Origin of the sequence: Paenibacillus naphthalenovorans, from assembly GCF_900099895.1 — a bacterium.
Taxonomy (GTDB): domain Bacteria; phylum Bacillota; class Bacilli; order Paenibacillales; family NBRC-103111; genus Paenibacillus_G; species Paenibacillus_G naphthalenovorans.
Genome location: NZ_FNDY01000001.1, coordinates 114,758 through 170,310, shown reverse-complemented (window position 1 = coordinate 170,310; position 55,553 = coordinate 114,758). Strand labels below are relative to the sequence as shown.

Annotated in this window: 65 protein-coding genes, 1 tRNA gene, 3 pseudogenes and 1 other annotated feature (2 of these 70 running past the window's edge); of the genes and pseudogenes, 6 read left to right on the top strand and 63 right to left on the bottom strand. The window is 49.5% G+C overall.

Features of this window, described 5'->3' with window-relative positions; all coding sequences use genetic code 11:
* The 8 genes from hepT to mtrB form a co-directional block, all read right to left on the bottom strand.
* Positions 1 to 970: the 5' portion of a heptaprenyl diphosphate synthase component II gene (gene hepT / locus BLT35_RS00945; protein WP_074726811.1), read on the bottom strand. It extends 5 nt beyond the left edge of the window; the window shows 970 of its 975 coding nt (coding positions 1-970); it begins with the start codon at positions 968 to 970; its stop codon lies beyond the left edge, outside the window.
* Positions 967 to 1,830 (bottom strand): menaquinone biosynthesis protein, encoded by an 864-nt coding sequence (locus BLT35_RS00940; protein ID WP_074726810.1) that lies wholly within the window; start codon positions 1,828 to 1,830, stop codon positions 967 to 969. Before BLT35_RS00940 ends, hepT begins: the two co-directional genes overlap by 4 nt.
* Positions 1,827 to 2,423 carry a UbiX family flavin prenyltransferase gene (locus BLT35_RS00935; RefSeq protein ID WP_054818284.1) on the bottom strand — a complete coding sequence of 199 codons (597 nt, stop codon included), beginning with the start codon at positions 2,421 to 2,423 and terminating at the stop codon, positions 1,827 to 1,829. Before BLT35_RS00935 ends, BLT35_RS00940 begins: the two co-directional genes overlap by 4 nt.
* Positions 2,420 to 3,292, bottom strand: coding sequence for a UbiA-like polyprenyltransferase (locus BLT35_RS00930; protein ID WP_062410955.1), 873 nt, complete (start codon positions 3,290 to 3,292; stop codon positions 2,420 to 2,422). Before BLT35_RS00930 ends, BLT35_RS00935 begins: the two co-directional genes overlap by 4 nt.
* A gap of 7 nt (positions 3,293 to 3,299) precedes the next feature.
* Positions 3,300 to 4,034, bottom strand: coding sequence for a demethylmenaquinone methyltransferase (locus BLT35_RS00925; RefSeq protein ID WP_062408859.1), 735 nt, complete (start codon positions 4,032 to 4,034; stop codon positions 3,300 to 3,302).
* A 13-nt stretch (positions 4,035 to 4,047) separates the two neighbouring features.
* A complete protein-coding gene (locus BLT35_RS00920; protein ID WP_054818283.1) occupies positions 4,048 to 4,911 on the bottom strand; it encodes a heptaprenyl diphosphate synthase component 1 in 864 nt (287 codons plus the stop codon).
* A 90-nt stretch (positions 4,912 to 5,001) separates the two neighbouring features.
* Positions 5,002 to 5,523, bottom strand: coding sequence for a hypothetical protein (locus BLT35_RS00915; protein ID WP_062408861.1), 522 nt, complete (start codon positions 5,521 to 5,523; stop codon positions 5,002 to 5,004).
* A 101-nt stretch (positions 5,524 to 5,624) separates the two neighbouring features.
* On the bottom strand, positions 5,625 to 5,846 hold the full coding sequence (gene mtrB, locus BLT35_RS00910) for a trp RNA-binding attenuation protein MtrB (protein WP_054818282.1): 222 nt from the start codon (positions 5,844 to 5,846) through the stop codon (positions 5,625 to 5,627).
* Positions 5,847 to 6,086: 240 nt separating this feature from the next.
* Here mtrB and BLT35_RS27305 point away from each other — a divergent pair, with 240 nt between their 5' ends.
* A complete protein-coding gene (locus BLT35_RS27305; RefSeq protein ID WP_375162515.1) occupies positions 6,087 to 6,305 on the top strand; it encodes an antibiotic biosynthesis monooxygenase family protein in 219 nt (72 codons plus the stop codon).
* A 24-nt stretch (positions 6,306 to 6,329) separates the two neighbouring features.
* Here the strand turns inward: BLT35_RS27305 and BLT35_RS00900 are convergent, their stop codons facing one another.
* Entirely contained in the window at positions 6,330 to 7,250 is a 921-nt protein-coding gene (locus BLT35_RS00900; protein WP_074726809.1) for a phosphatase PAP2 family protein, read from the bottom strand.
* 212 nt (positions 7,251 to 7,462) lie between these two features.
* Positions 7,463 to 7,536: transfer RNA gene (locus BLT35_RS00895), tRNA-Pro, on the bottom strand.
* A gap of 262 nt (positions 7,537 to 7,798) precedes the next feature.
* Here BLT35_RS00895 and BLT35_RS00890 point away from each other — a divergent pair.
* On the top strand, positions 7,799 to 8,242 hold the full coding sequence (locus BLT35_RS00890) for an aminoacyl-tRNA deacylase (RefSeq protein WP_054818278.1): 444 nt from the start codon (positions 7,799 to 7,801) through the stop codon (positions 8,240 to 8,242).
* Positions 8,243 to 8,525: 283 nt separating this feature from the next.
* Here BLT35_RS00890 and BLT35_RS00885 read toward each other — a convergent pair whose 3' ends face one another.
* From BLT35_RS00885 to BLT35_RS00740, 30 genes and pseudogenes are all read right to left on the bottom strand, one after another.
* Positions 8,526 to 10,388 carry a sigma-54-dependent Fis family transcriptional regulator gene (locus BLT35_RS00885; protein WP_074726808.1) on the bottom strand — a complete coding sequence of 621 codons (1,863 nt, stop codon included), beginning with the start codon at positions 10,386 to 10,388 and terminating at the stop codon, positions 8,526 to 8,528.
* A gap of 508 nt (positions 10,389 to 10,896) precedes the next feature.
* Positions 10,897 to 11,664, bottom strand: a complete 768-nt coding sequence (locus BLT35_RS00880; RefSeq protein WP_062408864.1) for an alpha/beta hydrolase — start codon at positions 11,662 to 11,664, stop codon at positions 10,897 to 10,899.
* 229 nt (positions 11,665 to 11,893) lie between these two features.
* Positions 11,894 to 12,370, bottom strand: a complete 477-nt coding sequence (locus BLT35_RS00875) for a flavin reductase family protein (protein WP_074726807.1) — start codon at positions 12,368 to 12,370, stop codon at positions 11,894 to 11,896.
* Positions 12,371 to 12,494: 124 nt separating this feature from the next.
* Positions 12,495 to 13,565: an LLM class flavin-dependent oxidoreductase gene (locus BLT35_RS00870; RefSeq protein WP_074726806.1), complete on the bottom strand. Its 1,071-nt coding sequence runs from the start codon at positions 13,563 to 13,565 to the stop codon at positions 12,495 to 12,497.
* A 357-nt stretch (positions 13,566 to 13,922) separates the two neighbouring features.
* Complete coding sequence (locus tag BLT35_RS00860; RefSeq protein ID WP_062408868.1) at positions 13,923 to 14,198, bottom strand: HU family DNA-binding protein; 276 nt, start codon at positions 14,196 to 14,198, stop codon at positions 13,923 to 13,925.
* A 196-nt stretch (positions 14,199 to 14,394) separates the two neighbouring features.
* Positions 14,395 to 15,873 carry a stage IV sporulation protein A gene (gene spoIVA / locus BLT35_RS00855; RefSeq protein WP_062408869.1) on the bottom strand — a complete coding sequence of 493 codons (1,479 nt, stop codon included), beginning with the start codon at positions 15,871 to 15,873 and terminating at the stop codon, positions 14,395 to 14,397.
* A gap of 256 nt (positions 15,874 to 16,129) precedes the next feature.
* On the bottom strand, positions 16,130 to 16,858 hold the full coding sequence (locus BLT35_RS00850) for a YphF family lipoprotein (protein ID WP_074726804.1): 729 nt from the start codon (positions 16,856 to 16,858) through the stop codon (positions 16,130 to 16,132).
* A complete protein-coding gene (locus BLT35_RS00845; protein ID WP_054818273.1) occupies positions 16,858 to 17,208 on the bottom strand; it encodes a 2Fe-2S iron-sulfur cluster-binding protein in 351 nt (116 codons plus the stop codon). The genes BLT35_RS00850 and BLT35_RS00845 overlap by 1 nt, the downstream gene beginning before the upstream one ends.
* A gap of 45 nt (positions 17,209 to 17,253) precedes the next feature.
* Positions 17,254 to 17,868, bottom strand: a complete 615-nt coding sequence (locus BLT35_RS00840; protein WP_054818272.1) for a nucleotidyltransferase domain-containing protein — start codon at positions 17,866 to 17,868, stop codon at positions 17,254 to 17,256.
* A gap of 16 nt (positions 17,869 to 17,884) precedes the next feature.
* The gene (locus tag BLT35_RS00835; protein ID WP_062408872.1) at positions 17,885 to 18,064 is read right to left on the bottom strand and encodes a DUF2768 family protein; all 180 of its coding nucleotides are present in this window, start codon (positions 18,062 to 18,064) and stop codon (positions 17,885 to 17,887) included.
* A gap of 98 nt (positions 18,065 to 18,162) precedes the next feature.
* Positions 18,163 to 18,486 carry a stage VI sporulation protein F gene (locus tag BLT35_RS00830; RefSeq protein WP_171005811.1) on the bottom strand — a complete coding sequence of 108 codons (324 nt, stop codon included), beginning with the start codon at positions 18,484 to 18,486 and terminating at the stop codon, positions 18,163 to 18,165.
* 67 nt (positions 18,487 to 18,553) lie between these two features.
* Positions 18,554 to 19,603, bottom strand: a complete 1,050-nt coding sequence (locus BLT35_RS00825; RefSeq protein ID WP_062408873.1) for an NAD(P)H-dependent glycerol-3-phosphate dehydrogenase — start codon at positions 19,601 to 19,603, stop codon at positions 18,554 to 18,556.
* A 25-nt stretch (positions 19,604 to 19,628) separates the two neighbouring features.
* A complete protein-coding gene (gene plsY, locus BLT35_RS00820) occupies positions 19,629 to 20,225 on the bottom strand; it encodes a glycerol-3-phosphate 1-O-acyltransferase PlsY (RefSeq protein ID WP_174350366.1) in 597 nt (198 codons plus the stop codon).
* Positions 20,226 to 20,239: 14 nt separating this feature from the next.
* Positions 20,240 to 21,562 (bottom strand): ribosome biogenesis GTPase Der, encoded by a 1,323-nt coding sequence (gene der / locus BLT35_RS00815; protein ID WP_062410956.1) that lies wholly within the window; start codon positions 21,560 to 21,562, stop codon positions 20,240 to 20,242.
* Between the two features lie 253 nt (positions 21,563 to 21,815).
* Positions 21,816 to 21,929, bottom strand: a pseudogene (locus BLT35_RS28015) (capping complex subunit for YIEGIA); the annotation flags it as partial.
* 39 nt (positions 21,930 to 21,968) lie between these two features.
* Positions 21,969 to 22,459: pseudogene (locus BLT35_RS26145) on the bottom strand (YIEGIA domain-containing protein); the annotation flags it as partial.
* A gap of 73 nt (positions 22,460 to 22,532) precedes the next feature.
* A complete protein-coding gene (locus tag BLT35_RS00800; protein ID WP_217634690.1) occupies positions 22,533 to 23,213 on the bottom strand; it encodes a YphA family membrane protein in 681 nt (226 codons plus the stop codon).
* A 12-nt stretch (positions 23,214 to 23,225) separates the two neighbouring features.
* Positions 23,226 to 24,281, bottom strand: coding sequence for a type 2 isopentenyl-diphosphate Delta-isomerase (gene fni, locus BLT35_RS00795; RefSeq protein WP_175471909.1), 1,056 nt, complete (start codon positions 24,279 to 24,281; stop codon positions 23,226 to 23,228).
* A gap of 48 nt (positions 24,282 to 24,329) precedes the next feature.
* Complete coding sequence (rpsA, locus tag BLT35_RS00790) at positions 24,330 to 25,532, bottom strand: 30S ribosomal protein S1 (RefSeq protein ID WP_062408877.1); 1,203 nt, start codon at positions 25,530 to 25,532, stop codon at positions 24,330 to 24,332.
* A gap of 84 nt (positions 25,533 to 25,616) precedes the next feature.
* A complete protein-coding gene (locus tag BLT35_RS00785) occupies positions 25,617 to 26,198 on the bottom strand; it encodes a lysophospholipid acyltransferase family protein (protein ID WP_062408878.1) in 582 nt (193 codons plus the stop codon).
* 2 nt (positions 26,199 to 26,200) lie between these two features.
* Positions 26,201 to 26,881, bottom strand: coding sequence for a (d)CMP kinase (gene cmk / locus BLT35_RS00780; protein WP_054818268.1), 681 nt, complete (start codon positions 26,879 to 26,881; stop codon positions 26,201 to 26,203).
* A gap of 108 nt (positions 26,882 to 26,989) precedes the next feature.
* Positions 26,990 to 27,229, bottom strand: coding sequence for a hypothetical protein (locus BLT35_RS00775; protein ID WP_074726801.1), 240 nt, complete (start codon positions 27,227 to 27,229; stop codon positions 26,990 to 26,992).
* Between the two features lie 60 nt (positions 27,230 to 27,289).
* On the bottom strand, positions 27,290 to 27,943 hold the full coding sequence (locus BLT35_RS00770; RefSeq protein WP_074726800.1) for a flagellar brake protein: 654 nt from the start codon (positions 27,941 to 27,943) through the stop codon (positions 27,290 to 27,292).
* Between the two features lie 144 nt (positions 27,944 to 28,087).
* Complete coding sequence (ypeB, locus tag BLT35_RS00765; RefSeq protein ID WP_062408880.1) at positions 28,088 to 29,443, bottom strand: germination protein YpeB; 1,356 nt, start codon at positions 29,441 to 29,443, stop codon at positions 28,088 to 28,090.
* Between the two features lie 111 nt (positions 29,444 to 29,554).
* Positions 29,555 to 29,719 (bottom strand): hypothetical protein, encoded by a 165-nt coding sequence (locus tag BLT35_RS26695; RefSeq protein ID WP_171005814.1) that lies wholly within the window; start codon positions 29,717 to 29,719, stop codon positions 29,555 to 29,557.
* A gap of 54 nt (positions 29,720 to 29,773) precedes the next feature.
* Positions 29,774 to 30,466: a glutamic-type intramembrane protease PrsW gene (gene prsW / locus BLT35_RS00760; protein WP_062408881.1), complete on the bottom strand. Its 693-nt coding sequence runs from the start codon at positions 30,464 to 30,466 to the stop codon at positions 29,774 to 29,776.
* Positions 30,467 to 30,482: 16 nt separating this feature from the next.
* Positions 30,483 to 30,731: pseudogene (locus tag BLT35_RS00755) on the bottom strand (glutamate dehydrogenase); the annotation flags it as partial.
* Positions 30,732 to 30,871: 140 nt separating this feature from the next.
* Positions 30,872 to 32,383 carry a DnaB-like helicase C-terminal domain-containing protein gene (locus tag BLT35_RS00750; protein ID WP_074726799.1) on the bottom strand — a complete coding sequence of 504 codons (1,512 nt, stop codon included), beginning with the start codon at positions 32,381 to 32,383 and terminating at the stop codon, positions 30,872 to 30,874.
* Between the two features lie 90 nt (positions 32,384 to 32,473).
* Entirely contained in the window at positions 32,474 to 33,073 is a 600-nt protein-coding gene (locus BLT35_RS00745; RefSeq protein ID WP_062408884.1) for a genetic competence negative regulator, read from the bottom strand.
* Positions 33,074 to 33,305: 232 nt separating this feature from the next.
* Positions 33,306 to 33,674, bottom strand: a complete 369-nt coding sequence (locus BLT35_RS00740) for a hypothetical protein (RefSeq protein WP_062408885.1) — start codon at positions 33,672 to 33,674, stop codon at positions 33,306 to 33,308.
* Between the two features lie 124 nt (positions 33,675 to 33,798).
* Between BLT35_RS00740 and BLT35_RS00735 the strand changes: the two genes are divergently transcribed.
* Positions 33,799 to 33,987, top strand: coding sequence for a hypothetical protein (locus BLT35_RS00735; RefSeq protein ID WP_074726798.1), 189 nt, complete (start codon positions 33,799 to 33,801; stop codon positions 33,985 to 33,987).
* A gap of 168 nt (positions 33,988 to 34,155) precedes the next feature.
* Positions 34,156 to 34,374 (top strand): polysaccharide deacetylase family protein, encoded by a 219-nt coding sequence (locus BLT35_RS00730; protein WP_306274365.1) that lies wholly within the window; start codon positions 34,156 to 34,158, stop codon positions 34,372 to 34,374.
* Here BLT35_RS00730 and BLT35_RS00725 read toward each other — a convergent pair.
* Positions 34,364 to 34,582 carry a hypothetical protein gene (locus tag BLT35_RS00725; RefSeq protein ID WP_062408888.1) on the bottom strand — a complete coding sequence of 73 codons (219 nt, stop codon included), beginning with the start codon at positions 34,580 to 34,582 and terminating at the stop codon, positions 34,364 to 34,366. The two genes, BLT35_RS00730 and BLT35_RS00725, sit on opposite strands and share 11 nt — an antisense overlap.
* Positions 34,579 to 35,172, bottom strand: a complete 594-nt coding sequence (locus BLT35_RS00720; protein ID WP_062410957.1) for a type II CAAX endopeptidase family protein — start codon at positions 35,170 to 35,172, stop codon at positions 34,579 to 34,581. The genes BLT35_RS00725 and BLT35_RS00720 overlap by 4 nt, the downstream gene beginning before the upstream one ends.
* Before the next feature lie 68 nt (positions 35,173 to 35,240).
* Here BLT35_RS00720 and BLT35_RS00715 point away from each other — a divergent pair, with 68 nt between their 5' ends.
* Positions 35,241 to 36,149: a hypothetical protein gene (locus BLT35_RS00715; RefSeq protein ID WP_062408889.1), complete on the top strand. Its 909-nt coding sequence runs from the start codon at positions 35,241 to 35,243 to the stop codon at positions 36,147 to 36,149.
* A 76-nt stretch (positions 36,150 to 36,225) separates the two neighbouring features.
* Here the strand turns inward: BLT35_RS00715 and BLT35_RS00710 are convergent, their stop codons facing one another.
* A complete protein-coding gene (locus BLT35_RS00710; protein ID WP_074726797.1) occupies positions 36,226 to 36,555 on the bottom strand; it encodes a rhodanese-like domain-containing protein in 330 nt (109 codons plus the stop codon).
* A gap of 186 nt (positions 36,556 to 36,741) precedes the next feature.
* Positions 36,742 to 36,984, top strand: a binding site (T-box leader).
* Positions 36,985 to 37,060: 76 nt separating this feature from the next.
* Here BLT35_RS00710 and serA point away from each other — a divergent pair.
* Complete coding sequence (serA, locus tag BLT35_RS00705) at positions 37,061 to 38,644, top strand: phosphoglycerate dehydrogenase (protein ID WP_062408890.1); 1,584 nt, start codon at positions 37,061 to 37,063, stop codon at positions 38,642 to 38,644.
* Positions 38,645 to 38,735: 91 nt separating this feature from the next.
* Here the strand turns inward: serA and BLT35_RS00700 are convergent, their stop codons facing one another.
* The 20 genes from BLT35_RS00700 to ribE form a co-directional block, all read right to left on the bottom strand.
* The gene (locus tag BLT35_RS00700; RefSeq protein WP_062408891.1) at positions 38,736 to 40,583 is read right to left on the bottom strand and encodes a HAMP domain-containing sensor histidine kinase; all 1,848 of its coding nucleotides are present in this window, start codon (positions 40,581 to 40,583) and stop codon (positions 38,736 to 38,738) included.
* 1 nt (position 40,584) lies between these two features.
* Entirely contained in the window at positions 40,585 to 41,301 is a 717-nt protein-coding gene (locus BLT35_RS00695) for a response regulator transcription factor (RefSeq protein WP_054819904.1), read from the bottom strand.
* A 41-nt stretch (positions 41,302 to 41,342) separates the two neighbouring features.
* Complete coding sequence (gene ccsA / locus BLT35_RS00690; protein WP_054819903.1) at positions 41,343 to 42,590, bottom strand: cytochrome c biogenesis protein CcsA; 1,248 nt, start codon at positions 42,588 to 42,590, stop codon at positions 41,343 to 41,345.
* Positions 42,587 to 44,263 (bottom strand): cytochrome c biogenesis protein ResB, encoded by a 1,677-nt coding sequence (gene resB, locus BLT35_RS00685; RefSeq protein WP_062408893.1) that lies wholly within the window; start codon positions 44,261 to 44,263, stop codon positions 42,587 to 42,589. The genes ccsA and resB overlap by 4 nt, the downstream gene beginning before the upstream one ends.
* Before the next feature lie 34 nt (positions 44,264 to 44,297).
* Positions 44,298 to 44,816 carry a redoxin domain-containing protein gene (locus BLT35_RS00680; RefSeq protein ID WP_062408894.1) on the bottom strand — a complete coding sequence of 173 codons (519 nt, stop codon included), beginning with the start codon at positions 44,814 to 44,816 and terminating at the stop codon, positions 44,298 to 44,300.
* A gap of 67 nt (positions 44,817 to 44,883) precedes the next feature.
* Positions 44,884 to 45,645, bottom strand: coding sequence for a pseudouridine synthase (locus BLT35_RS00675; RefSeq protein ID WP_062408895.1), 762 nt, complete (start codon positions 45,643 to 45,645; stop codon positions 44,884 to 44,886).
* A 19-nt stretch (positions 45,646 to 45,664) separates the two neighbouring features.
* Positions 45,665 to 46,006, bottom strand: a complete 342-nt coding sequence (locus BLT35_RS00670; RefSeq protein WP_062408896.1) for an N-acetylmuramoyl-L-alanine amidase — start codon at positions 46,004 to 46,006, stop codon at positions 45,665 to 45,667.
* Between the two features lie 75 nt (positions 46,007 to 46,081).
* The gene (locus tag BLT35_RS00665) at positions 46,082 to 46,615 is read right to left on the bottom strand and encodes a spore maturation protein (protein WP_062408897.1); all 534 of its coding nucleotides are present in this window, start codon (positions 46,613 to 46,615) and stop codon (positions 46,082 to 46,084) included.
* A 6-nt stretch (positions 46,616 to 46,621) separates the two neighbouring features.
* The gene (locus BLT35_RS00660; RefSeq protein ID WP_054819902.1) at positions 46,622 to 47,221 is read right to left on the bottom strand and encodes a nucleoside recognition domain-containing protein; all 600 of its coding nucleotides are present in this window, start codon (positions 47,219 to 47,221) and stop codon (positions 46,622 to 46,624) included.
* 22 nt (positions 47,222 to 47,243) lie between these two features.
* A complete protein-coding gene (locus BLT35_RS00655) occupies positions 47,244 to 48,416 on the bottom strand; it encodes a D-alanyl-D-alanine carboxypeptidase family protein (protein WP_062408898.1) in 1,173 nt (390 codons plus the stop codon).
* 206 nt (positions 48,417 to 48,622) lie between these two features.
* Positions 48,623 to 48,919, bottom strand: coding sequence for a DUF6509 family protein (locus tag BLT35_RS00650; RefSeq protein WP_074726796.1), 297 nt, complete (start codon positions 48,917 to 48,919; stop codon positions 48,623 to 48,625).
* Positions 48,920 to 49,030: 111 nt separating this feature from the next.
* Positions 49,031 to 49,963, bottom strand: coding sequence for a manganese-dependent inorganic pyrophosphatase (locus BLT35_RS00645; RefSeq protein WP_062408900.1), 933 nt, complete (start codon positions 49,961 to 49,963; stop codon positions 49,031 to 49,033).
* Positions 49,964 to 50,127: 164 nt separating this feature from the next.
* The gene (locus tag BLT35_RS00640; RefSeq protein WP_054819901.1) at positions 50,128 to 50,580 is read right to left on the bottom strand and encodes a DUF441 domain-containing protein; all 453 of its coding nucleotides are present in this window, start codon (positions 50,578 to 50,580) and stop codon (positions 50,128 to 50,130) included.
* 185 nt (positions 50,581 to 50,765) lie between these two features.
* Complete coding sequence (ytfJ, locus tag BLT35_RS00635; RefSeq protein ID WP_074726795.1) at positions 50,766 to 51,233, bottom strand: GerW family sporulation protein; 468 nt, start codon at positions 51,231 to 51,233, stop codon at positions 50,766 to 50,768.
* Positions 51,234 to 51,299: 66 nt separating this feature from the next.
* Positions 51,300 to 51,992: a DUF2953 domain-containing protein gene (locus BLT35_RS00630; protein ID WP_054819899.1), complete on the bottom strand. Its 693-nt coding sequence runs from the start codon at positions 51,990 to 51,992 to the stop codon at positions 51,300 to 51,302.
* Positions 51,993 to 52,121: 129 nt separating this feature from the next.
* A complete protein-coding gene (gene scpB, locus BLT35_RS00625; protein WP_054819898.1) occupies positions 52,122 to 52,736 on the bottom strand; it encodes an SMC-Scp complex subunit ScpB in 615 nt (204 codons plus the stop codon).
* Positions 52,705 to 53,490 carry a segregation and condensation protein A gene (locus BLT35_RS00620; RefSeq protein ID WP_062408901.1) on the bottom strand — a complete coding sequence of 262 codons (786 nt, stop codon included), beginning with the start codon at positions 53,488 to 53,490 and terminating at the stop codon, positions 52,705 to 52,707. The genes scpB and BLT35_RS00620 overlap by 32 nt, the downstream gene beginning before the upstream one ends.
* Positions 53,491 to 53,527: 37 nt before the next feature.
* Positions 53,528 to 53,998 carry a 6,7-dimethyl-8-ribityllumazine synthase gene (gene ribH / locus BLT35_RS00615; protein WP_062408902.1) on the bottom strand — a complete coding sequence of 157 codons (471 nt, stop codon included), beginning with the start codon at positions 53,996 to 53,998 and terminating at the stop codon, positions 53,528 to 53,530.
* Between the two features lie 29 nt (positions 53,999 to 54,027).
* The gene (locus BLT35_RS00610) at positions 54,028 to 55,248 is read right to left on the bottom strand and encodes a bifunctional 3,4-dihydroxy-2-butanone-4-phosphate synthase/GTP cyclohydrolase II (RefSeq protein ID WP_074726794.1); all 1,221 of its coding nucleotides are present in this window, start codon (positions 55,246 to 55,248) and stop codon (positions 54,028 to 54,030) included.
* 40 nt (positions 55,249 to 55,288) lie between these two features.
* Positions 55,289 to 55,553 carry the 3' portion of a riboflavin synthase gene (gene ribE, locus BLT35_RS00605; protein WP_054819897.1) on the bottom strand. 401 nt of this gene lie beyond the right edge of the window, so the window shows 265 of its 666 coding nt (coding positions 402-666); its start codon lies beyond the right edge, outside the window; the stop codon is at positions 55,289 to 55,291.

The window sequence follows — 55,553 nt, the reverse complement described above, 5'->3', positions numbered from 1 at the left end:
AAGAACGGTTCCCCACAAAATGCGCAATGTTGATCAAGTCTCTTTTGGCTTGTATATCGGGCAACCCTTCCAGGGAGCGAATGGCCTTGTTAATGTAGTGAGATACCATCGCCTCTGCACGGGTTACGCCTTCACTGGCGCGGATCATGTTCAGAAAATCGGTGACGTCGGTTTGCCCGTCGGAGGCTTCAATTCTTTCCAATTCACGAAGCAGAACCGGACGAAGCGCGGGATTTTGCAGAGCAAAGATAACCGGAATCGTAATATTCCCCTGCTTGATATCGCTTCCGGGAGGCTTGCCGATTTCCTTTTCGGTACCGCAAATATCAAGCAAATCGTCGCGTACCTGGAAAGCCATGCCGACATTGTAGCCAAAATTAAAAAGCTGCTTGGCCGTTTTCTCTGATGCTTGTGCCGCGATCGCCCCCAATTGGCAGCTGATGGCCAGAAGCAGCGCAGTTTTTCGTTTGATCCGGAGCAAATAATCCCTTACCGTTTGTTCCGTATGAAAGAACATACGGATTTGCTCCATTTCGCCGATACTCATTTCCACGAGAGCTTTGGACATGATCTGATGAATGGACGGTTCGGAAAGCCGGGTCACAATCGTCAAGGCTTTGGCAAAAATGTAATCCCCAGTATACATTGCAATACGATTATCCCACTTCGAGCGCACCGTCAGTTGACCCCGTCTCGTTTGGGCATCATCAATCACATCATCGTGCACAAGCGATGCCATATGAATCAGCTCCAGCGGTACCGCCACATGTTTGACCCGCTCCAGATCGTAATTTCCGAACTTGGCTCCCAGCAGGACAAATACCGGACGAATCCGCTTTCCCCCTGCCTTAAGCAGATGTAAGGAAGCCTCGCGAAGGATCGGATGCTCCACGTCGATGCTTCGCTCCAGCTCCTTCTCGATAAAGCTGATATCTTTTTGAAATTTTGCATAGATATCCAAAAGTCTCATTCCGTCACCCGTACTACAGAATTGTCATTCCAAATGTTCAGCGACACCTCCCGATCCAAAAAACCGAGCTCCGCCGCATAGCGATAATATAATTTAAGTCCCTCCTGCTGCTTAGGGCCGAACTCATAGCTGAGCGTAGAAAAATAATGCCGCCAATAAGCTTCCGTACCCCCGATTAACGCCTGCGCGTCCTGCACAAGTCTTGTCAAATCGGCCAGCGATTTGCGTTTGCTTTCCATAAAAGCATCAAAGATGCGCCGGATCTGCTCAGGCTGCTGCTCTACCGTCTGTCTCCGAATCGTGCAAACGGCAAAAGACATCCATTGGCCGGTTAATCTCGTCCATTCCGCCCCCAGATCGGTAACGAGATACCCGCTGTCTTCCCAACTGGCGCGGATCGCATGATCTCCGATAAGCAGCGCGGCATCGGCCGTTCTCATCATCGGCCTCAATTCGGGTAACGCATAAACGTAATTCGGTTCGAGCCCGTAAAATTTGGTCAAAATGATTTTGAGCAGGTTCACCGATGTAGCCGAGGTCGTAGGAAGCGCGATCGTCGCTTTCCCGAGTTCTTCCAAAGGCTTGCGGTGAAACAGCAAAATGGAATTTACATGACTGAATGCGCTGACGGACATATGGGGAAACAGCATATAATTCTCGAAATTTTCCCCGTAAGCAAACGAGGAGATCGGACCGATATCGATTTCCCCTTTTGCCATGGCACGGTTCAGCTGAGTCGGAACTTGCTGAATAACCTCCAGCTCGCTGCCGAAAGAGGAGAACGGGAAATAATAAAAGAGCGGCCATACATTGGTAAAGTCAATGCGGCCGATACGGATCGCCCGATGTTTCTTTGTCATGTCTGCATACCCCATCTTTTATACAATTGATGTTCGATTTCCATCGTGTCCAATATTTTTCCTACAACAAAATCAATCATGTCGTCAACTGTTTGCGGACCTTGATAGAACGCCGGCATCGCCGGAATCATTCGTACGCCCAGCCGGGACAGCTTCAGCATATTTTCCAGGTGAATCGCATGCAAGGGGGTTTCCCTGGGCACCAAAATCAACTTGCGGCCTTCCTTCAGCATCACATCGGCCGTCCGCTCCAGCAGATTGTCCGATGCGCCGTTGGCAATACCGGATAGCGTCCCCATCGAACAGGGGACAATCACCATGCCTTTGGTCAGGAACGATCCGCTCGCCGTCTTGGCGCCGATATCCTGGTTAGGAACGTATTCATAGGAACCGGCAGACCCGCCCAAATGTTTCTTCAGGCTTTCCTGCCTGCGCCCCGCATCCCAGCCCAACTCCTCTTTCAATACCCGCCATCCGGCATCCGTAATCACGAGATGCAAATGCTCGCCTCGTGACAGCAGAAAACGGCATAACCGGACGCCGTATGCTGCACCGCTTGCGCCCGTAATGCCGATTACCCAAGGTCTGCTCATCCCGTATTCACCACCAAATCGATTAGCGTAAATACAAATAAAACGATGCTCAAGGTGCTGTTCATTGTAAAGAACGCCGTATTCAGCCTTGTCATATCCTTCGGATTAACGATCAGATGCTCGTACATCAAAAGGGCATAGGAAATCAATACCCCGACCAAATACACCCACGTCAATTCGGTCAAAAAAAACAGGCCGATGAAACCTGCCGCAGTGATGATATGAAACCAGCGTGCAATTTTGAGCGCTTTCGGTATGCCGAACCGGCTCGGAATAGAATGAAGCCCTTCCTCCCGGTCGAACTCGGCATCCTGGCAAGCATAAATCACATCGAAACCGGCCAGCCAAAATACGATCGCCACATAAAATACCAAAGACGTCAGCGTAATTTCACCGGTTACCGCCACCCATCCGCCCAAAGGAGCAAGCGCAACGGTCATGCCCAATATAATGTGGCATGCCCAAGTGAACCGTTTCGTATAAGAATAAATAACAAGAAAAAAAACAGCAACCGGAAGCAGCTTAAAAGCCAAAGGACTCAATTGCGAAGCCGCCCAAAACAGCAAAATAAATGAAACGAGAACAAACAAAACCGCTTCCTTCGAGGAAATAAGCCCGGCCGGAATCGCCCTCATCGCTGTACGCGGGTTTTTGCCGTCAAACACTTTGTCGATCACCCGGTTGAGTCCCATCGCTGCGCTTCTGGCTCCGATCATCGCAAGCAGAATCCAACCGATCTGCCCCCATGTCGGAAGCTTGCCCAGCATGACCACAGAACCAAGCAGCGCCCCCATGAAAGCGAAAGGAAGCGCGAAAAGCGTATGCTCGATCTTGATCATTTCCATATAAATTTTGGTCTTTCTCCACAGCATGTCGTTATTCTCCCCCAGCTCCGATTGCCGCTTGCGGCTTCTTGCCCATATGAAGGGCCGCAATGCCCCCGGTAAGAGGATAAACCTCAACGTCCGTTAGACCGGTTGTCCGGAATATCTCTGCGAGCTGCTTATGATCCGGAAAGTGAACCAGGGACTCCGGCAGCCATTTATACTGCTCATAGCGTTTTACAATCAATTTTCCGAGCAGCGGCAAAATCTTTTGAAAATAAAAATAATAAATCGATTTGAACGGCTGCCAAGTCGGTTTGGAAAGCTCCAGCGAAACGACCAGCCCTCCGGGCTTGACCACCCGCTGCATCTCTTCAATGACCTTAACCAGATCCGGCACGTTCCGAAGCGCAAAGCCGATGGTCGCATAGTCGAATGTGTTGTCCTCAAACGGAAGTTCCATCGCGTTGCCGCGAACAAGACGGATCTGCTTGTCCAGACCCAGCCGTTGGATTTTCTCCCGGCCCACATCAAGCATATTTTGGCTGAAATCGAGTCCGACCATTGCCCCCGTCCCGCTTGCTTCCGCCAAACTGATCGTCCAGTCACAGGTGCCGCAGCATAAGTCAATCGCCGTGCTTCCCGGCCGCACATTCATCTTTTTCATGGTAAAGCTTCTCCATGCTTTATGCCGGCGAAAGCTTAATATGTCGTTCATCAAGTCGTATTTGGGCGCGATGCTCTCAAATACGGAGTGAACGAATTGTTCTTTGGATTTGCTTTGCATTCCGCTTGTCACCTCAAATTTCCTGCGTCGCCCGCGGTCCTGATAAGTAGCTGCGAAAAGATTCACCAATCGAGCTGAGTTCCTTCCCGAGATTCTCCGGCTGAATCCCCTGCAGCTTTTCCTGCAATTCCTTAAAACAGGCGTCAAGCAATTGGTACAGCTGGGAGGTCACTCTGTATTTCAACCAAATCGAACGAAGCTTCGCCTGATCTGCTTCCCCATGCTCAAGCAGCTTTTTCTCTTCCTTCGTCCCCCATTGCAGCACATGCCAAAAGCCCCAGCTCTCTCTGTAATGCTGGGACGTTTCGGAGCGGATGATCTCTTGCAGCAGCACTTCGCAGCGGGTAAACAATCTCAGAATCTCCGGCCAAATACCGTAAAACCGCTCTTCAAGCAGAGAAGAAAAGGATAAGAACAATTGTGTTTTTACTTCAACCATTTGGCGGATGTATTCATCAGCCGTCAGCTTGAGCTGCTTTTTCATCAAGTACAAATTCATTTTTAACCGGTTCACTTCACAAATCCCCCTGGAAAGCATACCGACCAAATCGATTTGTCCTGCATGCGACAGCAAGTAATAAAACCGGCTGCTGAAATAATCACCGGCCAGCACTTTAAGCTGTCTGGAACGGCTCTCCGCCTGTTCCTTCACATCATTGTTGACGCTGACCATGTCGTGTGTATCCATTCCGATTTGAACAAGTGAGGTCACCAGCGTAAACAGTTCGCTTTGTTGGGCCAACGCACTGTGTTTATCAAGAAAAGCATACAGCAGCCGACTGCGAAATTCGGGAAAACGAGGCAGATCCGTATGCTTTTGAATCATGTCGTACTCCAAATATTTTGCAGCGATCTCCGGAATCCGATAAGAGTTCATATGTAAGCCTCCGAACGAACGAAAAATAACTCAATCTTTCTCCATCTGAATTAGTATAGCATAAAGTGGTTTTTTTCGCATGTTCCAGGATCAGCTTTTTTCTAAAAACCGTGCCTTCCATTTCGGAGCATAGGTCATTCTATAATGCGCATCGAGAAACTGCTGCAATTCATTCGCGTTTTGCGGACGAAGCCCCGATTCGTTCGCAAGCCATTTCTCACGTCTTGCATCGGCGGCAACGAGCAGACCGGGACTTCCGCTTCCCTCCTGCGAGCCGTCCAATACCCGAATCAACACCTGATATATATTGGTTGACGAACCGAACATCACCTTGGGAATTTCATACAAATCTTCGAAAATATCTGCTTTCTCCGTCGATTTAACGGAAAGCAGATCAATGGAAACGATCGCATGGTTAAGTTCCACACGCCGGATTCTCTGATGCAGCTGCATTTTGGATACGACATCCACAATGTTGGCCTCGGAGACCGGCTGTGCCTGTACAGAACGAAACACGCTGACGGTGGCATCCAGCTTGGACAAGTAAGACAACCCGGCGGCAACTGCGACCGATACCGCTGTCATGAGCAACAGACGAGGAATCCATTTCACTATGCCTTCTTCCTCCTTTAGACGGCAGCCCCGTCCAAATCCATGTCTGTTATCATTGTACAACGAAAAAAAGCAGGCTATGCCTCCGCCTGCCCGAAAAATTATTCCTCCGTATCAATTACGCCGTACTTTGTCATAATCTTAGCCTTGCCGCGGATTTTGACCGCCGACGTATGGTCTGTAAACTGGGCAATCATGACCTCGCCTTTGTCCAGCTTCTCCGTATGATGAAACCGCGTATCCTGCCCTCTCGTAAGTCCAATCACCTGCACTCCGTTATCCATTGCTTTCACGATAAAATAATCATTGTGGTTCGTTTCCATCCGTCATGTCCTCCCGCACTTATGCTTAGATAACCCTAATCATGCAGAAAAAACTTGCCAATGTCAACTTTTAAGAGAAAGGCTGTGTTAAATTACATGGTTGATATTCGGCAGGCACAACATTTGTCCTATTGACCGGCCGTTTTAATGAGGCTGCAACGAAGGAGTTGCAGAGCATTATTGGGGTTGGTTCTGTTATTTTGACAGCAAGGAATAGAGAATACAACGTCGAATAAGGCTCTGCAAATTTCTGAACGAACAGAAGGGGATCATGGTTATGCTGAAATGGCAGACGAAATGTTAAAGCTTGCATCAATCCAGCCCGGATTTCTGGGAGTGGAAAGTGTCCGGGAAGGTTTAGGCATCACGATGTCTTATTGGGATTCTCTCGAAGCTATACAGCAATGGAAACAAAACGAGAGACATCTAATTGCACAAAGTAAAGCAAGCACGAATTGAGTCTTGCAGTTGGGCTGCCTTTATTCAGGCAGCCATCGTTTTGTTTTGAAAGGGGTCTTTATTCGTGTAAAATCCTTTGAGACGGCCCGGAACCAGCCTGACCGCCAAGTGAATCAACAGATCCGCCAGCTTCACCACCCCATATGCAAAGGCCATTCCGGCAATGACGTCGAGCACCCAATGTATCTGAAGGTACATGGTAGAGAAGATGATCGCCGAACAATAAGCAACCATCGTATATTTGAACAGGCGGTCCTTCTCGCGGAGGGCCAGAAGCAACATTGCAAACGAAATCGAAGTATGCATGCTCGGAAAACAGTTCATGACGTTCATAAGCAGGTCATTTTGCGTTGCAAACTGCCGGCTGAGCAAATCGGGCTGGCCTTTGACCCACCATACTTCCCGAAGCAGAATCAAATTGTAGAACGGCAGGATCAGCGGGAACTGCAATAAATGGCCGGAAAGTGCATACGACAGCATTTTTTTAACACTTCTCGTCCAGAAGCTGCGGACAATGCAAATCCATAGGGAAAGCACAAATCCGTAATTATAGATCCACACCATAATCCGATCTGCAGCCGGGTGGTGAAAGTGTCTGGCCCATGCGGCGTCGTTCAGCGGAATACTTCGCATAAAGGCATCCCAATTCCATGGATGACGATTGTTTTCAAACATCCAGTTGGCAATTTTCCACCACAATCCATTCCCGGATCCATAGAAATAATAGAAAATGCCAAGCAAAGGAATCCCCACAACAAAAAAACGCTTCCAATCCATGTCCACTTGATCTTTGCGTACACCCATCAAGCAAATGAGAAGAAGTACCCAACAGCCGAAGCTCCAATTGCCTATCACCCCGATTCTCCATACCAAAAAAATCGAGGCCAGAATACCGTACATTTCCCAATCTTGTGATGCCATCCATCGCTTCCACTTTACTGACATATTGTGGTCTTCCCCTCTTGCATGTGCTATGAAATTGTTTGTGTTTAGTCCTGAACTAAGACGAGATTAGTATACCAAAAAGAACAAACAGTGTCTTCATGAAATTTTAATAAATGACCGTTGTTATTACGCTATTTCTCCTGCAGCTGAAAACTTTTTTGGGAAGAAAAAAAGATCGCTCCAACATCATTGGAAACGATCTTTGCTAATAATCGGAGTAGCGGGATTCGAACCCACGACCTCACCCACCCCAAGGGTGCGCGCTACCAGACTGCGCCATACCCCGGCATCATCGCGCTGCCTTACGTTCAAAAACGCTTGTCGGACAAGGTATTCTGCATTTTCATATTCACCCGCCCTTTATTCGGCGAGATTCATTATAGCACGTAGCCGCACACCCATGCAATACTAAAACGCGCACTCATGCGAAATAAATATTATTCTGCGAAACATGGCGCAATCCACACTAGTGACCCTCATGAATGTGGCGCGGCGGGTAAGTTATGGTAAAATATGACTCGAAGAGATTCTAAAGGGGGAGCCTTCTTATGGACAATTTAAGAACCTTTTTGCAAGAAAGCGGAGTTCAATTTGAAATCATTCATCACGAAAAACAGATTCGTACTGCACAGGAAGGCGCGGATTTTTTTGGAATTGAAACAGGTCAGACAGCACCTGCATTAGTTCTCAAGTCGGAAAAAGGCTACTTTGCGATGATTGTTTCCGGAAGTCGTGGGCGTGTAGATTTAGAAGAAGTGTCGGGAATTCTAGGATGCCATCAATTGAAAATGGCTAGCCCAAAAGAAGTCCGAGAGATAACTGGATACACTGTTGGCAGTGTCTCTATCGTGCTTTCTTTGCCTTGTATCGTTGATAGAGGACTTTTCCGTTATCCATTTATTTATGGTGGTACGGGAGAGCCGACGTCGACACTGAAAATAATCCCAAGTGCTTTGGAAAAACTAAATCAAGTTGTTGCTTATTTGGATTAAGGTGGTGGCAATTCCATGAAAATTTCACTTCTATTTTAGTACCGCGGTGCTGTATAACGGACAAAGATTTCGTAATAAATCGTACTGGTCTGTTTCTCATTTGAACAATCCGTTTTTGATGACTGGAAGCCGTTTTTCCTTCTTGTTCACCGTCTGCTCTGAAGCCGCTATTGCCGATTTCAAGCATAGCGATGCCCTCCATTCATTCTCAATACATCAGAGATGGAACATCACACTTAAGGAATAAGGATGATGTTCTTATTCACCGATTCAAACCGCAAATCTATAGCTGGTCAAGTTTAAACGTACGTAATCTGCGGTAAAACGTACTCCGCGGCAGGGCCAACAGCTTCGCGGATTTGGATACATTTCCTCCCGTCTGTTCCAGCGCCCATATTATCTGGTCTTTTTGAACACGCTTCTGGTAGTTTAAAGCCTCCGGGTCACGATTCGGCGATTCCGCAAAATCCGGGTTTTCTCCGCAGTCGGATGCATTTCCGAACAAAGAACGGATATCCAGGCCGGAAAGATTCTCTCCCCTGGACAAAACGGATAACCGCTCCAAAACATTGACTAGCTCTCTGATGTTGCCCGGCCAATGGTATCGCATCATCGTTTGCATCTGGTCCACAGTCAACTGAATGGACCAACGGTTATTTTTACAAATATAGCTAACCAGATGAGGGATATCCTCCCGCCGGTCGCGCAGCGGAGGTATAGTGATGGAATACACAAACAATCTGAAATACAAATCTTCTCGAAATGCTTTTTTTCTGACCAGTTCCCGAAGATCCTGATGCGTTGCTGTGATCAATCTGAAATTTAACGGGATCACTTTATCACCGCCTACCGGTGTAATCTCCCGCTCCTGCAAAACACGTAAAAGCGCGACCTGCACTGCGGGCGAAATCTCCCCGATTTCATCAAGAAACAGCGTTCCGCCATTGGCCTGCTCGAATTTTCCTTTGTGTCCATTGCGTTTTGCCCCGGTGAACGCTCCTTCCACGTAACCGAAAAGTTCGGCCTCCATCAACTGCGGCGCAATGGCGCCGCAGTTTACAGCAATGAACGGAGCATCCTTGCGCAAGCTGTTCTCGTGTATAGCGCGGGCGATGACTTCCTTCCCTGTTCCGGTTTCGCCGTTCAGAAAAACCGTGGTATCGGTGGGTGCAACTAATTCCATTTCCCGCAGCGTACGCGAAAACGCTTTGCTCGAGCCGGATTCCCCCCGGAAAATAAAGCCTGTTCTCCGTTGTTTCTCGACCGTGAACTGCTGATGACCAACCTCAAAATAGACGGAATATCCAATGATTCTGCCGTGGTTCGCAGAGGATATGGGAGTCCTGTATAACTCCTTGTAGCCTTCCTGAAGGATATCGTCCACCTTCAACCTGCTGTGAGGAGGAACGGAAAATTGAAGTTCATTACTGGTTAAAACGACTTCCTGCTTATTCGTGCACACGGCGACCAACCCGCCGCTTTGAATGCGGCCAATAGAATGTTGAAGCAGCTCGATCTCATCGTTTTGTTCTGCTATTTTACATTGCTGTTCAATGTTATAGGCTATCGATACGACCAGCCCAAAAGTGTAGTGGTGGAAACGATGCACGGGGCTTGTAACGTTCAGGATGCCGATTAGCGTACCCCCTCCATCATATATCGGGGCAGCGGCACAGCAGCAATGGTGGTAAGCACTCGAGTAATGCTCGGTACCGTTTACCAATAAAGCCTCCCCCGTGCACAGTGCGGTAGCAACGGCATTCGTGCCAACATCCTCCGTCCATCTTACGCCTCTAACGATGTTGGACTTCTTTGCCATTTGCAGGGTTTCCGGGTCTCCCTCAAGCTCAAGAACGCAGCCGCTAGAATCGCTTAATAATACGATGGAGCCCGAACCTTCTATGATCCCGCATATTTTCTGCATATACGGCATCGCAATGTCGATCAAGGCCGCATTCTTTTCCTGCTGTTGGATGAGTAAATCACCGGCAAGGATCGTCTTGCATTCGGCTGTAGACGGATTCACTCCTGCTTGTTGACAGCGGAACCACGATTCCGAGATGCGCTTGCTTATTCTGGACCTATCCATTACTCCTTCTCTGACAAAGCGATCCCATATATGGGTTGTGACTTTATCGTTAATCATTGACCATCCCCCTACCTGGTATAATTAGACTCCCGTCAGAAGCCGGAATAAACTCTGCTTGCTTTGAGCTTTCATAATGTATTCATTTATCAAAGAAACTGCGAAAAACCCACAATTCCTCCAGCTTTGCTATCATATCCGGTTGGTTTTGCCGGAATTCGGAGAGCATCCCCGTGGCCCGATTCCATTCTTGGGGAAACCGGTTTTGCCGCCATCAAGTAATAATAGCGCTGTCATTTTGCATTGAATCATCTCTTCAATAAACATACTTATGGCGTTATGCAATTATTAGTATTTTGGATACTATGGGATGAATCGTGTTTTAGTTGATTCAACGTTGTTAGGGCAGCCTAGCCCGAATAATTCTCTTCAGGAAAACGCAAAAACTCCTAATGTCGGAAGGTAGGGGTTCCCATGGACATAAGGAGCTGCTTTTCATGTAATGCGGATATTGATATTTGTATTCCCGGATCAAACTGCTGAGGAGTAACCCCGGCCTTTCGGGTTGTCAAAGGTTGTGCAGCCAATTCAGAATCACGGTTTGCAGCTGTTGGATGCGGCCTGTAAACACATGGTCGGCGTCCGGCAGCACATGAAGTTCAATCCCGCTGCCGGATACGCGCTGCAGCGTCTGTGAACCTGCGACAGGAACAGCAATATCCGCTGCACCATGCACGATTAAACATCGTCCCTGCAGACCAGGCTCTGTTGTCAGATCAGGCTGCTTGAGCAAGTCCCGTACAAAGCCTCCGTCCAAGGTGAAGCCTTTTCCGTAAAAATTAGCGATGGTCTCTCCACGTAACGCTTGTTCCCACAGTTGAGGTCCAAGGATGATCTGCTGAAAATTTTCGACCGGCCGGACAACAGGCGCCAACGCAATTTTTCCGGCCGCCGGGCCCTCTGAATCGTCATAGGAACACGCTAAATAACCTCCCAGACTATGGCCCAGCAAACAGACCTTCAATCCGGCCAGCGTCGGCTGCTGTCCGGCCCATGCGATAACGCTGCGCAAATCCTCCTTCCACCCTGATACCGTGGTATCAGAAGCAAACTCGCCCTCGCTTTCTCCGGAGCCGGCAAAATCAAAGCGCACCACATGGATTCCGGCAGATTCCATGGCAAGTGCAAGGCGAAGGAGAAGCTGATTCGCGCCGATTTTGTCTCCTGTAAACCCATGGCACACCACAACCAGCAGGTCACCTGCGGGATGCTCGGGTGTATGAACTATCGCTGACAATCGCCTGTTACGGCTTGGGATCCAATAGTGTTCTTTCATCGTCTTACTCCCCTCCTTTCACATCTTCGGTCATCCGGTTCATTGAGCGTGTACATCGAGCACCCGGCTCTGACAAAAACCAATTTTATATCCGGATGGCTTGCCCTTGACGGGACGCGGTTCTTTCAGTTTCTATGATATCACTTATGTTTAAAACCGGGAATCCCGCGGAAAGCAATGGAGCAAGCATCGCCGTAATTCGACGGTTCAGCGTTCCGCAAAAACATATCTATATTATTTTTTTGTAGGCCCCCTTATAAAACAACAACGGATCCCCGTCATCCATTTGTATGGCCTTGACCTCCCCGACAAACAGGGTATGGTCGCCGCCGTCGTATGTTCTCCATAACGTGCAGGCTAAGGAGGCCAGGCAGTCTCTGATGATAGGAATATCTTCATGATAGTCATATTGGATCTGCTCTTCTACGGAGTCTTTACATTTCCCGGCAAAATGACCGGACAGCTCCTGCTGGCTTTCTCTCAGGATGTTGATGCCGAATGTTTTATTCTTTTCGAGATAAGCATGCGTTTGCGCCTTTTTACCGACACACACCAATACTAACGGAGGCTCCAACGAGACAGACGTAAACGCATTGGCCGTCATTCCTTTAACGGCATATCCGTCCGATGTAGTTATAACCGTCACCCCTGTGGAGAACATCCCTAACGCCCCCCGAAAATCTTTGCTGTCAAAATGGGTATTCATCGTATGCCTCCTTGTTTTATCCTGGTACGGGCACTTCACAAAGGCGGTGTCTAAAAGACGTACCGGATACGGCTATCGGTCTTCTAGACACCCATGAGCATAAGGCTTATTCACAAAGGTTGTTTCACTTTTGGATGCGCGGCAGCACTTCTTCCATCAACAGCTGCATGGACTGCTTCCACTGTTCCGGCGCATCCAGGTAATCATAGGTAGTAACCAGGAGCGTCCCAAAGCCTCCCACGGTGTCGTAAAGCGCTTGCAATTTTCTGGCTACCGTATCCGGAGAACCTACAAGCCAGCTGGTTCGCGCCATGTATTCAGGCGTTACCTCATCATCTGTGACCGAGGAATCCTGCTTAAGAATATCTAAGGCGCCCAACTCCTTGAACGTAGGCAGCCAATATTCTTTATGCTGACGTCCCATCATTCCGCCAAGCGACCATTCCAACGCTTCTTCATCCGTCCGGGCAACAAATACTTCCCTGGTAATCCGCCATTCCTCGCGGTTCGGCGTACGCCCTGTGCGTGCGGCCCCTTCGACTACCGAGTCCCAATGGCTGGCAATATACTCGTTTTTAAAGCCGAGACTCATCGGAATGTACCCTCGCTCGCCGCAAAGCTTCAGTGTCGGAGAGCCCGGGCTAAGCCCTGTAATGCCGATCGGCATATGCGGCTTCTGATAAGGGTACATGTGAAATTTCAGCAAATTTCCGCCGATGTGCGTGTTCACGTTCCAGTATTGACCCTCAAATCTAAACGGCTCTTGTTCGGTCCAAAGCTTCAGCATGATGTCAAAAGCTTCATTCATCATTTTCCGGTTTTCTCCAGCCGGTATGTCTACATCGAACAGCGTACCGTCACCGAGCAGTCCGCCTGCGCCTACTCCTAACATAAGTCTTCCTTGCGCCAAATGGTCAAGGTAGGCAAGACGGTGGGCCAGTTCGATTGGATGATGGTATGGCAGCAAATGAGCCCCCGGAGCCAGTTTGATCCGTTCTGTACGCTGCAATGCCTGAGCTATAATAAGATCGGGAGAAGGCACGGGTTCCCAGGGCGAGGAGAAATGTTCCCCTATCCATACTTCTGAAAATCCTAATTGATCCGCCCACTGAATGACATCTAAATCCCATTGGGCTGCATCGTACCGGTTTCTTTCCGGGGGATGGGAAGGCATTAGAAACAATCCGAAATTCATACAAATTCCTCCTTAAGGGCTTGGGATGATTGCTCTACGGGAAGGAAGATCTGTAGATGGACTCCCGCTCGCTTAATTTTAGTGAGCAATATTCGTGCCAAAGCATTCAGCCCGTCATCCGCCGGATAAATCAACAGCCTGATGCAGCTGCCATTGTCATGTTGATACAAAAAATGGCTTAGCCGTCCCATTGTGTCCCATAATGTTCATGTATGGAAAATCACCTTAAGGAATCAACCATGGTAAAAAACAAAAAGAGCAACAAGGCATCAGCCTGTCGCTCTTTTTCTGAAGAAGAATTTTACTGCAATTCTACACTCTTTACAGTATGTACATTCACTTGATATGACTAAATTATTAATTGTTTGCTAAGTCTTTCAAAGCTTTACCTGGCTTGAAAGCCGGAATTTTGCTGGAAGGGATTTCGATTTCTTCACCAGTTTGCGGGTTGCGACCTTTGCGGGCGGAACGCTCACGAACTTCGAAGTTACCAAATCCGACCAATTGTACCTTCTCCCCGTTTTGCAACGCTTCGGAGATGGCCTCAAATACAGCTTCAACAGCTTTGGTTGCGTCTTTCTTGGACAACTCGCTTGTTTCAGCTACCTTGTTGATCAAATCGGATTTATTCATGCGATTCACCTCCTCCCGAAATCATCGATTATGCCGTTACTCTCTTTGTTAACCGTTTCATTAAAAAATATACGTAGATTACGTTTACAACAAGGAAATCAAGATTTATATTAATACAGCACTAAGGTATTTTCAAGTAAAAAGACAAAAAATGCACCCTTTGGAGTGCATTTTTTAGCGAAAATAGTCAAATTCGTTACAGAATGATGGCAATCAGACCGCCCGAGCCTTCGTTGATAATACGTCCAAGCGTTTCTTGAAGCTTGTAACGGGCATTGTCCGGCATCATCGCCAGCTTGCCTTGGATGCCTTCCCGTACGATGGAATGAAGAGAACGGCCAAAGATGTCGGACTCCCAAATTTTGAGCGGGTTGTCTTCAAAATCCTGCATCAAATAACGGACCAGCTCCTCACTCTGCTTTTCTGTCCCGATGATCGGCGAGAATTCCGACTCCACATCCACACGAATCATATGAATCGACGGCGCGGTGGCCTTAAGCCTTACCCCGAACCGGGAGCCTTGGCGAATCAGCTCCGGCTCGTCAAGCGCCATCTCCTGAAGCGTCGGCGGAGCAATACCATAGCCGGTCGTTTTGACCATCTCCAGCGCCTCGGCAAAATGATCGTACTCCCGTTTGGCATGAGTGAATTCCTGCATCAGCTGGAGCAAATGGTCCTTGCCGCGGATTTCCACACCGACGACTTCCATCAGGATACGGTCGTACAGCTCATCCGGAGCGTACAAATCAATCTCTGCCACGCCCTGCCCCATATTCATTCCAGCCAAAGCGGCTTTATCAATAAATTCATATTCCTCGAAGCCCGCAACGACACGATCCACGTCACGCAGCCTGCGAATGTCCTGTACCGTTTCACGAACGGAGCTTTCAAAGCTTGTGCGAAGCCAGTGATTATCACCCAGAACCATAACCCAGCCCGGCAGATTGACATTCACTTCATGTACCGGGAACTCATACAGCACTTCACGGAGTACGGACATCATATCATCTTCATTCATATTGGCTACGCTCATGGCTACGACAGGCACGTCATGCCTCGCCTGCAGCTCGCTGCGCAGCTCCAGCACCGCTTCGCTCTGCGGTTTGGTGGAGTTGACAATGACAATGAACGGCTTTCCGACTTCCTTCAGTTCATTGATGATACGCTCTTCCGCTTCTATATACGAAGCCCGGGGAATTTCGGCGATGGAGCCGTCTGTCGTAATCACAACGCCAAGCGTCGCATGCTCTTGGATCACTTTGCGCGTCCCGATTTCCGCGGCTTCCTGAAACGGGATGGCCTCGTCGAACCAAGGCGTGTTGATCATACGAGGTCCATTCTCATCCTCATAGCCTTTTGCCCCCTCGACTACATACCCGACACAATCAACCAGACGAACGTTAACATTCAGCCCTTCCGCAACATGCAGCTGCACCGCATTGTTTGGTACGAATTTCGGCTCCGTCGTCATGATGGTACGGCCCGCTGCGCTTTGCGGCAGCTCGTCGGTTGCCCGGGCACGATCGGCTTCGCTTTGAATGTTCGGCAGCACGATCGACTCCATAAAGCGCTTGATGAACGTTGATTTTCCCGTACGGACCGCTCCAACGACCCCCAGGTAAATATCCCCGCCAGTACGCTCTGCAATGTCCTTAAAGATATCCACTTTTTCCAATGAGAATCCCTCCTACAGGTTGTTTAAGACGAAACTCGTACATGCTACGGTCTAGTACAAATATATGTATGACAGAGCAAAATATGATGGCAAGAGCATAAAATATTTTCGTCACTCTTTGGCCTGCCTTGTTTTCCGCAAGACGCCACAGCTTTCATCCCTGAAAAATATATGTTTGCAGGAGAGTCTTTATTCTATCTTTTTGGAAAAAGAAAAACCTCTATGACCTTTTATAAAAGGTTCATAGAGGTGATAGTCAAAAATGCGCGGCTGTGGGAACAGGACGACCGTTTTTCCATTGATAAGCAACAGAGCGGGCGGGGACGAAATAAGAATCCTGTACCAACAGCACTCGAAGATCCTGTATACCGTCCAGTTGATTCTGCAGCTGTTTGCTGTCAATCAGCCGCATAATTTCAATCGCGTAGTCAATCCAGACTTGTCCGGAATCCTGGATGATAAAAGGCAGCTTAATCGCGGGTGAATACATGCTTGCCGTTTCTTCCGCCTTGCGGTTTAATATTTTGTAATCAATGGTATAAAAGCCCGGAGAAATTTCTTCCCCCAGCGGAAGCTTGCCTCCTGATTTGATCTTGTATTCGTCAACGGCCTTCTGAAGATCCAATGTTTTTTGAAATGAAGGAATATCCATCATTTTTACCGCAGGCTTTGTTTCCACATCGACAAGAACATAGGCAGCGGTGCCGCCGTTCTCAAAGGCATTAACCGGGATAGAGCTGAGATAGGGACCCTGAAGCTTTCTAAAATCAACCGGATATTTCTCATAGATCGGTGTATTTTCGGTGCTGTTTTTGATAGGCAGTACCCCTGTCTTCGCTTTGTATTGATCAATCGCGTTCTGTACAACCATGACGTATTCACCGCTCGCCATCTGGTTTTCCTTACGCAGTTCCTTAGGGTACAAGCAGCCGCTAAGCAAGACGGCCGACAGCAGCAGCGTCCCAAAAAGACGCCATAATCTCATTACCATTCCTCCTCCTGCTGTTTTTCCAACTGACGGCGTATCGCACTTTTCAGCGGATCCTCCGGGACAAAGACGGTTACGGGTTCCTGGCCGCTTAATTTGGCCTGACAGGCTAACCGATATCCTTCTTCATAAAGGCTTCCCAGCTTCAAACGTTCATTTACGTTCATCGCCTTCAAACCCGTTTCGCCGCCTGCAATGACTCTTACCTTGCACATCAGGCAAGCGGCTTTGCCGCTGCATCGAGTTCGAATGTGCACACGAGCCTTCCGGGCCGCATCGAGAACCGTGGTGCCGGGCCTCGCTTGAATCGACTTGTCATCCGGCATAAAAGTGATTTCCGATGCCATATCACGGCCTCCTTCATTGAGTTAGAACACGGCCTAAGAACTTTCTTATTCCCCCATATATTCTAATAGCTGCTTTAAACGCGCGATCAGCTCGGCACTGAACTGATTGCGTTCCGCCAGCTTTTCCAAAACAGTCCTGTGAATGTCCAATCCACTTTTACGGCAAATGTCTGCAATCGCATGATAGCGGTCCGGACGGTTTCTCAGCATATTAAAAATCATTTCGTGCATGAGCGGCATAAGATGGATGACGGTCCCGTCGTGTAATGAACCCCTCACCGCATGCTCCGCCGCCAAGTAACCGGCTTCTACCCGATATACGCTGTCCATGGCCCGCACTTCGAATGCGCCTACCAATTCCACCTTGACTCCCGCGACCTCATAATGACTCAGAATCGAGCTGTAGATCGCCGTCTCGCTTTCGATCTGCTCATCGGTGGAAAAATGCGCCAACGCCTTGTGCATGACAGGCGCCTGCTCGCGATCAATATACAAATCCAAATCCCGCGGAGCGGCTGACAGGGCAGCACCTTGCAGCATCAGCCCCGTACTTCCTCCGACCAGCCATGTCAGGTTCATATGACGGGTGGATGCAACAAGCTCTTTAAGAGCACTATGAAGCGGCTCCGGTGCGGTTATGACGTTCTGATATTTTATCACGGCTTCCGTCTCTCCCCTACATTATGGATACAAACATGTAGAGCAGGATCGGGATAAACATTAAAAAAGCAATAAGCGATAAAATAAACCGGACCACGCCGGTCGTTTTGTTTCTTGCATACGTGATCAGCAGTGAAGCAACTACCATCAAGCCTATGGCAACAAAAGATGCCCACATCTTGTCCAATGGCGACATATCAATTCCTCAACCCCCAAAAATGCTGCATAGATAATTACATCATAACACAAAAAAAGCACAAGCGCCCTTGTACGGCAGCTTATGCCATAAAACTGTTACTTTTTCATGATGTTTTTCATGAGCTGTTCCATATTATTCGGGTCCATCTTACTGCTTTTGATCGCTTGAATGAGTTCTTTCGTGGTTTGTTCCGATACAGGGATGTTCACCAAGCCCGCTACCTGTTTGATCAGCTTTCTCAGTTGAGCTTCACTTTGCATGGTTGACGGTTTAACGCCGCTGGCCAGCTTATATATATCCTTTTCCGAAACACTTTTACCGGTCTTCTTTTTCACGACATTGAGCACTTCTTTGGGCGTGTTCTTGCCAGTCAATAATTTCGACCTCCTCAGACAGAAAATGACCACAATAGTCCGCATGGCCGGACTAAAGTTTCAGTCTGAGGTATTATATGTATCTTTTGCTAGACCCGTGTAGGCGGAAGCCTCAACACAGCCAATCCGTTTGCAACTGCTTGGCCACTTCCTCGATTTCATGTGTAGGACCGCGGCCCATCAGATCCTCTACCGCCGTCTTGGGGTCTTTACCGTCAAATAAAACCTGATGCAGCTCATCTGTAATCGGCATGGTAATCCCGTGTTTGCGAGCCAACAGATAGGCAGCTTGCGTCGTCTTTACTCCTTCTACCACCATCCCCATCTGCGCAAGAACCTCCTCAAGGGAAAGCCCCTTGGCCAGCATCGAACCGGCCCGCCAGTTGCGGCTGTGCCGGCTGGTACAAGTCACTACCAAATCCCCGATCCCGGCTAAACCTGCAAACGTCAGCGGGCTTCCGCCCATAGCCGTACCAAGTCTTGCGATTTCGGCCAGTCCGCGGGTAAGAAGCGCCGCCTTCGCATTATCCCCGAAGCCAAGGCCGTCGGAGAGACCGGCTCCCAATGCAATAATATTTTTGAGTGCGCCTCCTACTTCAACCCCTACCACATCCGGATTCGTATAGACGCGGAAATACGAGTTAATCAGCAGGTCTTGAGCTTTTTCAGCCGCTGCTTTATCATGCGCAGCCACGACAACCGTAGTCGGACAACGCTCTATCACTTCTTCCGCATGGCTCGGCCCGGACAATACAACGATCCGATTTGGGTCATACATTGGCAGCTCATCCTTCAGAACCTCGCTCATCCGTTTCAAGGTACCTGACTCAAACCCTTTGGTTGCGTGGATTAACAACGTATCTTCATTTACGTAGGACTTCAAAGCGGAGGCAATTTCCCTCATCGCCGATGATGGAGAAACAATGAACACGGCCTCCGCGCCGTTTACCGCTTCCTCCATGGAGTTCGTTGCCCGAATGAGAGGGGATAGCTCCACGTCATGTAAAAAACGGCGGTTGCGATGCTCCGTGTTAATCTCCTCCACCTGGTTCTCGTTTCGGGACCACAGGCAGACCTGACGGCCGTTCTCCGCAAGAACCGAGGCAATCGCGGTTCCCCAGCTTCCTGCGACCAACACCGCAACTTTGCCGGAATCAGGCATGTACGAACACCTCTTTAGCATAGGATTAAAGTTGCTTTTTGGCACCAAGCTTATTTTCATTTCCTTTTAGCAGCTTCACGATATTGCTCCGGTGTTTAAACCACGCAAAAACAAAAAGAAGCAAACTGAGCACTAATATTTCATTAGGCAGGCCCATAAACCAGATAAAAATCGGTAAGAGAGCAGTAAACAAAAGCGAGCCTAATGAAACGTATCTGGTCAATACGATGGATAATATGGCAATGATTCCGGCATAGAGCGCTGGAAAAAAGGCAAGCGTCGCCATCACTCCGATGGTTGTCGCTATTCCCTTGCCGCCGCGGAAGCCAAAAAAGATCGGCCAGTTATGTCCGACGATGACGCTGATTCCTGCCAGTACTTCGAATAGGGAACTGCCGCCGCTTAAATAGCTGCCGATCCATACGGCGCTCATCCCTTTGATCACATCCAGCAGCAGCACGGTAATTCCCGGACCTTTGCCAAGAACACGCATCGTATTGGTGGCCCCGGCATTCCCGCTCCCGTGCTGACGGATGTCAATTCCCTTCAGCAATTTGCCGGCTAAACAGCTGAAGCTTACCGAGCCAAGCAAATACCCGATCACAAGTGACAATAAGCTCATCAAGACACGTTCTCCTACCCTTCTTCAGACTTGCGCCGAGTAAACATCCGAACGGGTGTTCCTTCAAAACCGAAAGCACTGCGGATTTTATTTTCCAAATACCGTTGATAAGAAAAATGCATAAGCTCGGGATCATTGACAAAAAAGACGATCGTCGGAGGCTTAACCGCCACCTGGGTAGCGTAATTAATTTTCAGGCGCTTTCCTTTATCCGTCGGAGGCGGATTAATGGCAACGGCATCCGATACCACATCGTTGAGGACATGGGTTTGAATCCGAAGCGTATGCTGCTCCGCAACATGATTCACCATGGGAAACAGTTTATGCAATCTTTGTTTGGTTTTGGCCGAAAGGAACACGACGGGCGCATAAGTCATGAATAAAAAGTGATCGCGGATTTTCTGGGTAAACTGGTGCATCGTTTTGTCATCCTTCTCGACGATATCCCATTTATTCACTACGAAAATCGCCGCTTTCCCCGCCTCATGCGCATATCCTGCGATATGTTTGTCCTGCTCGATAATTCCTTCCTGCCCATCGATCACGATCAGAACAACATCGGCCCGTTCAATGGCTTTCATGGCCCGCATCACGCTGTACTTCTCCGTCGTCTCGTATACCTTGCCTCGTTTGCGCATACCCGCCGTGTCAATAATGACGTACTTCTGCCCATCCTTCTCGAATGGCGTATCGATCGCATCCCGTGTCGTGCCGGCCACATCACTGACAATAACCCGCTCTTCCCCAAGAATCGCATTGACCAAAGAAGACTTGCCGACATTCGGACGGCCGATCAGCGCCACCCGGATGACGTCCTCTCCATACTCCTCATCCGAGGTATCCGGAAAATGTTTAGTCACCTCTTCCAGCAAATCGCCGATGCCTGTGCCGTGAGAACCGGAAATGCCCACGACTTCTCCGAATCCGAGACTGTAAAACTCATAGATATCGTCCATGCGCTGTAAATTATCTACTTTATTCACGGCGACGACGACAGGCTTTTTCGCCCGGAACAACAGTTCTGCAACCTCGCTGTCAGCCGGGGTGATCCCTGCTTTCGCATCGACCATAAAGATAATGACGTCCGCTTCCTCAATAGCGAGCTCCGCTTGCGCGCGAACGGAGCGCAGAATATGATCTTCGCCATCAATTTCAATCCCGCCGGTATCGATGACGCTAAATTCCCTGTTCAGCCATTCCCCTGTACCGTACAGGCGATCGCGGGTTACCCCTGGCTTATCTTCAACGATCGCCAGCTTATCGCCGATGATACGATTGAATATCGTCGATTTTCCTACATTAGGCCGCCCGACGATGGCTACGATTGGTCTTGCCATGCACTTCATTCCCTTATATATAATGTGGATAATCCAATCAAACGCGTATAGCGGCAGTTTTTGGCGCAATATCATAGCTTGCGAGCCATTCTGCAAACTTGGGTCATTAAGCCAAAAACCATCGATGCAATTCGAAGATGAGCGACCGCGTATAGCGGTAGTTTTTGGCGCAATATCATAGCTTCCGAGCCATGCTCGCAAGCTATGATATTATAACAAAATATAGCAAGCAAGTAAATGAAATGAGACATCGCTAATCATGATAAGCTTTATGATCGACGATGATGAATGTCCCATTCTGCAAATCATAAGCGGAGGCATCCAACTTTTTCTCCAGCTTGAACGCCACCTCCTGTTGTTCATCCGGATTATCTACAATAAAGATCGGAGCTCCTCCGCCTACCTTATTTTTGTACATCGTCACCACGCGCACGGCAAGCCGGCCGTCATTCATATCCAGCCTCGCAAGAGGGACCAGAGAAGGCTCTCCTTCGTCCCGGTAAACGCCCATAATCGTTGATATATCATGGAGAAGCGCCTGCCTTTGTCACGGATTGGCGATCGTAACCCGTGCATTTTTGTCCTTGGGCACCAGTACCAGTCCGAGTGCTTTTTCGCGGAGAATGTTTTGTGATTCACTTAATCCCGCATTCTTACGTCCCTGAACTGCTGAGCGGCCATGGCCAAAAACGTAATGGCGGTATAGTTTTTCTCAAGCAGAGACGGTACGGCTACGGCACCCAGCCCCGCCGCAATCACCCCCAACGAGAGGTGAATGATTTTCCCATGAGGATAGGTCGGGTATTGCCGGTAATCCGTCCTTAGCATCGTAAACCGGGCGGCTACCCCAAACAATACGCCCAAGACAATCCCTACGGTATACTTTTGCTCAACGATCCAAGCCTACATTTCAATCCACTTCCTTCCGGATTTTTTGACCGGCCCAGATTCACCAATGTGTTGAAGTCCCTTACTCCTTGCGCTCCCGTATAGCATTCCAAACATAATAATACGCTTTTTTGCATCCTGCAGCCGCTGACTCCAACACAAGCGAGCTTCCTCTTGCCGCATAGAGGGTCAACCACCATACATCCTGAAACCCCGCATGACCTATCACTATATCCGTTTGTTCCCGATGGGAATAGGCGTACATTCCCTCTCCAATAAGCAGCCCCAGAGACAAAGCGGCTACCTGGAAAGCAGGCCAGCGCACCAGTGCAGAAACGAGCAAACCATTGATTATCGCCATCGTCCACTCTGGATTAAGAATGATCATCGCCGGCATCAGATGGATGGTTTCCTTCAAAAAGAAAAAAACCGACCCGAGCAATAGTCCTACGGAGAATAGATGAAAACGCAGCAGCATTCCCCGGGTTCGCAAAATAACCAGAAACGACACCGCCAAAAGTAAAGGAACGCAGCCGAATATCCGCCATTGATCCAGCGTAAAGCTCCAGCCCAGTAAAAGCAGCCAAGCAATAAAAAAAAGAAGTAGACTCAGATGAGTAATACCTCTTAATATAATCTCTTTCCAGCCACTGGCGAACAAAATCAGCGATACAACAATCAATAATAAGGACAGATAGCCCGCGTTCATTCGCACCACCCCAAATGTAAACACCCAGCTCTTTACCTTAGTATGGCTTTCCATATTTGGTTTTAATCAAACTTTTCGGTATCCCGTACGCAAAGCGTAAGAGCTTATATCCACCCCGCGAGCGGCGCACCACTCCGCCGTTTCTCCCGTTATCACTACCGGCATCTCATGCAAACGTTCTATGGAGTTTGCACCCATCGCCGTCATCAGGAGACGAAGTTCTTCATGGAGCGTCACGATGTGGGTCACAAGCGCCTCCGTTCCTTGTTCGCGCAGCACTTTCAAGAGAGATCCTGCCATGCCTACAGCGGATGCGCCAAGGGTTAAAGCTTTGCAAACCTCCAGCGTCCGGGAGATCCCTCCCGCGGCAATAATAGAGGCGTCAATTTGATTCCGATGCTTAGCTTCCAACACTTCAAGAAGTGCGATCGTTGTCTTGCAGCCCCAATCATTCAGCCAATCCATAGGAACACGGCGTCGTGCATTCTCTATGGCAGCGAAATTGGTACCGCCTGCACCCCCTACATCGATTATTCGTACACCGCATTGAAACAAAGCCTCCGCGCTTTCCTTGACCATGCCGAAGCCGACTTCTTTTACCATGACAGGCACGCCGACTTGATCGACAATCGTTCGGATCCTTTCCAGCACCCCGCAGAATTCCCGGTCACCTTCCGGCATAATCAGCTCCTGCATCACGTTCAAATGAATCTGCAGAGCGTCTGCCCGAAGCATGTCCACAGCGCGTAAAGCTTGCTCCAGCGTCGCTTCGCTCCCTAAATTCCCGAAAACGATTCCTCCCGGATTTACCTTGCGGACAACACGGTAACTGGATTCCACTTCCGGATTCTTGATCGCCGACATTTGAGAGCCGACGGCCATAGCGAGTCCCGTCTCTCTCGCCGCCGCTGCCAGTTCCCTGTTAATTTCTTCCGTCTCATGAGCTCCTCCGGTCATCGCATTAATGACAATCGGCGAGCTCAAATTGAGTTCGCCGATTGAGGTTTGTAACGATATCTGGTCCGAAGAAATGCCCGGGAGACAATTATGGATCAGCTTGATATCGCGAAAGCCATGCTCATCGCTATGACCAAGCTGCAGAGCATGATGTACATGCTCCATCTTCCTTGATATGCGCACCCGTATTCCTCATTTCTTGAGATAAATGGCTTATTTGAATTTGCTTAATTTATCACCAAAACGCTCACCCAGCGTTAAGTTCAAGCTTTGAAGCTCTTCATGGGAAACCGATTCTCTTTTGGATCCTCTTTCTCTATCCGCTTTCGGTTCACGAGCTGGCGCTTCTTCCGTTTCTTTAATGCTCAAGGAAATGCGTTTTTCATCAGGATTCATATCAAGCACTTTCGCCTGAACCTCTTGACCCTCCTTCAGCACTTCAAACGGAGTAGCGATGTGACGATGAGCAATTTGGGAAATATGAACCAGTCCTTCAACACCTGGAGCCACTTCGATGAATGCGCCGAATTGAACAAGACGCTTGACGGTCCCCGTTACGATATCGCCAATTTTAATTTTGTCCTGCACCTGCTGCCAAGGTCCCGGCTGAGTAGCTTTGATGCTCAGGGAAATACGCTCATTCTCGGGATCAACCTTCAGCACCTGAACTTTAACCTGATCGCCTTCCTTTACAACTTCAGAAGGGGTTTCAACATGGTGCCAAGCCATTTCAGAAATATGAACCAGACCGTCTACTCCGCCGATATCGATAAATGCACCGAATTGCGTCAGACGCTGAACCGTACCGGTCAACTCTTGACCGACGGAAATTTTGGAAAGAACTTCCTTCTTCCGGGCTTCGAATTCTTCATCCAACACATCTTTTTGAGAAAGAATCACTTTGTTTTTTTCGCGATCCATTTCTTTCACGCGCAAACGCAGCGTGCGGCCCTTGTAATCGCTGAAATCCTCAACAAAATTGCGCTCCACCATGGAAGCCGGCACAAAACCGCGAAGACCTACGTCAACGACCAAGCCGCCTTTCACCACTTCAGCAACTTTTGCCTCCAGGATCGTTTTATTTTCCATATCGGCCGCCAGCTTATCCCACGCTCTTTCATTATCGATAGCGCGCTTGGAAAGCACCAGCTTTTCCTTGTTGTCGTCAATGGTCAATACCTTTAATTCCACTTCCTGACCTACTTCAACACCTTCAGCGGCATTTTCCAATTGAAGGGAAGATAATTCACGCACAGGAATGACGCCGTCATATTTGTAACCTACATCGACGATGGCTTGGTCGGAATCGACTTTAATCACTTTACCTTTAACGATATCGCCTTTCTTAAGAACGACGACATTCGCCATGGATTCTTCTTGAGATGCCTCTTGCTGTACATTTGTTTCTTCTGTCATATCAATTACCTCCTTAACAACCTAACCACAGTAATGTATTTTAGAAAAAATTTCATCATCGTTTTTTAAGTATGCCACAATTTCTCATTTCGATTCGTGCTGCTTCACCATAGCGCGAATGACGGTCATAATTTTGTCAGTAGCCTGCTCCAATCCTTCCGGACCTCCGTCGGCAAATTCACTGATGTCAACCGGCGGGCCGTAGACTACCTTCATCCGTCTAAAAGGCTTGTAGCTGCCGATGATGGCTGCAGGAATAACGGTCGCTCCCGATTTCATCGCCAAGCTGGCCGCACCTTTCTTCCCTATGCCTCCGGCGTTGCTTCGCGTGCCTTCCGGGAATATGCCCAGCATATGGCCGTCTTTCAGAAGCTGCAGTGAAAGTCGAATCGATTCTTTGCTGACGCCGCCGCGCTTGACCGGAAAAGCTCCGATTCTCGGAAGAATATAACCCAGGACCGGGACTTGAAACAGCTCGGCTTTGGCCATGTAATGAACCTTGCGGTCAAGCGGCGTGCCCAAAACCGGCGGATCCCAGTTGCTTCTGTGATTGGCGCAGAGCACCACGGCGCCTTCCTTGGGAATGTTTTCTCTCCCTTCGGCCTGCAATCGGAATAAAATACGGAACAAAAGACGGAAAATACCGCGAAAAAAAGTGTACAGCAATCTTAGTTCACCCCACTTACACGGGTCTTGCAGAGCTCCAATATGCGATCCACCACTTCGGGTATCGTCATTTCGGTGGTATCCATCCATACGGCATCCGGCGCTTTCACAAGCGGCGAGGCCTCGCGCTGTTCATCCATCCGGTCCCTCTCCGCAATTTCGCGTTCCAATTGCTCAAGCGTAATATCCGGTCTGTCGCCGCTGATTTCCTTGAGTCGTCGTTCGGCACGGACTCTGACGCTTGCGGTCAGAAAGATTTTCAATTCGGCATCCGGCAATACATGACTGCCGATGTCTCTGCCGTCCATAACAACACCTTTCTTGCTGGCCAGTTCCTTTTGCTTAGCGGTTAGAATACTGCGGATTTCGGCGATGGATGCAATCCTGGACACATTCCCTGTCACCTCTGCCGAACGAATCATGCCCGTAACGTCTTTGCCGTCCACAAAAACCAATTGTCCGTGCTCGCCGGGTTCCAAACGGATATCCAATCTTTCCGTCAGCGCAATCAAATCCGCCGTTTGCTCCAGTGGAAGGCCCTGCTGCAAAATACTCCAAGTAACGGCCCTGTACATCGCGCCTGTATCAACATATACAAAACCAAGCGCATTTGCTACGAGACGAGCTATGGTGCTTTTGCCTGCCCCTGCCGGACCGTCGATGGCGATGTTAAACTTCTCCAAGATGAGGCCTCCTTAATACAATGAAGCGGACGAGCATTTTGAAAAAAAAACAGGCCGAAGCCTTAAGCAATCAAAATTATACCATAGTTTTCCCTATGAAGCAAAACTCTAGTGCCTAATCCGGTTTATAGCCGGAGAGGAGGCTGACGGATAGGGATTGCCTTCGAGCTGTTCCACTTTTACTAAGAGATGCCGAATCTGCGGATGCTGCAGCAGCAGCTGCAATACGGCCAATGCCATCATAAGTATAACGAGCATGACGATCAGCGCTTTTTCCACCCTTTGAGCAAACAGCAAAAACAAGTCTTCGTATCTGCCCGTCGTTTCGTTATGATTCTTAGGCTTCATGAGCATGCCACCCTGTTATTTTGGATGGTAGTATACCCTATGACAGGAAAAATATGCCCTTTAATTTTTACGGATTTCGAGCTGCCTTTCGAAGCAGAAGCGGATAATCTTTTGCCGGTCGCGGTCGCTGATTTCGGCGTAACGCAGGATGACCTGCTGCTTTCCCGTTTCCACGGGCTTTACGCGCACGATTTCGCTTTTGAACGGCACATGCTCGATTTGCCCGTTCTTATAGTGAATCAGCAGCATGCAGCTTGCTGTTTGCCCGGTATGAGCGGGAATGTAACCGTCGCAATAAAAGGAAATGCCGCCGCCGCTGACATCCTCCGTCAACGTAACGAACTGCAGCTGCTCAGATAATTTCACGGCAATCTCAAGTTCGGCAGGCACACGCAAAAAATTTCTTCTCTGTGCCTTTGTTATGGATTCGGGCTGCGGTTTTTTGATGTGCACCAATCTGATGACATCATCTGAAAAACCGGTAACGGAAGTGTTAAAATAATTTTTCACTCCGTCTTCGGTAATGAAATAAACGGAAAGCTCGTCCCCTTGGTATAATCGCTTGAAACGTCCTGTTTTATCCGACATCGGAATCTCCATGCTGATATGGGATTCCGTGATATCGGCTATCCTGGATTTATACTCTTGTTTCGCTTCTTCCTCATCGATGGAGTTGATTTGTATGTACAAAATTTGGTTTATTTTTGGTAGCAAAGCCCGACCCCTCCCTGTGTGCTTACCGCCAAGTCTTTTTGTACTGTGCAGCCTACTTGATTATTATAGCATTCCAGGTGCATATGGAAAGGGGACAACGAAAAAAAGCCCTTACTGTTGAAGTACGGGCTTTTTTCACACGAATTATTGACTTACAGCGGCGGCTTCATCCGCTCCCAAATGGTCGATTTTTTCTTCGGCACCGGAGTCCGCATTAATGTAAACACGGTACACGCCTCCATTCACGCGTCCGACATACTGATAGCACAAGACCTCTTCATCAATATCGTTGCGAATCAGCGCTTTATCCACACTCGTAACCTTGAAGTTCGGACTTAATGTTTTGAGCGCTTCTTCGTTCGTCAGCTTGGGTGCCGGAAGCTGGCGGTCTTTCTTATCGAACACATAATCGCTTGCCTCAAGTCCGGTCACTTCCCCATTATCCAGCGCCACTCTAACGGCTACCTTCTCCAAATAATTGATCACATCATTCGTCCGGGCGGCGAAAGTCAAGTTGGCTGTATTGTAGTATTCGTCATAACTTACGGCTGTCATATCCTTATAGTCATGTTCGTCCAGAAATTGTGCCGCAATATCTCTGGCTTGGCGCAAATCCAGCTTCTTTTCAGGAACATCGCGCGGGGCCGAAAACCATAGCAGCTGTCCGCCTTTGCTGGAGAAATCCATCTGAATTCCGTCCGGCGAACCGTCTCTCGGCGCGCTTACGCTAAACGAATGGTTCTCGGTACCCGCCCCGTTCTCGACCACCTTCAGCGCGGATGCATCAATCCCCAGGAATTTTGCCGCCTTTTGCTTTACGTCCTCCGCCGTTACCTCCGGTCCCGAGAGCATGCTGATATCCCGTCTTTGATACATGCTCATCACGGCGGGACTCCAACTGATCTCCGGATATTCACCTACCTTTTTGTCCATGGTGGAGAAGCCGTCAATAATGGCGTTGTCTTGGTTTTCTTTGTTGGAAGCCAGAGCGAGCTCTACATCCATCCAACGTAAATTGTTCTGAAGGACTTTCGTCTGGACGTCGCGCAAATCTTTCGCAATTTCGGTGGAATGCTGGTAAAGTGCGTTCATCGTCTTGATCTCCTGCTCATCCAGCGGATGCTTGCTCAGGTCGCGGACGGCAGCGCGATAAGCGAAATTGGAGATTTTGGACAAAAAGTCTTCAGTCTTGCTGAACGGAAGCATGGTCAACGGCAGCTGGCTGATCTCATTCTGCGCCTGGCTGGTAATGCGCCAAACGTTGATCAACCCTTTTTTGTATGCATCCTGTGAGGTGGAATTCACTGCGAGCGTATTGCCGAGCTCGGTGTGCAGCTTGTCCAGATGAAACGATAAGTCATGGAAAGCACGTTGATATTGATTTTCCGCCTTCATCAAGATCGTGTTTTTTTCCTGATGCTCGAGGTACCCCCACACCCCGGTCCCGATGAGCGCCAGCAAAAGAAACGGAAACATGACGATGCTCAATCTTTTGTACATTTTCGACAGATCTCCCTTCATCAGAAAAACTTGGGCTTAGTTTGCGCTTGAAGGTAGATCCTTTATGCAATCAACAAAATAAAAAAGTCGGCTTCCGCCGACCCTGACACTTCAGAAATCATGTGTTTCGATGTCAAAATCCATTTCATTATTGCAGATGCACTGCTTAAAGCCGGTATCAATCTTTCCTTTTTCCTTCCGGCCCCTCAAAATAAATTTCTCTCCGCATCTTTTACAGCGGATCGTTACTTTCACGCGCGGGCTTGCTGCGGTCATGGCTTCCCTCCGGTATGCGCAATCGTTATTGTACTCCCATTATGGGCAAACCGGCTATATTTTAATCCGTTCTTCCCGTGTTATCCTCCCGAGAGGCGACTTGGCGTTGGCCCGGTTCACTTTCCACAGGCTCCGCAGCCACAAGAAGCACATCAGCGGCGCCATAAACCAAACCCAATACGATTTGGTGGCAAGCAAAATATAGTCAAAAATGCCGTGCCAGAAAAACGGCAGCGCGAAAGCATAGAACAAATGCCGATTGGTCCGTTCCGGAGTAAATCTCGCTTTGCCGAAATGAAAACCCATCATGACACCGAACATGGCGTGACCCGAAACGGGCAGGAATGCCCGCATCATCAAATCCGCAAAATGAAGATTGCTCAAAAAAGCGTAAATGACATTCTCCAGCGTGGCGAACCCGAGAGAAACGGCCACGGCATATACAATGCCGTCGTAGGGTTCGTCAAAGGAGGTATGCTTGAATATAACAAAATAAATGATGAACCATTTAAAAAACTCTTCTGGAAATGAAGAGGCGACAAATGAAAAGACAAACGGATCTTCACCGAGCCCCTGCAGCAGCGCATGTTGAAGCACCATGACAGGAAACACAAGGATCATCCCGAACAAAAAAAGCTTCAACACCTGAGAGATCGGCTCGGGATCGTAACGGTCTTTTAAATAAAAATACGACAGCAGAGCGACACCAGGCGCAATAGCCATCGTAAGGATAGATAAGACGCTCAAAGCGGCCCTCCCATCTTTACGCCCAGCCGCGGAAACGCGCAGCCTCCGCCATTTTGCGGACACCGGCCATATAAGCAGCCAAACGCATATCGACATTTCTCGTCACATGAATATTATAGACATTTTCAAACCCTTTTTCCATCATTTCTTGCAGCCTGGCATGCACTTGCTGCTCCGTCCAGTAATATCCCTGATTATTTTGCACCCATTCGAAGTAGGACACCACCACGCCTCCTGCACTAGCCAGCCCATCAGGTTCCAGCAGGTCATCGCCCTTGAATACCCCAGCTTTGTAAGGGTCTGTTCAATGCTGTGCTGTGTCGCGTGAAGAACGTTTAAGTTGTCGGTCACAAGCAACCCACCCTCTGTTCAAACCTTGGAAGGAGATCAAGCCTTCCTCGGCATTTATGGGTTCGCCGCTACTACAAACACTGCCTTTTGGTCATGAAAACGCAATTGGATTGTCTTTAAAGAACCGTTTCGGTGTTTCAGCAGATGGAGAGCTACGCCACGCCCTTGGTTCGGCTCCCCGACGGGCTGCGGCTTTAACAGCATAATAACATCCGCAGAGGCCTCCACGCCTTGCGGAAGAGCTTCTTCCCCGATATCCGAAGGAATCGCTGCCAGAACGGGACCGCCCCGCTCTCTGGACCACTGCTTGAGGACATAAGCCAGCATCGTCTGATGCTCGCTTGCCGATTTGGGAGTCTGCTGCAAGCCGGTCACAGGAATCCGGTTAAGATGATCAATGAAAACGACCGGCGTTTTTCCTGCCATCGCCCCGATTCGCTCGATGGAAGCCATCACCCGGTCCATGGGCGTGTCAATGGAGCATTCGATCGTCCACAACATTTTGCTGATTTGGGTATACTGCTTGTTCGCATCACTTACTTCTTCAGGGGGAACTTTACCGCTCAGCACTTTTTGCGGCTCCGTGCCGATGATGCGGGCAATGCTTCGAGCCCATAGCTCAAAAGCCGTCATATCCCACGAAACATAGACGACTGGCGTTTGCTCGGAAGCGATATGATCGGCTATTTGTTTCATCAGCATCGTTTTGCCGGATGAGGCGCCTCCAGCAATCAAATAAAGCCCGCTGCGCAGCCCGCCGAACAACGTTTCATCGAGTTCCGCAATTCCCGTAGGAATGCCGGACGACTGGCCGCGGTGTCTTTTCATATATTCTTCCGTATATATCGTAATATTTTTTACATCGGGGGCGATGGGTAGCATCATCGTTTCTTCCATCGTTTCATTTAACAATTTCATGAAGGTATCCAACGGATGTTGTACGCGCACGAAGAAATCGTTGACATCTCTTATGGATTCCGGCATTTGAACGATGAGCGCCTGCTTGGCTATCGGTTGCAGCATGGTCAGTATTCTTACACTTTCACTCCTGCCAAGCTCATCATTACCGAGACAAATAAACACTCTCTTCTCCCTAAGTTTCTCCGCATGACTATCCTTGAAGGTCATCCAGACAGGTACGCATACCGCCGGGAGCCGGGCCTGAGCCAAGCTAAGAACATCGAAGACACCGCTTGCGAGAATGACATCCTCCGTTTCTTCCAGGATCTGTTCATTAAACATTATATCATCGACACCGAGCAGCGATTTGTATTTCGGTTCGCGATGATCGATCGAACGACCGATTAAATCAACGGCAGCGCCTTCCGCATCCGCTATCGGAATGATCACCCGGTTTTCAAAATAATCCCCCAGTTTGTTTGAATTCACATAAAAACCGATTTTACCAGGCTCGAAGCCGATCCGGTAACGTTCAACCGTTTCCTGAGCGATGCCCCGCCGCTGCAGATACAAGAATGCCTCCTCGCGCAGCTGTTTCTGATAATGAACGACCAGCTCCTCTAAATCAAAGGTAGCTACGGCCGCGCTTCTATTGGTTCCCGACATCGCCTTACTTCCCCCCGCAAAAAAAGCATTCCAACAAAAACGAACGTTTTTGTGAATGCTTCATGTCTTAGTCTGTGTAGACAGGATTAGTTAGAATTTAGCGCAAAGCACCTTCACGGCATCGGATTCAATGACCGTTTTGCCATATTCCTCAAGCATGGCTTGCGTAACCGAAGTCGCCTCCCCATACTCCGATAAAACGGCTACAATCAATTGCAGCTGTTTATCTTCCATATCGGCTGCGTCAAGGAGCAAGATCCACTTGTTTTTGTATGAATACAGAGTTCCGCCATTCGTCAATAACGGGTTAATGACTTTGGCCATGCGAAGCAGGTCTTCGAAATCATGAAAAGCATAGGTGACCTGGTCCGTTTCATCCATAGTCACTTCAAGCTCGTATACCTCTTCCAAGTCTTCGTCAATCGCATCTTCACCGTGGCTAAAATTCATCTTGCCCCGTGTTACGATCACCATCATTCCTTGTGCCGGCATGGCCAGCACCTCGACGGCAAGCGGACCTGTTGCATCAAAGCCAAGCTCCATATAAGCCTGATCCATCATTTCACTAAACAGCTCGTGCACCTTAGGTATTTCTCTCCACATGTCATCCTTATGAATGCCGCGCTCCGTTAAGTCATCGAATGTGAGGAAAATCCGTATCTTGTCCTGACTTAAACGCTCCATTTTCATACTGGATTCCTCCCTTGCCGACTGTAATAATATCTTATGAAGTTTGGGTTACAAAGGTGAGCCATGGCCCTGCGATTCATGAAATGAAGAGCTTGTATTTTCATGATATGACTATTATATCACAAACCTGAAAGAAAAGAACGGTTATACCCCTAAAAATAACACAATAAAGAAAAAGACACAACCGCCGTCTTTGAAAGACAACGCTGTGCCCGATATCTAATTCTGAAAATTAATGTGCGCCATATTGTTCTTTTCCCGCATTGCTGTCCAAAATTTTTTCTACAGCGGCCTTTAGTCCGGGATCTTGATTTACAATATCGCTAACCTTGTTCAACCCGTCTTCTTTAAATAAATCTTCATTCAAGCCCTTTTTCGGCTTATTCGCCTTCTCTTTGGATCCTGATTGAAAGGATTGAGATTCCGACGCGCCCGACTTGGTTTGACCTATTGTGCCCGACGATGACGCCATGCCCATCGACGGGTTTACCGAATCGCTGCTGCTGAACGCGGCACCGAACAACGATTTGTTTCTATTGGACAAATAGACGACAGCCGCCGCTCCTACAAGTCCTCCGAGCAAAAATGCTCCTACTCTCATAGTCCATCCCTCCGCTTAGATTCGTCTTCCTCATTTATTCTCCTCTATGTAACATGGAGACATGCATGATAAAATAAGGAAAGCTGTAAGCCAACAAACATGACGTTAGAACAGGAGCTTCCTTATGAAGAATAACTGGCTTCTCTTGTCCGCGGCGGCGCTGGTCCTGACCTCTTGCGCCAATCCGAACGCCAACACGCCGGCAGCCGCACCGGTTCCTGCAAGTCCGGCGGCCACGCCCGCTTCCCCTCATGCGGCACCGCCCGCGGCCGATCCGGGAACCCCCTCCTTTGGAACAAAAGAAGCCGCCTGAACCTTCAGCCCCGCAGGAAAAGCTCAAGCTATATATGATGAATCCGAAAACGGCGCCCAAAAGGCTGTGCAGGAGCTGACAGGCAAAGCCCCGGCCTTTTACCGGCCTCCCTTCGGTTCGGCCAGCGAGGCAGTCCGTGCCAAGGTAAAAGAGGAGCATATGATTTACATGACATGGTCAAACGGTTCCAAGAACTGGGAGATGATGGTCAAAAAAAATAATCCGGGCCGGATCATCTCAAATGTATTGGAACAGCTTCGTCCCGGAAGCAACATCTTGATGCACGAACTGCCCTGGACAGCAAAAGCGCTGGACACGCTCCTGACCCGATTGAAGAAAAAGGGCTGCGCCTTCGTAGATCCCGAAACGATCGAAATCAGGAATTAAACAGCGTCCAGCCCCAAATCAAAAGACCTGCAACAAGGAGTACAAAAATCCACAACAGCGACCGATAAAAGATAAATACCCACTTTTCTTTCTCGGTCGGGTGAACCGTTTGTCGCGGCGGCAGGTAATGATCATCCAACTCCGCCACCGCTGCGTGCTCCGGTTCTTTGCGTTCTTGTTGTAACAAGGTTTGTCGTTTCCTGCTCATGTTTCCTCACTCCTGAATCGAAGGATGCAGCCCATGGTGAAGTCGATGAGAAAGTGAGCTGCGATCGGAGTCCACAGCGAGCCCGTTTGGATATAAATCCAGCCCAGGCCGTAGCTGATGCCAAATACAAGCCCGGTCATCAGCCAGTGCTGCAAATAACGGATATGAATGGCGGCAAACAATATGCTTGTCCAATAAGGCCCCCAGGAAGCCTGGATCGCACCGCGGAACAACAGTTCCTCGCAGAACGCCACGACCAGAGAAAGCAAAGCGATATGCCACAACGGCCTGTTTTTGAAAATCTTTTCATTAATGCCGCCGTCATCTGTCACTTCAGGAGGGACCTTGCTTGAAATCAATAAATCGACTATGACCACCGCTGCCGCGAAACCAATGCTCCATATAAGAATGCGGGTACCCGCGGCGATGGAAAAGATGGCGCTGAACTGCGGTTTTTGAAACAACAGGATCACCACAGCCGCGATCAGCACGACCAATTGGGTTACATACAGATTGATCAGCAAAAAACGATCGTCTACTTCATCCAGATTGACTTTTTGAAATTTAAAATGCTTTATGAATTTTTTCATCATGATTCCCTTTTTCGACATTTTCACCTATACTATCAGCATACAACAGAATCAGAGGTGTTCACCACATGGACAAACGGTTGACCCGAACGGATTACCTATTCGCCGTCACTTTTATCTTTATGCTTGTCGTGGCACTTGGAGCATTTTTCTTCGGCTTGAAGATGGGACAAGAGCGGACCGCGGTAAAATATGAAAAAATGCTCGCCGAGAAAAACGAAGCGGAAAAGGGTTTTGCCGCTTACCACCAACAGTATCTGGTGTCTTTCTATCATACCATTTATCAGCCATACAGGGAATTTCATAAAAGATGGTTCGACAAAATGGAAGAGCTGCAAACCAACAGTCCGGCGGACGCTTCCCTGATCCTGAAGGAACTCGCCAAGCTGGCGAAAGAAACTTACGACGGACTGGGCGCTAAATCGATGCCCGATTCCTCGCCTCTTCTCAAAGAGGCGCATATGAACTATATGAGAAGCTTAAAACTGTTCAATGAAGCGCTCGGCGGATACCAATCCAAGGCCAATGCGGTACCCGGTACCGAGCTTGTCTCCCAGCTGGATAAAGACGCTTACCTTGAGGAAGCGAAAAATTATGCGCTGCGGGCCGAAAAAGAATACTACGAATCGATCGTCAAATGGAATCAAACGGTGAATGAACAGTTCAAACCGATTGACGTAACCAAACCGGTATCCATCAACGATTGGAGCCGTCTTGGCCTGAATATGAAAAACGAATACATAGCTCAAATGATGATGACTTCCAAGTTATTCAAAGCGTTCACACCGCAGGATTTAACCGCCCGGATCGATGAAATGCTTGCTTCCGGACAAGCCAAGAATTTGAATTTGCAGGAAATTGAGGGCATCGTTGATGTTCTGATCGCAACAAACGCAGTCAGACCGGGCGATTTCCTCCGGGGCAAAAACAGATATGCGAATGAGACGCTGCCCCAGCTTCCTTTCTTCACCAATTAACCCTATGCCTTATCGGTCGTACCGCAAAAATAAGTACCCTGTCGGGTACTTATTTTTGCTTATACAAGGAAAAGGTTTAATCGTACTGAAACCCGCGCAGCGCAGCCAACGCAGCCATTCCTCCATCCACATTGACCACTTGATCAAACCCCTGCTGCTTCAAATAATAGCTGACATTGGCACTTCGTACGCCATGGGCGCACACGACATAGATGGGTTTATCCTTGGGAAGCTCCCCCAGTCTTTCCGGAATGGAATTCATCGGCATAAGAACCAGCTCATCCCAGCGATAATACTCCCATTCGTACGGCTCTCTTACGTCAATAATAAGGGAATCTGATAATTCCCCGTTCTCCAGCTTTCGCTTGAAGTCTTCCGGCCCCACTCGATCAATAGGATATTCCATGAGTTCCTCCTTGCATCACTGCTCATTTCAACCTCTATCTTAGCATGTTTGACCGCTCCGTCCAAACGAACGGGAATAGAAATCCAGGAAAAAAATATTCACAAAGATTTCGTATTTTAATTTCAGTTCGACACCTATTGACAAGGCCGAAACGGTCGTGTTAATCTAATGAAAAATTTCACTTGCAATAAAGCCATGACGGAGCCAAGCATATGACGAAACGTTCAGAGAGCCGGTGGTTGGTGCGAACCGGACGAATTTCAATATGCGGAGCACTCCTGAGTTGCTGCATCGAACTTGAAGTAGCTGCAGCCGGCCGGAAGCCGTTACCCTTCCGGGTCTGTGAATTCGGCAGACCACAAGAGGCTGTTCGCGCGAGCGCACAGTGAATTAGGGTGGTACCACGAGAGCCAGCTCCTCGTCCCTTGTATACGCTAGTCGTGTCGGGGTGGGGGGCTTTTTTTGATGCTCCAATGTTATTTTTATACTAATGGAGGGTTATGAAATGTTTAAAGTATTAGTCATGGACGGAATCAGCGACATGGGGATTCAAATGCTGTACGAGGCACCGGATGTAGAGGTAGAGAAAAAGAACGGCTTGTCCGAGGACGAACTCGCAGCCATCATCGGCGAGTATGACGCCCTGTTGGTGCGCAGTGCAACCAAGGTGACCGAGCGCATCATGTCTGCCGGTACCAAGCTGAAGGTCGTCGGACGCGCCGGTGTGGGCGTGGATAACATCGATCTGGAAGCCGCGACCAAGCGCGGGATCGTGGTCATCAATGCCCCGGACGGCAACACCATTGCCACATGTGAATTGACGTTCGCTATGATGATGGCTATTGCGCGTTCCATCCCGCAGGCATACAAGAAAACGGTTGGCGGAGAATGGGACCGCAAAACGTTCGTTGGCGTCGAACTGCGCAATAAGGTGCTCGGAGTTCTCGGCATGGGCCGAATCGGCAGCGAGGTAGCCAAACGCGCGAAAGCTTTCGGTATGCAGGTGATCGGTTACGATCCGTTCCTGACAGAAGAACGTGCCGAGAAAATCGGGGTGAAACTGGGAACGGTAAACGACATTTGCGCCAAAGCGGATTTCATTACGGTGCATACTCCGCTTACCAATGAAACCCGCCATATGATCAGCCGTCCTCAGTTTGAAACGATGAAAAAAGGGGTTCGCATTATCAACTGCGCCCGCGGCGGGATCATCGATGAGCAGGCTCTTGTCGAGGCGATTGATTCCGGTATCGTGGCCGGCGCTGCCTTCGACGTATTCGAACAGGAGCCGCCTGCCCCGGATCATCCATTCCTGAACCATCCGAAAATTATTGTTACTCCGCATCTTGGCGCTTCCACCGTTGAAGCCCAGGAGAACGTCGCCATCGACGTATCCGAAGAAGTGCTGCATATTTTGCGCGAGCAGCCGTTCAAAAATGCGGTCAACATGCCTACGGTACCGGCTAACGTTCTGAACGCACTGCAGCCTTACTTCAACTTGGGCGAGAAGCTCGGCTTGTTCCTCGGCCAAACCGTCGACGGGCCGGTCAGCGAAATCGTCGTGAACTACGCCGGCGATTTGGTCGACGTCGATACGTCCCCGCTCACCCGGCATATCGTCAAAGGCATATTGTCGAACCAGCTTGAAGGAGTCAATATCGTTAACGCCATGCATTTGGCCAAAACGAGGGACGTCAAAGTGATCGTACAGCAGTCCTCGGCTTCGCCGACGTTTACCAACCTGGTCTCCGTTACGCTCAAGACCAAGCAGCAGCAGCACTTGCTCGCCGGTACTTTGCTTGCGGGTTATGGTGAACGCATCGTGCAGATCGATCAATACCCGGTCGACATCGCTCCATCCGGTAACCTTCTGCTGATCTCCCACAATGACCGTCCGGGGATTATCGGTAAAGTAGGTACCCTTTTGGGCAGCAATGATGTGAATATCGCAACCATGCAGGTAGGCCGCAAGGTCATTGGCGGTCAGGCGATCATGGTGCTGACAACCGACAAACCGACGCCTAAGGACGTTATTGTGCAGCTGTCTCAGCTTCCTGAACTTACTGACGTTATCGAACTGACCCTGTAATCCGGTTGTTTCACGAACAACAAGAAAAAGTTGGACGATTCAACAAATAAAATAAAGCCTCCGATGACGAATCGGAGGCTTTTGCTTGGTTTTACACACCTTTGCAGGGAAGCGTGATAGAAAATGTCGTTCCCTGTCCGGTTTGACTTTTCACCTGAATGGTTCCATGATGAGCTTCGATGATATTTTTGACAATTGCAAGACCAAGGCCGGTTCCTCCGTTGGTTCCCCTGGTACGGGCTTTATCCGCCTTATAGAAACGTTCGAAAATATAAGGAATATCCTCCGCCGGTATGCCATAGCCTTGATCCGAGACTTCGATCAGAATGGCATGTTCACCTTTGTAACGCTCTTCCGACGCTCTGATTTCGATTTGAGCCCCTGCAGGTGTATGCCTAAGCGCATTATCCAGCAGATTCGTCATAACCTGCTCAAGGCGATCCTCGTCCGCTTGACAAAGCAGCAGCGGTTTATCCGGCAGCGTACAGCTTATCGCGATGCCCCGTTCTTTAGACAGCCCCGCAAATTTCCGGTGTATCCGCCTGAGGAAAGCCAACACGTCCAGTTCCCGGAAATGAAGCTCCATATTCCCCGTCTCCATCTTGGCCAGATCGAGCAAATCCCTGACCAGTCTGCCCATCCGAAGGGATTCGTCATGAATGACCTGCGCCAATTCTTTCCGTTCCTCCGGCGTGGCCGCGATATCATCGATGAGCGCCTCACTGTATCCCTGCATCATAGACAGCGGCGTCCGCAGCTCATGGGACACGTTGGCCACGAAATCCGTTCGCAGCTTCTCCAGACGAAACTCCTCCGTGACGTTGCGCATCACGGCAACGACACCGCGTACGATATCTTGGGAGTACAAGGGCGCCATGACGACGGACCATACATCACTTCTGACATGAACCTTGGAGGTCAGTTCTTTCGCTTCTGAAATCACGGATTCAAAGAGCGGCCTGAGCGGCTCGGGAATGGTGCTCATCGAACCACTGCCCGCTTGCCCGCCGGTCAGGGCAGGCTTTTCATCCGACCACTGGATCTGATTCCATTCCTGAATAATTTTCTCCCCTTGGGGATTCGTCAGTATGACACGCCCGGCCGCATCAAAAGTGATGACGGCATCGGTCATGCTTCGCAGGACGCTGGACAAATGCTCCTTCTCATGGTTGAGCGCTTTAATCGTATCGGAAAGCTGCCCGCCCATGTGGTTGAACGTTTGAGCCAGCTCTCCGATCTCGTCCGTAGATGTAATCGGCACACGAGTGCCGTATTCTCCCTTAGAGATCAGATCCGCCGCCTTTTTAAGCTGCTGTATCGGTTGGGTAATACGGGTAAGAAGGAAAAAGGCGAAAAAGGTGGTCATTAAAAAGCCGGCAACCCCAACCACCACAAAAAGCTTTTTCACATAAGCCTGCGTCTCTTCCGAGGACTGGGTAATCTGATACAGAATCAGCGCTCCGGCCACCTGCGATTGTTCCTTATTCATGAACGGCACGGCAACGGCCGTATATTGATTCTCCAGCTGTGTATTCGGCATGCCGCTATTTCTAAGGCGGTTGTCCTTAATCTCACCCGCAAATACTTTCTGCAGATCCGAATTCAGAAAAAAATCATCATAGCGTATTTCCCGATGATCGGGTTGACCGACCGGCGCCTGAATCTGTCTAAAATCCGTAGTAACGATGATGACGCTGGTATCCTGAGCGCTTAACAGCTCATTAACGACCTGCAAGTAACGCCGCTCTTCCTGGTGCAAAGAAATCTCACTGGCCACCTTCACCGCCAATTTGCTCAGCGTTTCCGCCTGGTCCTTCGATTTAGGGAATGAGGTTTCTATAAAACGGAATAAAAAAAGGCTGAGCGTAAGCAGTACGACAACGACCAGCCCGATAATCGTGATCCACAGTTTGCCTACGACGCTTTTGAAGATAAACACGTTACTTCGGCACCTCAAGCTTATAGCCCACGCCCCACACGGTTGTAATCATGGAGGCCGCTTCCGGCGATACTTTATTCAGCTTTTCGCGCAAACGTTTTACATGCGTATCAACGGTCCGCAGATCACCGAAAAACTCGTAATTCCAAACATCCTTCAGAAGCTCTTCCCTGGAGAATACCTTATCCGGCGATACGGCCAAATAATGAAGCAGCTCATATTCTTTCGGAGTCAAGGCAACCTCCTGTCCGCCGGCCGTCACCCGATGCGCATCATGCTCGATCACCAGGTTAGGAAATACGATATTGTTGCTGGAATTGACTTCCTTGGACAAATAAGCGGTAACCGAGGAACGCCTTAATATGGCCTTCACGCGATAGATCACCTCGCGCGGACTGAACGGCTTAACGACATAATCGTCAGCCCCGGATTCGAAGCCTTGTACGCGATTGGTTTCTTCCCCTTTCGCCGTCAGCATGATGATGGGCGTCGATTTAACTTGACGCAGCCGTGCGCACACTTCATTACCGTCAATGCCCGGAAGCATGATGTCGAGCAATATCAAGTCGTAGTCCGTTTCGAGAGCTTTCCGAAGCGCCGTCTCCCCGTCCTCCGCTTCATCGATATGGTAATTCTCTTTCTCCAGATACATCCGCAAGAGCCGGCGGATCCGTTCTTCATCATCCACAACCAAAATACGCGTATTTGTGTCTGTCATGGATATCCCTCTTTTCTTCAGATGTAAAAGATATGGCGCCGCTACGTACCGGAGTAGGAGTGCAGCCCGGCAATAACCAGATTGACGCCAATAAGCGTAAACATCACGACGAGAAAGCCGATAACCGAAAGCCATGCCGATTTCTTGCCCTGCCAGCCGCGGGACAGCCGAAAATGCAGGTACGCAGCATAAAAGAGCCACACGATGAGCGCCCACACTTCTTTGGGATCCCAGCCCCAGAAGCGCCCCCAGGCTTTTTCCGCCCAAATCATGGCAAAAATTAATGCGCCCAGCGTAAAAATAGGATAGCCTATGGCAATCGAACGGTAACTGATTTCATCGACATCGTCCGGGTCAATCCCTTTCATCAACGGCTGCAGAGCCCGGCCAAGCGGCTTTCTTGCAATCCGCCGGAGCAGAGAATAGAGTACGATCCCAAGCAAAATCGACCAGATCACCGTATTCAGCTTCCTGCCGGCGTTCGCTCCCTCCATCCAAGAAGGCGCCTCGAACAGCGGCTGCGTCATGCCCAGAAACGGCTTCATTTCCACCAGCTCGCTCTGGTAAGGCTTGACGATCGGCGGAAGCACATATTCGACCCGATTCGTGACCACCTGTTCCACTTTATTCTGGTCCAATATCTTCTCTTGATGCGTAAAGACCGCTTCGTATCCCGCCGCTTTAAAGCTGAATACGGATACGACGAAAGCCACAATCATAATCAGGGTGAACAGGGTGAATTCGACGCCGCGTTGCTCCCACCGCTCGCTGCGGCTCGTTCCTTCAAAGTTGACGCTTTGCAGCAGGTACATGATACCGGCCGCGAAGCCAACGGCAAAGAAGGCCTCGCCCAAAGCAGCGGTGGTCACGTGAATTTTGAGCCAGTAGCTCTGAAGTGCAGGAATCAAAGGCTGAATTTCCTGCGGAAATACCGACGCATAGCCAATCATAATGATGGCTACAGGCAGGGCGAAGACGCCGAGTGCTTGAGCCCGATAAATCAAATATAACACAATAAACGCAAGAACAATCATCATGCCGAGGAACGTCATAAATTCAAACATATTGCTGGTCGGGATATGTCCCGCCTCTATCCAACGGGTGAAGAAGAAGGTCACATGGAACAAGAAACCGAAAATCGTCAAGCCAATGCCAATCTTGCCCCAACGCCGGCCATAGTTTTCCGGATCCGTCACCCGCACCGATTTTTGCCCCGTGATGCCGATGACAAAACCGATCATGGCTATACAATATATGATAAAAGCAACGAACAAGAAAGTACTGCTCACGTTTGGACCTCCTTTCTTTCCAATATTTTGGGATCGATGTCGATTCCCGATTTTTGCAGGACCTGCGCCACCTCTTTACGAATCCCGTACCAATTTTTGTTCGTGTGCGCCCCGAGCGCCAGCCGCCCGTTATCAATGCGCAGCCACACCCGGCGGTGGTGCCAATAAAATCCCATCACCAGACCGATCATGGAGATCGCCGCTCCGACCCATATGAACGGCATGGCACGATCCACTCTAATATTCAAGAAACTGATATACTCCGATATTTGGACATCGTCCATAGACCCTACGGATAGCTCCAGCTTGTCCGCTAAAGCGCCGTTAATTTCATCCTGACGGAAGTTCACCTTATCTACCTGCCGAGGGAAGTACATATAAGGCTCGCCTTCCGGCTTCAATCCCGGTCCCTTGATCTCAAAAACGAATGCCGGCTTGACCGGATCGTTGGATTTCGTCAGCGGCATTCCCTTGTTGTCCATTCCAAAATCCGGAAAATAAGCTTTTAATTTCAGCTCGTAAGGGCCGGCCTTATAGCTTTCTGCAGGCTTCTTCATCGAGATGTCGAAGCTGCCGTAGTTTTCGCCGGTTTGCTTGTTTTTTAGCGATGGCTTGACGGATAGCAGCATCGGTGACATTTTGAAGTCGAATTGAAAGGCCATGAGCCCTTCATACATCAGAGGCTCATTGACCTGGATGTCATGACGATGCACCTCCGTAAGAACCGGTTCCTTCACCGGATCATCGCAATCCGCCGTACATTTGTACAATACAGCCTCCGTTTTGTAAACCTTGGGTACGATCTGACCTTTTTCACGGAAATCCTCTGACATTTCTTCTTCTGTGTATAATTCCAGCGTAAATTTTTCGTTTTTCAGATAATAAGGCGTATCCGGTATTTTGACCAGCTGTCCTTCAGGAAAAGCCAGATGCTGGTCCATATGCCATCCGGGAATACTCCGCATCAGTACAGCCGCCAGAAAAATAATGAGACCGATATGATTAATATAAGGCCCCCAGCGGCTGAACCGGTTTTTCTCGGCCAGCAAGGCCGTACCGTCGGTATATACACGGTATCGCCGCTTGCGCAGCAGCCCGGCGGCCTTCTCCGTCCATTCCAGCGACGCCTTCTCTCCGAGCTCCGCTCCCGGAATCTCTCCGACGTAGGATACCTTCTGTCTCGTGATGAAACTGGTGTGCTTTCGGATCTGCTGCTTGCTGAGTGCACGATACAGCGGCAGAACCCTGTCCAGACTGCACACGACAAGGGAGGTGCCGATCATAAACAAAAGCGTGATAAACCACCATGATTCAAAGGTGTGCGTCAGCCCCAGCAAATAATAAATGTGGCCGATGGTTCCGTACGTCTCCTTGTAATATACCGACGGATCGATATTCAAGAACGTGTTCTCTTGCGGGTAAATGGTGCCGAGCGAGGCGCCGATCAATGTGATGATAATCAGCCAGATGGCAACTTTGACCGAGGAAAAAAAACTCCACACCCGGTCAAGCACACCGGGATTGGTCCGCTGGGAACGTCTTGCCACCCCGTCATACCGCATCTCAAGCGGCTCGTCGCCGCCATCATCCGTCAGAGGCTTGCCGCAGGATTCGCACAGAACCGTGCCGACATGATTCTGATGCCCGCATTCGCATTTTGTATTGTGAATCATGTGACCTCCTTGGTTACATCTGATTTTCTCTAAGTTACTTCAGCATGGCTGAAACCGTTTGTTCGATAAAGGGTTCATCCATTTCACCGATGCGGATGTGTTTGACAATGCCGTCAGGTCCGACAAAAAAGGTCGTCGGATACTGCGACACCCCGTAACGTTTACGAATTTCTTCGTTTTTGTCCATCAGGATAGGGAACGTCACCTTGTATTGCTGAATGAAATTTTCTACGGCTACTTTCGGTTCATCCAAATTCAGCCCGAGCACGACCAGCTGATCTCCCCATTTGGCATGCTGCCGTTCCAAAGCAGGCATCTCGTTGCGGCACGGCTCGCAGAATGTCCCCCAAAAATTAACGACAACCGCCTTCCCCTTAAAATCGGACAGCTCATAGGTATTCCCATCAAGTCCAAGCAGCTTGAAATTGGGAGCCGGAGCCCCTTGGGTCGGCTTTTTGTCGCCGGAGTACAGCTGGCTTGCGAGGGTCAACGCGCCGATTACCACGATCACGGCAAAAATAGTGATTTGGATCCATTGTCTATGCTTTCCCATGATCACTCACCTTCAAACCATTGGATGTAAATCCTTTTTTCATTATAGCGAAAAATGTCATAAACGATTATTCGCCTTTTTGAATTTTATGTGTCTTGCCGCCGCCTGCCGAGAGCGCTTCATTCCTCAATTCTTCCACTTCCTGAGGGGTCAAATGACGGAATTTGCCCCTGGGCAGGCCGGAAAGCTGAAGGGGGCCGAACTGAACCCGCTTCAGCTTAATGATCGGATGATGAATGGCATCGAACATGCGCCGTACCTGCCGGTTGCGTCCTTCATATATGGTAATTTTGATGACCGCTTCCTTCTTGTCCATATCCACGTCCTGATATTCTACCTCAGCCGGCGAGGTCATGCCGTCGTCCAGCTCGATGCCGTTTCTCAGCTTGTCCAATTGTGTTCCATGCGGGATCCCTTTGACCGTTGCCAGATAGGTGCGCGGCACATGATGCTTCGGATGCGTAAGCAGATGGGCAAAATCGCCATCGTTGGTCAGCAAAAGCAGTCCCTCGGTATCATAATCGAGCCGACCGATCGGATAAATGCGCTCTTTCATGTTTTTGAAAAATTCGGTAACCGTTTTGCGGCCCTCCGGGTCCTTGGCGCTGGTAATGACGCCCTTGGGCTTGTTAAAGATCACATATACCTTCGCTTGTCGCCGGATCGGACGCCCGTCCACTTTAATAAAATCCTGGGACGGATCAACCTTGACGCCCAGGGTAGTGACTACCTGATCATTGACTTCCACGCGTCCGGCGGTAATCAACTCCTCGCATTTTCGACGGGAGGCCACACCCGCTTCGGCCAATACTTTTTGCAAACGTTCCATTTTGTCGATTCACCTCAAGCTAATGATACCTATCCTCAGGCGAAATCACAAGTTGAGACCACGGAAAAAAGCGGCCCGGACACGAATTCGTATGCGGAAATATGTCGGCCGGGTGAAACTTGTATGAATCGGAGAGCTTTTGAATCAATTTGTTCAGCAAAAACAACTGTTCCTTCTCTTCTGTGTTGTACTCTATAGGAAGCACGGAGAAATCACCTTCGAGGCAAATGTGGATGTACAGAGGGTCGGTTTGTTCGGAAGAAGGGATGATGGCGCCGCTTTTGGCAATAAAGAAATCATACCCTTTTCCGTTTATAGCGGGACAGACGGAATGATGAACGATAATTCCGTAAAACTGCACGCAGCTCACCTCTTCCGGGTTGACTGCTTACAGTATATGTGCGGATAGCGGAGGGGTTCCATGCGGGACTTGCCATCAAACGAATACGAGGTAGCAGATAACGACGGAAGCGATAAACCCGACGGCGTCGGAGATCAGACCCACCTTCAAGGCGTAGCTGGCCTTGCGGATGCCGATCGCCCCGAAATACACGGTAATCACATAAAGTGTTGTATCGGTGCTGCCCTGAATGGTCGATGCGATGCGTCCTACCAAGGAGTCGGGGCCAAACTGCGAGATCAGGTCCGTAGTGAAGGCAAGTGAACCGGCGCCGGTAATCGGTCTCAGAAAAGCGAGGGGAACGACCTCGGTAGGCAGACCGATCGCTTCGCAGATCGGCTTCAGCCATCCGGTAAACAGATCCATAGCCCCGGAGGCGCGAAACACGCTGATGGCAACCATCATCCCGACCAGATGAGGGATAATGCGGATAGCCGTATCAAACCCGTCCTTGGCTCCGTCTACGAACGATTCGTAGACGGGCACTTTACGATAAGCCGCATAAAGCGGAATGAAGACGATAATGACGGGGATGGCCCATGAGGAAATTAAATTGACCAAATCATACACGTGCCATCATCCTTTCCCCGATCCGAGCGGCGAGCTCTTGCTCCGATACCAGCGGTCAACCATAATGGCGGCCGCGGTGGAGATGAAGGTAGCCAAAAGTGTGGTTCCGACGATTTCCGCCGGATTGGCCGAATTGTAGCTCATGCGGATGGCGATCAGCGTCGTAGGAATCAACGTAATACTGGCGGTATTCAGCGCAAGCAGCGTGCACATCGCCGGACTCGCAATATCCTTGTTCGGATTCAGCTTCTGCAGCTCCTGCATCGCCTTAATTCCCATCGGTGTGGCGGCATTGCCCAAACCAAAGATGTTGGCGCTCATATTCGACATGATATATCCGAGCGCCGGATGATTCCGGGGGACCCCCGGGAATAAAGAACGGACTACGGGGCTCAGCAGCCTGGACATTTTCTGCAGCAGTCCGGCGTCCTCGGCGATCCGCATCATGCCTAGCCAGAACACCATAATGCTGATCAATCCGAAGCATACGGTTACGCCGCTCTTGGCACCGTCGAAAACCGCTTCCGTCACCAGATCGATTCTTCCTTGAAAAGCCGCTACAATAAAGCCGGCTACCATAAAAAACAACCAGATGTAATTGACCATGAACGTTCGCTCTCCTTCCCGTTTACTTGACTTGACCGGTAAAGAGCACACGGGATAATGCCTGAAGAATATACAGCCATTCTCTGGCGCGCGCTTCATTCAACATTTCCATTTCCGTGAGGGAAAAGGAAGAACGGTCATTCAAATGAAGACGGGGACTGTCCTTTGCGTACAAAGGAACGGAACCGATCGGTTTGCCGTCCAGCAGGAACTGCAGATGCCCCGCTTCACCAAGCCTGTATGCCGTTGATCCGGCGTCATTCATCACCAATTGCCGCGTAAACCGGCTCCGTTCTGCTTCTTCCGCCGGGTAGCTGAACGATCCGCCGGCTGCGAGGTCTGTGCCTAACACGGGTTCTCCTGAACGGATGAAGGGGACAAGGGGGTAATGCTTGAAGCCGTAATCCAGGAGTCTGGCGTGATCGATCCAATCGTTCGGATCGTTCAACGTCACCGCAGCGAGCTGCTGCCCTCCTCTGGTTGCTGAGGAGACAAGACATCGTTTGGCAAGCTTGGTATATCCGGTTTTGACCCCGTCAGCGCCTTCATACAGCGATAGCATCTTATTTTTATTGACCCAGGAATAGTCCCAGGATTCATTCGGATTAGGCACTTTTTTCACTTTCGTTTTGACGATTTCCTGGAAGACCGGATTTTTGAGCGCGTAGGCCGTCAGCCTGGCCATATCGTTCGCCGTGGAATAATGCCCTTCCGCATCGAGCCCGGAAGGATTTTTGAAGCTGGAATTCGTCATCCCGATCATCCGCGCCTTCTCATTCATTAAAAAGGCGAAGCCCTCTACGCTGCCGCCGACATGCTCGGCGATCGTCATCGCTGCGTCATTGCCGGATCGAAGCATCAGTCCATACAAAAGGTCCTTCAAGCTCATTTCTTCATCCAGCCTTAAATAAATAGAAGATCCTTCGGTTCCGAACGCATTCTTGCCGACCTTCGCCATATCGCTCAGTTTCCCGTGTTCAATCGCCACTATTGCAGTCATGATCTTGGTCAGACTGGCGATTCTCATCGGCTTATCCCCTTGGACGCTGAACAGAAGCCGCCCTGAGGTGACATCGATCAGCGCCGCGCTTTCTGCGCTGGTGGATACGCCGGGCGCCGCCTGGACCTCTGCAGGCAGCAAGCCTCCCGTACAAACGAGTAGTAAAGCAAGTAGCAGCAGACATCCTTTTCTCATCCTAAATCCTCCCGCAAGCCATCCTTTGGAAACGAAGCCGCCGCCACCTAAGGGCAGGCCCATTCCTTCTCATCTTGTACATATATATGCATTCAGGACAAGGTTATGTATGGCTTGACCGAATCAGGCCGACCGGGCGAATCAGATACTTTCATTAAAAAAAGATGAATACATCCGGAACGGATATACTCATCTTTTTTATAGATTTATTTCACGGCCTTGGGCAGGTGCTCTTTACAATAAGCGTCTACCGTTTGTTCTTCATCTTCTTCCAGATCGAACTCCAGATACCGTTCTGTCGTTTTTTCGAAAATTTCGTATTTCACGAGATTGGTTTTATTTTCGTCCACACGATAAATGACCCTAATATATAAACCGTTCTCTGAGTATAGCTCATCATCCTCAGAAACCTCGACATCAAGCAAAAACTCATACCGCTCTCCGGACAAGATGCCGAAGGGGTCTTTGATCCATTCGACTTTATGGCCGATAATGGTCAACATGCTGTCATTCCCTTCTCAACATTGGCGATTGCCGCTTTATCATCGGACAAAGGCTGCCGGACCCAACGGCCGGCAGCCTTTCTTACTTGGAATCTATCCAACGCGGATGATTCAGTTTTTGTTAAAAATGTCGGTCAGCACAGGTACGATTTGCGATTTACGTGATACTACGCCTTTAAGAACGGCTTTATTATCAACCAGCTTTACATTGTACGCTTGCTCTACGGCATTCGCCTTATTGCCGAGGGCCAAAGCAATGGAATCGTTATTTAAAATATCCGTTACAACGAAAAGGAACAAATCCAAGCCTTTTTCCGAAATGATTTGCGAAAGAGCCGCTTCCAGCTCCGCTTGGCGAGAAAGAACATCGTTCGTATCAACAGCGTTAACTTGAGCGATTTCAACCTTGGAGCCTCCCATTTGGAATTCCTTAGAATCCAGGGAGATCAGTTGGCTGATCGTTTTGTCGCTCAAATCAGCACCGGCTTTGAGCATTTCCAAACCGTAGCTCTCGGCATTCACGCCGGCGATTTCGGCCAGCTCACGTGCCGCAGCCACATCTTCCTCCGTGCAAGTCGGCGATTTGAATAGAAGCGAATCGGAAATAATAGCGGATAACATCAAGCCTGCAATAGGTTTATCAATGGAGATCCCGTTTTCTTTATACAATTTTTTGAGAATCGTCGCTGTGCAGCCGACCGGTTCGGCACGGTAATACAAAGGACCGCTGGTTTCAAAATTCGCGATACGGTGGTGGTCGATCACCTCTGCCACGCGAACCTGATCGATGTCCGTCGCACTTTGCTGGCGTTCATTGTGATCGACCAAAATGACGCTTTTTACTTCATTGGCTACGGTCTCAACCAGACGAGGCGCCTCAACATTGAATTGTTTCAATGCATGCTGCGTTTCCCCATTGATCTCGCCCAAACGGACGGGTTCCACATTTTGACCCAATTTGGTTTTCAAATCAGCATACGCAATTGCAGAACAAATGGAATCCGTATCCGGATTTTTATGCCCGAAGATAAGTACTTTTTCCATGATCTTACTCCCTTATTCTTTTTTTATTAGCGAGAAAAGTATACCTTAGAACGATATTCACAATCAAGATTATATCATAATATCCTTCTAACTCCTATTATTTTAGTAGGAATACTTAAACCTTTCAATAGCCATGGAATATGTATGCACGAACTGCAGCCGGATTACATTCTCCCGATCATAAGGGATAAAATGCCGGCGGCAATCAGCGGGCCCACAGGAACCCCCTTGAATAGCGCTACACCCAGAATGGTACCAGTTAATAATCCTGTTGTGATCGCAGGCTGATTCAGCATCAGGGAAGCCCCACGACCGCCCAGATAAGCGACGAGGATCCCGACGGCAACGGCAAGCAGCGACTTCCAATGCAGAAAATTCTGCGCTAGCGCTTGAAGCGTCAGTTTCCCGCTGGCGACCGGCGTCATGATGCCGATCGTCAAGATAATAATCCCCAAAGTAAGTCCGTGCTTTTCCAGAAACGGAAATGCCTGATGAAGGTTGAGAGCTCTCAAGAGAAGCAGGACAACCATGGCGACGGTAATGGAGGTATTGCTGGATAGAATGCCGAGTGCTGCAAAAAGCAGCAGAATTAACGAAGGCATATCGAGTTGATGCATTTTGGCATCTCCCTTCTTCTATAAATCGCATGAAAATGACTCCTAAGTAAATATAAAGAAATCCTCGGCAAAGAGCAACCGAATCAAGAAAACAGTAAAGCTGCCCCGGTCGCGGGAGCAGCTTCTTATGGGTTAAAGCCATCGTGTTCCAAGAAAGGGATGAAGTAATATTCATCTGAAGAATGTTACACGATGTAATTCTCATTCTCGACAGAGGTTACCGTAGATGTTTCTCCTGCATCCTTTTTGGAATTCGCCTTGATCATCGATTGAAGCCGGTCGACCACGTGCGGAGCCGAGTCGATCAGCCGTTCCACCAGATGCGTCTGGTTATCCAGCGGCAAAATTTTCACGCCGTTCTTGCCTACGACCAAGAAAGCGATTGGCGTAATGGATACCCCGCCGCCGCTGCCGCCGCCGAAGGGCAATGCGATGGATGCGTTATGCGCATCGTTGCGGCTAACACTGCTGCCATCTTCAACATTGTAATCACTGCCGCCTGCAGCAAAGCCAAATGCCACTCGGGATATAGGCATAATTACGCTGCCGTCAGGGGTCTCCACAGGGTCGCCGACAATCGTATTCACATCGACCATAGCCTTAATATTTTCCATTGATGTTTTCATTAAACCTTGAATCGGATGTTCGCTCATGAAAATATACCTCCTTGAAAGATGACTTGACCTAAACACTTATATCGTGTCCTTTAAGAGGTATGATTATGTAGATCCCGAGCTTCCGGCAGGAAGCAGAACGTTCCGCCATACCTTAAGGCCACCTTTGACTTTAAGGATGCGCAACAGAAGCCGTAAGCCGGCACTAACCAGATATACCAGTCGAATTTGCAGGATGCACGCTCCTTCGATCACAAACAGCTTTTGGTTGAAAGCCGGCATAACCTGAAGTTGGGGCTGGGTATCCAATTGGATAAAACGGAACAGAAATCTGAGGATCATGGATTTGATCCCCCAGATGCTCCCCACCAGTAATGCCGTCTCGGGGGCATCCCCGATGCCGACAGAGGTCCTCCAATTGAACTGCGTACAATGGATTCGGCGCATCGTTCCGGATAACCATTCTTGAAAATGAAAGCAATGCTGAAGCAGGACCTGTACTTTTTCATAGGCTTCCTTCATTTTCTCCAGATTAATCTGCTTCTTCTGGTCCTTCATAAGCCTGTCGGCCGTCACATTCACTTGAGCCGTGTGCAGTTCAAATCCCTCCGCCCAGTTTTTGAAGCGAATCGTCGGAACATAGTAATTCACCTGCACAAGGCCGAAGAGAGCGCGGAGATTCAATAAAATTTCATCATTTTTATCTTGATGGGTAAACGTTATCCGGATCCGAACCTGGCTTAGTGCCAAGAGAACGATCAGCGCGCCGATCATCCCGGCGGCCCAAGCCCAAAACATATCAAGCAACCCCTTCCTGCAGGTAAGCCATCGTCCCGAAAACATTAAGAAAACCCCTGAATGACAAGAAGCTTGCCGCTTCTTTTTCCTCAGGAGTTAGTATAGCCCTGCTTAGGCGAAACATACATGTCAGATTTGATCCGCCGGATCAATCTCGTCGATCGTCATTTGCTTTCCATCCAGCTTCTCAAACAGAAGCCGCGTTTCTTCTTCCAGATTATCCTCGTTCTCGAACATCGTTGTTTCCGGCAAATCGGCAAGCGAGGCCAATCCAAAATAATCCAGAAACGATTTGGTGGTTCCATATAATATCGGCCGTCCGGGTGCGTCAGCGCGGTCTACTTCCTGGATCAAATCCTTGGCAACCAGCGTTTGCAGCGCACGGTCCGATTTCACCCCGCGAATTTCCTCAATATCAATACGGGTAATCGGCTGTCTGTAGGCAACTATGGCGAGCGTTTCCAGTGCGGCTTGCGATAAAGATGATCGGGATGGCGAATAAGCCAGACGTTCAAAATAAGGTGCGTGTTCGGGCAGCGTCGCCAGCTGGTAGGTCCCGGCAAGCTCGACGATCTGAAGGCCTCTGCCCTGCCTCTTCATGTCCGACTGCAAATCCAATATCATCTCGCGGATAAAATTGGCGTCCTGCTCCAGCACCTCAGACAACTGCTTGGCATCAAGCCCTTCATCTCCCGCCACAAACAGCAAGCCTTCAATAACTGATTTCATCTGTCCAAAGTCCATTCGCCGTTCCATCCTCTCTTGCCTGTATCACAATGTCGTCAAAAAGCCGGTGCTGAAAGCAAATAATCCGTTTGATCTTCATCAGCTCCAGCATTGCCAAAAACGTCACCACTACCGCTTCCCTTGTCGTATCCTCTTGCAAAAGTCTGGAGAAAAGCACTTTGCCTCCCTGGCTCTCCAGCGCTTCGAGCACCTCAAGCATCCGGTCCTTGACGGAAATTTCGTCTTTACGGATTTTGGCGATGGCTTGCCGGCTGTGCATGCGGCGCAGCGCTTTGCGAAACGCATGAACCAGATCGGCAACATGAAGTCCCTTCACCGGATTTTCAATGACTGTAGAGACGTATGGAGTTAAGTCCTCGGGCTCCCGCGTAAAAATCAGACTGCGTTCCACTTCTTTATCCCGTAAATGATCGGCTATCGCTTTATATTTGCGGTATTCAATCAGCTTTGCAACAAGTTCCGCCCTTGGATCGTAATCCTCATCCATCATATAGTCGTCAAATTCCAGGTCCACAACAGGCGGCTTGGGCAGCAGCATTTTGCTTTTAATCGACAACAAGGTGGCCGCCATGACGAGAAACTCGCTCGTCACTTCAAGCTCAAGCTCCTGCATGGCGTCCAAATATTCCATGTATTGATCCGTAATGTCTTTGATTGGAATGTCGTAAATGTCGACTTCCGCCTTATCAATCAAATGGAGCAGCAAATCAAGGGGGCCCTCAAAGGTTTCAAGTTTTACCGTGACTTTCACTTTCCGTTCGTTCCCCCTTAAGTCATGCCTTCAACGTTTATTTTGAGAATTGCTTGGCCAAGTTGGCCATTTCTATCGCGCTAGCGGCCGCTTCCCAGCCTTTGTTGCCGGCTTTGGTTCCCGCACGCTCCACGGCCTGCTCAATCGAGTCGGTCGTCAGAACGCCGAAGATGGTAGGTACGCCGGTTTTGAGCGCGATCGCTGCGACGCCTTTAGCCGCCTCGTTGCACACATAATCAAAATGAGGAGTTGAACCGCGGATGACGGCACCTAACGTGATCACGGCGTCGTACCGGCCGCTTTCAGCCATTTTTTGTGCGATCAAAGGAATTTCAAAAGCTCCCGGAACCCAGGCGATTTCGATTTCATCTTCTTGTACGCCATGGCGCTTCAATGCGTCCAGAGCGCCGCCCAGCAGCTTGTTGGTAATAAATTCATTGAAACGTCCAACCACAATACCGTACTTTAATCCCTGTGATACCAAATGTCCTTCGTATATTTTCGCCATAACGCTCTAACATCCCTTCATGTTCAAAATTATTTTTTCACGCCAAAATCGAGCAGATGGCCAAGCTTGGCCTGTTTCGTGTGCAAATAAACCGTGTTGTCTTCGTTTTCTTCCATTTGGATAGGTATCCGTTCGATGACTTCGAGACCGTAGCCTTCCAGCCCGCGAATTTTGCGGGGGTTGTTCGTCAGCAGCCGGATTTTTCTCACGCCAAGATCCTTCAAAATTTGCGCCCCGATGCCGTAATCCCGCAAATCGGGCGCAAAGCCCAGCTTCAGGTTCGCGTCTACTGTATCGAATCCCTGCTCCTGCAGCTTGTAAGCCTTCAGCTTGTTGATCAGCCCGATGCCCCGTCCCTCCTGACGCATATAGAGGAGCACCCCGGCGCCCGCCTCGTCGATTTGCTTCAAGGCTGCGGCAAGCTGCGGTCCGCAATCGCAGCGGTGGGAATGAAATACATCGCCGGTCAGGCATTCGGAATGAACACGCACCAAGGTAGGGCGGTCGCTGTCAATCTTGCCCTTGACCAAGGCCACATGCTCCTTTTGATCCACGACATTCGTATAAGCGATCGCTTGGAAGACGCCGAAATCGGTTGGCATCCTGACTTCGACTTCACGCTGAACAAGCTTTTCCTTATGATTACGGTATTTGATCAAATCTTGAATCGTGATGATTTTGATGCCGTGCTTCCGGCTGATTTCCATCAGATCAGGCACCCTCGCCATCTCTCCGTCTTCCTTGATCACCTCACAAATGACCCCGGCCGGGTAGGCTCCGCATAAGTTGGCCAGATCTACCGCCGCTTCGGTATGGCCGGCACGGCGCAGCACTCCGCCTTTCTTGGCGATCAGCGGGAAAATATGCCCCGGCCGGCGGAAGCTTTGCGGCTTGGTACGCTTGTCGATCAGCGCCATGACTGTCCGCGAACGCTCCGAAGCCGAAATCCCTGTCGTCGTTTCGATGTGGTCTACGGACACCGTAAACGCGGTGCCGTGGTAGTCCGTATTCCGCGAAACCATCGGCGGCAGGTCAAGCTCCTTGGCCCGTTCCCCGGTAATCGGTACGCATACCAGACCGCGGCCTTCTTTGATCATGAAGTTGATGACCTCGGGCGTCGCCTTTTCGGCCAAAGCGACGAAGTCGCCTTCATTCTCGCGGTCTTCGTCATCCACAACGATAATGACTTTGCCGAGTATCAGATCGTAAATCGCTTCTTCGATCGAATGAAAACGGATTGGCTCTTCCATTGCTCTCACTCCTTTTTTTCTATCCCCGATGATCTTTGCCTTAGATGAAGCCATTCTCCGCAAGAAAAGCTTCGGTCAGCTTTGCCTTCGGTGAAATCGCCGAGCCGCTTCCGCCGCGGTAAGTCATGAGCCTCTCCATGTACTTGCCCAGCACATCGCCTTCCAGATTGACCTCGTCCCCTTGTTTCTTGTACTGAAGGACCGTCTCGCTAAGCGTGTGCGGTATGATCGATACGGTAAACGAGTTCTCCGTCGCTTCGACAACCGTGAGGCTGATGCCGTCGATCGTGATGGAGCCGTGAGGA

What these genes read in the sequence shown, in the direction of transcription:
- BLT35_RS00940 (WP_074726810.1), bottom strand. Translation starts at nt 1,830, where the DNA reads ATGACAAAGAAACATCGGGCGATCCGTATCGGCCGCATTGACTTTACC.
- BLT35_RS00935 (WP_054818284.1), bottom strand. Translation starts at nt 2,423, where the DNA reads ATGAGCAGACCTTGGGTAATCGGCATTACGGGCGCAAGCGGTGCAGCA.
- BLT35_RS00925 (WP_062408859.1), bottom strand. Translation starts at nt 4,034, where the DNA reads ATGCAAAGCAAATCCAAAGAACAATTCGTTCACTCCGTATTTGAGAGC.
- BLT35_RS00920 (WP_054818283.1), bottom strand. Translation starts at nt 4,911, where the DNA reads ATGAACTCTTATCGGATTCCGGAGATCGCTGCAAAATATTTGGAGTAC.
- mtrB (WP_054818282.1), bottom strand. Translation starts at nt 5,846, where the DNA reads ATGGAAACGAACCACAATGATTATTTTATCGTGAAAGCAATGGATAAC.
- BLT35_RS00900 (WP_074726809.1), bottom strand. Translation starts at nt 7,250, where the DNA reads ATGTCAGTAAAGTGGAAGCGATGGATGGCATCACAAGATTGGGAAATG.
- BLT35_RS00890 (WP_054818278.1), top strand. Translation starts at nt 7,799, where the DNA reads ATGGACAATTTAAGAACCTTTTTGCAAGAAAGCGGAGTTCAATTTGAA.
- BLT35_RS00885 (WP_074726808.1), bottom strand. Translation starts at nt 10,388, where the DNA reads ATGATTAACGATAAAGTCACAACCCATATATGGGATCGCTTTGTCAGA.
- BLT35_RS00880 (WP_062408864.1), bottom strand. Translation starts at nt 11,664, where the DNA reads ATGAAAGAACACTATTGGATCCCAAGCCGTAACAGGCGATTGTCAGCG.
- BLT35_RS00875 (WP_074726807.1), bottom strand. Translation starts at nt 12,370, where the DNA reads ATGAATACCCATTTTGACAGCAAAGATTTTCGGGGGGCGTTAGGGATG.
- BLT35_RS00870 (WP_074726806.1), bottom strand. Translation starts at nt 13,565, where the DNA reads ATGAATTTCGGATTGTTTCTAATGCCTTCCCATCCCCCGGAAAGAAAC.
- BLT35_RS00860 (WP_062408868.1), bottom strand. Translation starts at nt 14,198, where the DNA reads ATGAATAAATCCGATTTGATCAACAAGGTAGCTGAAACAAGCGAGTTG.
- BLT35_RS00850 (WP_074726804.1), bottom strand. Translation starts at nt 16,858, where the DNA reads ATGAGATTATGGCGTCTTTTTGGGACGCTGCTGCTGTCGGCCGTCTTG.
- BLT35_RS00845 (WP_054818273.1), bottom strand. Translation starts at nt 17,208, where the DNA reads ATGGCATCGGAAATCACTTTTATGCCGGATGACAAGTCGATTCAAGCG.
- BLT35_RS00835 (WP_062408872.1), bottom strand. Translation starts at nt 18,064, where the DNA reads ATGTCGCCATTGGACAAGATGTGGGCATCTTTTGTTGCCATAGGCTTG.
- BLT35_RS00830 (WP_171005811.1), bottom strand. Translation starts at nt 18,486, where the DNA reads ATGCGGACTATTGTGGTCATTTTCTGTCTGAGGAGGTCGAAATTATTG.
- BLT35_RS00825 (WP_062408873.1), bottom strand. Translation starts at nt 19,603, where the DNA reads ATGCCTGATTCCGGCAAAGTTGCGGTGTTGGTCGCAGGAAGCTGGGGA.
- plsY (WP_174350366.1), bottom strand. Translation starts at nt 20,225, where the DNA reads ATGAGCTTATTGTCACTTGTGATCGGGTATTTGCTTGGCTCGGTAAGC.
- der (WP_062410956.1), bottom strand. Translation starts at nt 21,562, where the DNA reads ATGGCAAGACCAATCGTAGCCATCGTCGGGCGGCCTAATGTAGGAAAA.
- BLT35_RS00800 (WP_217634690.1), bottom strand. Translation starts at nt 23,213, where the DNA reads ATGGAAAGCCATACTAAGGTAAAGAGCTGGGTGTTTACATTTGGGGTG.
- fni (WP_175471909.1), bottom strand. Translation starts at nt 24,281, where the DNA reads ATGGAGCATGTACATCATGCTCTGCAGCTTGGTCATAGCGATGAGCAT.
- rpsA (WP_062408877.1), bottom strand. Translation starts at nt 25,532, where the DNA reads ATGACAGAAGAAACAAATGTACAGCAAGAGGCATCTCAAGAAGAATCC.
- BLT35_RS00775 (WP_074726801.1), bottom strand. Translation starts at nt 27,229, where the DNA reads ATGAAGCCTAAGAATCATAACGAAACGACGGGCAGATACGAAGACTTG.
- ypeB (WP_062408880.1), bottom strand. Translation starts at nt 29,443, where the DNA reads ATGTACAAAAGATTGAGCATCGTCATGTTTCCGTTTCTTTTGCTGGCG.
- BLT35_RS26695 (WP_171005814.1), bottom strand. Translation starts at nt 29,719, where the DNA reads ATGACCGCAGCAAGCCCGCGCGTGAAAGTAACGATCCGCTGTAAAAGA.
- BLT35_RS00750 (WP_074726799.1), bottom strand. Translation starts at nt 32,383, where the DNA reads ATGTCGGGAACCAATAGAAGCGCGGCCGTAGCTACCTTTGATTTAGAG.
- BLT35_RS00745 (WP_062408884.1), bottom strand. Translation starts at nt 33,073, where the DNA reads ATGAAAATGGAGCGTTTAAGTCAGGACAAGATACGGATTTTCCTCACA.
- BLT35_RS00740 (WP_062408885.1), bottom strand. Translation starts at nt 33,674, where the DNA reads ATGAGAGTAGGAGCATTTTTGCTCGGAGGACTTGTAGGAGCGGCGGCT.
- BLT35_RS00735 (WP_074726798.1), top strand. Translation starts at nt 33,799, where the DNA reads ATGAAGAATAACTGGCTTCTCTTGTCCGCGGCGGCGCTGGTCCTGACC.
- BLT35_RS00730 (WP_306274365.1), top strand. Translation starts at nt 34,156, where the DNA reads ATGACATGGTCAAACGGTTCCAAGAACTGGGAGATGATGGTCAAAAAA.
- BLT35_RS00725 (WP_062408888.1), bottom strand. Translation starts at nt 34,582, where the DNA reads ATGAGCAGGAAACGACAAACCTTGTTACAACAAGAACGCAAAGAACCG.
- BLT35_RS00720 (WP_062410957.1), bottom strand. Translation starts at nt 35,172, where the DNA reads ATGAAAAAATTCATAAAGCATTTTAAATTTCAAAAAGTCAATCTGGAT.
- BLT35_RS00715 (WP_062408889.1), top strand. Translation starts at nt 35,241, where the DNA reads ATGGACAAACGGTTGACCCGAACGGATTACCTATTCGCCGTCACTTTT.
- BLT35_RS00710 (WP_074726797.1), bottom strand. Translation starts at nt 36,555, where the DNA reads ATGGAATATCCTATTGATCGAGTGGGGCCGGAAGACTTCAAGCGAAAG.
- serA (WP_062408890.1), top strand. Translation starts at nt 37,061, where the DNA reads ATGTTTAAAGTATTAGTCATGGACGGAATCAGCGACATGGGGATTCAA.
- BLT35_RS00695 (WP_054819904.1), bottom strand. Translation starts at nt 41,301, where the DNA reads ATGACAGACACAAATACGCGTATTTTGGTTGTGGATGATGAAGAACGG.
- resB (WP_062408893.1), bottom strand. Translation starts at nt 44,263, where the DNA reads ATGATTCACAATACAAAATGCGAATGCGGGCATCAGAATCATGTCGGC.
- BLT35_RS00680 (WP_062408894.1), bottom strand. Translation starts at nt 44,816, where the DNA reads ATGGGAAAGCATAGACAATGGATCCAAATCACTATTTTTGCCGTGATC.
- BLT35_RS00675 (WP_062408895.1), bottom strand. Translation starts at nt 45,645, where the DNA reads ATGGAACGTTTGCAAAAAGTATTGGCCGAAGCGGGTGTGGCCTCCCGT.
- BLT35_RS00660 (WP_054819902.1), bottom strand. Translation starts at nt 47,221, where the DNA reads ATGGTCAATTACATCTGGTTGTTTTTTATGGTAGCCGGCTTTATTGTA.
- BLT35_RS00655 (WP_062408898.1), bottom strand. Translation starts at nt 48,416, where the DNA reads ATGAGAAAAGGATGTCTGCTGCTACTTGCTTTACTACTCGTTTGTACG.
- BLT35_RS00650 (WP_074726796.1), bottom strand. Translation starts at nt 48,919, where the DNA reads ATGTTGACCATTATCGGCCATAAAGTCGAATGGATCAAAGACCCCTTC.
- BLT35_RS00645 (WP_062408900.1), bottom strand. Translation starts at nt 49,963, where the DNA reads ATGGAAAAAGTACTTATCTTCGGGCATAAAAATCCGGATACGGATTCC.
- BLT35_RS00640 (WP_054819901.1), bottom strand. Translation starts at nt 50,580, where the DNA reads ATGCATCAACTCGATATGCCTTCGTTAATTCTGCTGCTTTTTGCAGCA.
- ytfJ (WP_074726795.1), bottom strand. Translation starts at nt 51,233, where the DNA reads ATGAGCGAACATCCGATTCAAGGTTTAATGAAAACATCAATGGAAAAT.
- BLT35_RS00630 (WP_054819899.1), bottom strand. Translation starts at nt 51,992, where the DNA reads ATGTTTTGGGCTTGGGCCGCCGGGATGATCGGCGCGCTGATCGTTCTC.
- scpB (WP_054819898.1), bottom strand. Translation starts at nt 52,736, where the DNA reads ATGGACTTTGGACAGATGAAATCAGTTATTGAAGGCTTGCTGTTTGTG.
- ribH (WP_062408902.1), bottom strand. Translation starts at nt 53,998, where the DNA reads ATGGCGAAAATATACGAAGGACATTTGGTATCACAGGGATTAAAGTAC.
- BLT35_RS00610 (WP_074726794.1), bottom strand. Translation starts at nt 55,248, where the DNA reads ATGGAAGAGCCAATCCGTTTTCATTCGATCGAAGAAGCGATTTACGAT.